This is a genomic window from Hydrococcus rivularis NIES-593 (genome assembly GCF_001904635.1).
Classification (GTDB): Bacteria; Cyanobacteriota; Cyanobacteriia; order Cyanobacteriales; family Microcystaceae; genus Hydrococcus; species Hydrococcus rivularis.
In genome coordinates this window covers 1-57,671 of sequence record NZ_MRCB01000027.1, presented here as the reverse complement: position 1 = coordinate 57,671, position 57,671 = coordinate 1, and the positions used below count along the sequence as shown (strand labels likewise).

At 39.8% G+C, this 57,671-nt stretch carries 52 protein-coding genes and 2 pseudogenes (1 of these 54 running past the window's edge); 9 read left to right on the top strand and 45 right to left on the bottom strand.

What is annotated here, in order from left to right; genetic code table 11:
• The 4 genes and pseudogenes from NIES593_RS17990 to ltrA all read right to left on the bottom strand — a co-directional run.
• Positions 1 to 57 carry the beginning of a ParA family protein gene (locus NIES593_RS17990; protein ID WP_073600890.1) on the bottom strand. 714 nt of this gene lie to the left of the window's left edge, so only the first 57 of its 771 coding nucleotides appear in the window; its start codon is at positions 55 to 57; the stop codon falls past the left edge of the window.
• Positions 58 to 195: 138 nt separating this feature from the next.
• Positions 196 to 615 carry a hypothetical protein gene (locus tag NIES593_RS17985; protein ID WP_053458066.1) on the bottom strand — a complete coding sequence of 140 codons (420 nt, stop codon included), beginning with the start codon at positions 613 to 615 and terminating at the stop codon, positions 196 to 198.
• Between the two features lie 73 nt (positions 616 to 688).
• A pseudogene (gene ssb, locus NIES593_RS17980) lies at positions 689 to 991 on the bottom strand (single-stranded DNA-binding protein); the annotation flags it as partial.
• A 99-nt stretch (positions 992 to 1,090) separates the two neighbouring features.
• Positions 1,091 to 2,782, bottom strand: coding sequence for a group II intron reverse transcriptase/maturase (gene ltrA / locus NIES593_RS17975; protein ID WP_073600889.1), 1,692 nt, complete (start codon positions 2,780 to 2,782; stop codon positions 1,091 to 1,093).
• A gap of 950 nt (positions 2,783 to 3,732) precedes the next feature.
• Here ltrA and NIES593_RS17970 point away from each other — a divergent pair.
• Positions 3,733 to 4,908: a hypothetical protein gene (locus NIES593_RS17970; RefSeq protein WP_073600888.1), complete on the top strand. Its 1,176-nt coding sequence runs from the start codon at positions 3,733 to 3,735 to the stop codon at positions 4,906 to 4,908.
• 42 nt (positions 4,909 to 4,950) lie between these two features.
• A complete protein-coding gene (locus NIES593_RS17965) occupies positions 4,951 to 5,646 on the top strand; it encodes a hypothetical protein (RefSeq protein WP_073600887.1) in 696 nt (231 codons plus the stop codon).
• A 3-nt stretch (positions 5,647 to 5,649) separates the two neighbouring features.
• Here the strand turns inward: NIES593_RS17965 and NIES593_RS17960 are convergent, their stop codons facing one another.
• From NIES593_RS17960 to NIES593_RS17940, 5 genes are all read right to left on the bottom strand, one after another.
• On the bottom strand, positions 5,650 to 6,321 hold the full coding sequence (locus tag NIES593_RS17960) for a hypothetical protein (RefSeq protein ID WP_073600886.1): 672 nt from the start codon (positions 6,319 to 6,321) through the stop codon (positions 5,650 to 5,652).
• Between the two features lie 78 nt (positions 6,322 to 6,399).
• Positions 6,400 to 7,275, bottom strand: a complete 876-nt coding sequence (locus tag NIES593_RS17955; protein WP_073600885.1) for a DNA polymerase III subunit delta' — start codon at positions 7,273 to 7,275, stop codon at positions 6,400 to 6,402.
• Positions 7,272 to 8,234: a DNA polymerase III subunit delta gene (gene holA / locus NIES593_RS17950; RefSeq protein WP_217651959.1), complete on the bottom strand. Its 963-nt coding sequence runs from the start codon at positions 8,232 to 8,234 to the stop codon at positions 7,272 to 7,274. The genes NIES593_RS17955 and holA overlap by 4 nt, the downstream gene beginning before the upstream one ends.
• A 120-nt stretch (positions 8,235 to 8,354) precedes the next feature.
• Complete coding sequence (locus NIES593_RS17945; protein ID WP_017307528.1) at positions 8,355 to 9,137, bottom strand: hypothetical protein; 783 nt, start codon at positions 9,135 to 9,137, stop codon at positions 8,355 to 8,357.
• 87 nt (positions 9,138 to 9,224) lie between these two features.
• Positions 9,225 to 11,042, bottom strand: a complete 1,818-nt coding sequence (locus tag NIES593_RS17940) for a 3'-5' exonuclease (RefSeq protein ID WP_073600884.1) — start codon at positions 11,040 to 11,042, stop codon at positions 9,225 to 9,227.
• A 141-nt stretch (positions 11,043 to 11,183) separates the two neighbouring features.
• Between NIES593_RS17940 and NIES593_RS17935 the strand changes: the two genes are divergently transcribed.
• The gene (locus tag NIES593_RS17935) at positions 11,184 to 11,810 is read left to right on the top strand and encodes a 2-phosphoglycerate kinase (RefSeq protein WP_073600883.1); all 627 of its coding nucleotides are present in this window, start codon (positions 11,184 to 11,186) and stop codon (positions 11,808 to 11,810) included.
• Positions 11,811 to 11,924: 114 nt separating this feature from the next.
• Here NIES593_RS17935 and dnaX read toward each other — a convergent pair whose 3' ends face one another.
• The 15 genes from dnaX to NIES593_RS25290 all read right to left on the bottom strand — a co-directional run bounded on the left by dnaX (position 11,925) and on the right by NIES593_RS25290 (position 23,406).
• Positions 11,925 to 13,214 (bottom strand): DNA polymerase III subunit gamma/tau, encoded by a 1,290-nt coding sequence (dnaX, locus tag NIES593_RS17930; RefSeq protein WP_073600882.1) that lies wholly within the window; start codon positions 13,212 to 13,214, stop codon positions 11,925 to 11,927.
• Between the two features lie 64 nt (positions 13,215 to 13,278).
• The gene (dnaN, locus tag NIES593_RS17925; RefSeq protein WP_073600881.1) at positions 13,279 to 14,613 is read right to left on the bottom strand and encodes a DNA polymerase III subunit beta; all 1,335 of its coding nucleotides are present in this window, start codon (positions 14,611 to 14,613) and stop codon (positions 13,279 to 13,281) included.
• A 79-nt stretch (positions 14,614 to 14,692) separates the two neighbouring features.
• On the bottom strand, positions 14,693 to 15,685 hold the full coding sequence (locus tag NIES593_RS17920; protein WP_083602483.1) for a DUF5895 domain-containing protein: 993 nt from the start codon (positions 15,683 to 15,685) through the stop codon (positions 14,693 to 14,695).
• Between the two features lie 111 nt (positions 15,686 to 15,796).
• Positions 15,797 to 16,084 carry a hypothetical protein gene (locus tag NIES593_RS17915; protein ID WP_073600880.1) on the bottom strand — a complete coding sequence of 96 codons (288 nt, stop codon included), beginning with the start codon at positions 16,082 to 16,084 and terminating at the stop codon, positions 15,797 to 15,799.
• A gap of 220 nt (positions 16,085 to 16,304) precedes the next feature.
• A complete protein-coding gene (locus NIES593_RS17905; protein ID WP_073600878.1) occupies positions 16,305 to 17,360 on the bottom strand; it encodes a DNA methyltransferase family protein in 1,056 nt (351 codons plus the stop codon).
• Positions 17,323 to 17,670 (bottom strand): hypothetical protein, encoded by a 348-nt coding sequence (locus tag NIES593_RS17900; RefSeq protein WP_073600877.1) that lies wholly within the window; start codon positions 17,668 to 17,670, stop codon positions 17,323 to 17,325. The genes NIES593_RS17905 and NIES593_RS17900 overlap by 38 nt, the downstream gene beginning before the upstream one ends.
• Entirely contained in the window at positions 17,667 to 18,350 is a 684-nt protein-coding gene (locus NIES593_RS17895) for a hypothetical protein (RefSeq protein WP_073600876.1), read from the bottom strand. Before NIES593_RS17895 ends, NIES593_RS17900 begins: the two co-directional genes overlap by 4 nt.
• A 44-nt stretch (positions 18,351 to 18,394) precedes the next feature.
• The gene (locus NIES593_RS17890) at positions 18,395 to 19,252 is read right to left on the bottom strand and encodes a ThiF family adenylyltransferase (protein ID WP_073600875.1); all 858 of its coding nucleotides are present in this window, start codon (positions 19,250 to 19,252) and stop codon (positions 18,395 to 18,397) included.
• A complete protein-coding gene (locus tag NIES593_RS17885; protein WP_073600874.1) occupies positions 19,240 to 19,836 on the bottom strand; it encodes a Mov34/MPN/PAD-1 family protein in 597 nt (198 codons plus the stop codon). Before NIES593_RS17885 ends, NIES593_RS17890 begins: the two co-directional genes overlap by 13 nt.
• Positions 19,837 to 19,838: 2 nt before the next feature.
• Positions 19,839 to 20,561 carry a prokaryotic E2 ligase family D protein gene (locus NIES593_RS17880; RefSeq protein WP_073600873.1) on the bottom strand — a complete coding sequence of 241 codons (723 nt, stop codon included), beginning with the start codon at positions 20,559 to 20,561 and terminating at the stop codon, positions 19,839 to 19,841.
• On the bottom strand, positions 20,558 to 21,286 hold the full coding sequence (locus tag NIES593_RS17875) for a hypothetical protein (protein WP_073600872.1): 729 nt from the start codon (positions 21,284 to 21,286) through the stop codon (positions 20,558 to 20,560). The genes NIES593_RS17880 and NIES593_RS17875 overlap by 4 nt, the downstream gene beginning before the upstream one ends.
• A gap of 43 nt (positions 21,287 to 21,329) precedes the next feature.
• Positions 21,330 to 21,752 (bottom strand): hypothetical protein, encoded by a 423-nt coding sequence (locus tag NIES593_RS17870; protein ID WP_073600871.1) that lies wholly within the window; start codon positions 21,750 to 21,752, stop codon positions 21,330 to 21,332.
• Positions 21,753 to 21,757: 5 nt separating this feature from the next.
• Entirely contained in the window at positions 21,758 to 22,240 is a 483-nt protein-coding gene (locus tag NIES593_RS17865) for a hypothetical protein (protein WP_073600870.1), read from the bottom strand.
• 2 nt (positions 22,241 to 22,242) lie between these two features.
• Positions 22,243 to 23,229, bottom strand: a complete 987-nt coding sequence (locus tag NIES593_RS17860; protein ID WP_073600869.1) for a bifunctional DNA primase/polymerase — start codon at positions 23,227 to 23,229, stop codon at positions 22,243 to 22,245.
• Between the two features lie 51 nt (positions 23,230 to 23,280).
• Positions 23,281 to 23,406 carry a hypothetical protein gene (locus NIES593_RS25290; protein ID WP_281250761.1) on the bottom strand — a complete coding sequence of 42 codons (126 nt, stop codon included), beginning with the start codon at positions 23,404 to 23,406 and terminating at the stop codon, positions 23,281 to 23,283.
• 345 nt (positions 23,407 to 23,751) lie between these two features.
• Between NIES593_RS25290 and NIES593_RS17855 the strand changes: the two genes are divergently transcribed.
• Positions 23,752 to 24,942, top strand: a complete 1,191-nt coding sequence (locus NIES593_RS17855) for a hypothetical protein (RefSeq protein ID WP_139253738.1) — start codon at positions 23,752 to 23,754, stop codon at positions 24,940 to 24,942.
• Positions 24,943 to 25,309: 367 nt separating this feature from the next.
• On the opposite strand, the gene NIES593_RS17850 is transcribed toward NIES593_RS17855, so the two are convergent.
• The 5 genes from NIES593_RS17850 to NIES593_RS17830 all read right to left on the bottom strand — a co-directional run bounded on the left by NIES593_RS17850 (position 25,310) and on the right by NIES593_RS17830 (position 31,299).
• A complete protein-coding gene (locus NIES593_RS17850; RefSeq protein ID WP_073600867.1) occupies positions 25,310 to 26,056 on the bottom strand; it encodes a hypothetical protein in 747 nt (248 codons plus the stop codon).
• A gap of 101 nt (positions 26,057 to 26,157) precedes the next feature.
• Complete coding sequence (locus tag NIES593_RS17845; RefSeq protein WP_073600866.1) at positions 26,158 to 28,878, bottom strand: DEAD/DEAH box helicase; 2,721 nt, start codon at positions 28,876 to 28,878, stop codon at positions 26,158 to 26,160.
• Between the two features lie 94 nt (positions 28,879 to 28,972).
• The gene (locus NIES593_RS17840; protein WP_073600865.1) at positions 28,973 to 29,806 is read right to left on the bottom strand and encodes a glycosyltransferase family 2 protein; all 834 of its coding nucleotides are present in this window, start codon (positions 29,804 to 29,806) and stop codon (positions 28,973 to 28,975) included.
• Positions 29,803 to 30,993, bottom strand: a complete 1,191-nt coding sequence (locus NIES593_RS17835) for a bifunctional 5,10-methylenetetrahydrofolate dehydrogenase/5,10-methenyltetrahydrofolate cyclohydrolase (protein WP_073600864.1) — start codon at positions 30,991 to 30,993, stop codon at positions 29,803 to 29,805. Before NIES593_RS17835 ends, NIES593_RS17840 begins: the two co-directional genes overlap by 4 nt.
• A 63-nt stretch (positions 30,994 to 31,056) precedes the next feature.
• On the bottom strand, positions 31,057 to 31,299 hold the full coding sequence (locus NIES593_RS17830; protein ID WP_045873833.1) for a hypothetical protein: 243 nt from the start codon (positions 31,297 to 31,299) through the stop codon (positions 31,057 to 31,059).
• A gap of 35 nt (positions 31,300 to 31,334) precedes the next feature.
• Between NIES593_RS17830 and NIES593_RS17825 the strand changes: the two genes are divergently transcribed.
• The 4 genes from NIES593_RS17825 (at position 31,335) to NIES593_RS17810 (ending at position 34,851) form a co-directional block, all read left to right on the top strand.
• Positions 31,335 to 31,748, top strand: a complete 414-nt coding sequence (locus NIES593_RS17825; RefSeq protein WP_073600863.1) for a hypothetical protein — start codon at positions 31,335 to 31,337, stop codon at positions 31,746 to 31,748.
• 307 nt (positions 31,749 to 32,055) lie between these two features.
• The gene (locus tag NIES593_RS17820) at positions 32,056 to 32,496 is read left to right on the top strand and encodes a hypothetical protein (protein ID WP_073600862.1); all 441 of its coding nucleotides are present in this window, start codon (positions 32,056 to 32,058) and stop codon (positions 32,494 to 32,496) included.
• A 13-nt stretch (positions 32,497 to 32,509) separates the two neighbouring features.
• Complete coding sequence (locus NIES593_RS17815; RefSeq protein ID WP_073600861.1) at positions 32,510 to 33,316, top strand: P-loop NTPase family protein; 807 nt, start codon at positions 32,510 to 32,512, stop codon at positions 33,314 to 33,316.
• On the top strand, positions 33,313 to 34,851 hold the full coding sequence (locus NIES593_RS17810) for a tetratricopeptide repeat protein (protein ID WP_073600860.1): 1,539 nt from the start codon (positions 33,313 to 33,315) through the stop codon (positions 34,849 to 34,851). The genes NIES593_RS17815 and NIES593_RS17810 overlap by 4 nt, the downstream gene beginning before the upstream one ends.
• 339 nt (positions 34,852 to 35,190) lie before the next feature.
• Here the strand turns inward: NIES593_RS17810 and NIES593_RS17805 are convergent, their stop codons facing one another.
• From NIES593_RS17805 to NIES593_RS17730, 16 genes are all read right to left on the bottom strand, one after another.
• On the bottom strand, positions 35,191 to 36,033 hold the full coding sequence (locus NIES593_RS17805) for a hypothetical protein (protein ID WP_073600859.1): 843 nt from the start codon (positions 36,031 to 36,033) through the stop codon (positions 35,191 to 35,193).
• Between the two features lie 132 nt (positions 36,034 to 36,165).
• Positions 36,166 to 37,686 (bottom strand): RNA-guided endonuclease InsQ/TnpB family protein, encoded by a 1,521-nt coding sequence (locus NIES593_RS17800; RefSeq protein ID WP_073600858.1) that lies wholly within the window; start codon positions 37,684 to 37,686, stop codon positions 36,166 to 36,168.
• Positions 37,687 to 37,830: 144 nt separating this feature from the next.
• Positions 37,831 to 38,715: a hypothetical protein gene (locus NIES593_RS17795; RefSeq protein ID WP_217651956.1), complete on the bottom strand. Its 885-nt coding sequence runs from the start codon at positions 38,713 to 38,715 to the stop codon at positions 37,831 to 37,833.
• Positions 38,716 to 38,932: 217 nt separating this feature from the next.
• Positions 38,933 to 41,446 (bottom strand): hypothetical protein, encoded by a 2,514-nt coding sequence (locus NIES593_RS17790; protein WP_073600856.1) that lies wholly within the window; start codon positions 41,444 to 41,446, stop codon positions 38,933 to 38,935.
• 86 nt (positions 41,447 to 41,532) lie between these two features.
• Positions 41,533 to 43,320, bottom strand: coding sequence for a type IV secretory system conjugative DNA transfer family protein (locus NIES593_RS17785; RefSeq protein ID WP_073600897.1), 1,788 nt, complete (start codon positions 43,318 to 43,320; stop codon positions 41,533 to 41,535).
• 143 nt (positions 43,321 to 43,463) lie between these two features.
• Entirely contained in the window at positions 43,464 to 44,876 is a 1,413-nt protein-coding gene (locus NIES593_RS17780; RefSeq protein WP_073600855.1) for a hypothetical protein, read from the bottom strand.
• 5 nt (positions 44,877 to 44,881) lie between these two features.
• A complete protein-coding gene (locus NIES593_RS17775; protein ID WP_073600854.1) occupies positions 44,882 to 45,733 on the bottom strand; it encodes a hypothetical protein in 852 nt (283 codons plus the stop codon).
• Entirely contained in the window at positions 45,730 to 47,559 is a 1,830-nt protein-coding gene (locus NIES593_RS17770; protein ID WP_073600853.1) for a TrbI/VirB10 family protein, read from the bottom strand. The genes NIES593_RS17775 and NIES593_RS17770 overlap by 4 nt, the downstream gene beginning before the upstream one ends.
• Before the next feature lie 24 nt (positions 47,560 to 47,583).
• Positions 47,584 to 48,360, bottom strand: a complete 777-nt coding sequence (locus NIES593_RS17765; protein WP_073600896.1) for a hypothetical protein — start codon at positions 48,358 to 48,360, stop codon at positions 47,584 to 47,586.
• Positions 48,361 to 48,373: 13 nt separating this feature from the next.
• Positions 48,374 to 49,525: a hypothetical protein gene (locus tag NIES593_RS17760; protein ID WP_010993862.1), complete on the bottom strand. Its 1,152-nt coding sequence runs from the start codon at positions 49,523 to 49,525 to the stop codon at positions 48,374 to 48,376.
• 70 nt (positions 49,526 to 49,595) lie between these two features.
• A complete protein-coding gene (locus tag NIES593_RS17755; protein WP_073600852.1) occupies positions 49,596 to 50,327 on the bottom strand; it encodes a hypothetical protein in 732 nt (243 codons plus the stop codon).
• A 112-nt stretch (positions 50,328 to 50,439) separates the two neighbouring features.
• The gene (locus tag NIES593_RS17750; protein ID WP_073600851.1) at positions 50,440 to 53,268 is read right to left on the bottom strand and encodes a hypothetical protein; all 2,829 of its coding nucleotides are present in this window, start codon (positions 53,266 to 53,268) and stop codon (positions 50,440 to 50,442) included.
• A 42-nt stretch (positions 53,269 to 53,310) separates the two neighbouring features.
• On the bottom strand, positions 53,311 to 53,646 hold the full coding sequence (locus tag NIES593_RS17745; RefSeq protein WP_073600850.1) for a hypothetical protein: 336 nt from the start codon (positions 53,644 to 53,646) through the stop codon (positions 53,311 to 53,313).
• 93 nt (positions 53,647 to 53,739) lie between these two features.
• Positions 53,740 to 54,336: a hypothetical protein gene (locus tag NIES593_RS17740; protein WP_073600849.1), complete on the bottom strand. Its 597-nt coding sequence runs from the start codon at positions 54,334 to 54,336 to the stop codon at positions 53,740 to 53,742.
• A 371-nt stretch (positions 54,337 to 54,707) separates the two neighbouring features.
• Positions 54,708 to 55,274: a DUF192 domain-containing protein gene (locus tag NIES593_RS17735; protein ID WP_073600848.1), complete on the bottom strand. Its 567-nt coding sequence runs from the start codon at positions 55,272 to 55,274 to the stop codon at positions 54,708 to 54,710.
• A 124-nt stretch (positions 55,275 to 55,398) separates the two neighbouring features.
• On the bottom strand, positions 55,399 to 57,036 hold the full coding sequence (locus NIES593_RS17730) for an AAA family ATPase (protein WP_073600847.1): 1,638 nt from the start codon (positions 57,034 to 57,036) through the stop codon (positions 55,399 to 55,401).
• Positions 57,037 to 57,235: 199 nt separating this feature from the next.
• Here NIES593_RS17730 and NIES593_RS17725 point away from each other — a divergent pair.
• Positions 57,236 to 57,616: pseudogene (locus tag NIES593_RS17725) on the top strand (hypothetical protein); the annotation flags it as partial.
• Positions 57,617 to 57,671 lie beyond the last annotated feature (55 nt).

Below are 57,671 nucleotides of genomic sequence, written 5' to 3'. Positions count from 1 at the left end.
CGTCTTAGCTGCACCACCTGACTGATTGAAAGTGGCAATTATTTTGGTTGATGACATATATTAATGAAGCGATTTTGTGAACCCATGTCAGCGATTCTACCAAACAGTGGATTTTTATTTTGGATTTTTGAAAAAAAATAACGCTAGTTCCAACCAGTAAACCTGTCTGGACTAGCATTATTCAGTTAATTGGTTCTAAAATGGAGGTTCTTCGTCTAGGTCTTCATTTGTCGAAGTAACGTTATCTTCGAGTAGTTCCTTGGCAAAATCGGGAGTTTCGGGCGAGTGAGAATTTTTGCTAACTTGGGTGAGTTCGTTAATCGGTTGTGCTGAGATAAAGTTTCTAATTACGAATGTGGCAATCTTCTCTTTGTACTCACCCCTGTTATCTACCACTAAATCAAGATATCCTTCTGCTGTACCATGTACGCCTTCCCCTTGTTCGTTGATGACGACAGCAGGTGCGCCTTTGGAACGGAATGGTATCTCGTCAGTAACGACTCCTTCCTTGGAACGGTAGTAGAATTCAGCAATTCCAAAAGCAATCAAGGAACCTTCTTTGTCGTGGGTTGTGTTCACTGATTTAAGATTAATAGTTGCAGTATTATGAATCATGGTCGTTTGGTTTGTAGATTGATTAGATGGTTGATCGCCTATGATTTATAGTGCATGGGCGATTTGTAATTTTCTAGAAATTTGCGTTAGCTACAGCCTGTGTTTCGTTTGGTACAGAAGTAGATGTAGATTCTTCCTTACGGGGTGAACCTAATAATTCGATGGCGTTGATTGTGATTACAGGTTTTTGCCGCATAGTGCCAGAATTTTTATCAGCCCAACGATCAAATCCAAACTCGCCAGTAATTGCAATCTGAGTCCCTTTACGAACGTAATTTCCAATCACTTCTGCTTGATTTCCCCAAGCGACTAAATCAAACCAAAGGGCTTGTTCACTTCTGTAGGGTGGTCTTACTGCAATAGAGATTGAAGCTTTAACTGCTCCCGACTGTTACAGTCGATAAGCAAGTCGCCCTGCTTACCTCTGTTTCAGAACCGTGCGTGCGACTTTCACCGCACACGGCTCCTCAATAACTCAGCTTGCGTATGTACCTTGTGCGTGTATGGTGTCGTGGCAGTGTCGATGTACCAGTGTGAGATTATTGAGTTTGTTATTTCCGCGATTTTGATCGATGTGATGAACTTCCATAATGTCTTCACTGGTAAACATGAGATGACATTCGCTACATTTTTTCTCCTGTTTAATCAAGAGTTTGGCTACTACATGACGTAGCATAGGATGTTGAGCCAGACGATTACTCCAGTAAGTTAGATCGCCATCATAGGGGCTTCTTTCCCCTTTGATTTTGATGTGCCTTTTTATATGTGTGTCCCGGTATCTTTCTAGGACATATTCATTATCTGGAGTCATGAATTTCCAGCCTAATCCTCTGTTGACCCCCCAGTAATTGGAGACTAACTCAGTATTGTTTTGTCCCCGATTTTTTCTTTTCTTAGCCCAGGCAAACAATTTCTGGTACAAAATACTATCCATATTGTTAAAAGTATGACTGCTAGCAACAGTTGAGTAATATGCTGCCCACCCTCTAATAACTGGGTTAAGCGCATTAATTACTTGTTCTTGGCTAGATTTGCCATTTCTTTCCAGTAGGTCGTCGATTTTGTTCAAATGTCGTTTGATGGCTTCTTTACTGGGTCTGATGAACGTTTTGTGTCCTCGTTTTCTTTCAGTTCCGCCAACTGACCCACTTTGTTTATCACTACATGGATACTGTCGGATATGAAATCCCAAGAAGTCGAATCCTACCTTTTCTTCATATTTCATGAATGTATGAGTGATTCGCGTCTTAGATTCTTTGAGAACTAACCCCATTTCACTTAACCATGTTTCTATTAGCTGTTTTGCTTCTAGAACTACTTCCAAACTCTCATCCATAAGAACAAAATCATCTGCATATCTGACGAAACTAGGTTTTCGTTTTCTGCTAGTTTTTCCTGTTCTTCTAGAGAAATTTTTCGTCAACATTTCTTCGATTCCATGTAAGGCAATGTTGGCAAGTAGAGGTGAAATTACTCCTCCCTGTGGCGTGCCTTCTTCTGTGGGGAATAACGTTTTTCCATCCATAACTCCAGATTTGAGCCAAGCTCTAATCTGCCTTCTAAATGTTGGCGTTGTGTTGAGTTTATCAAGTAGCTTTTCATGGTTAATGCGGTCAAAGCACTTCTCAATATCTGCATCTAAAACATATTTTGGCTTCTGCACAATACCGTTATAAATTGCAGCTATTGCATCATGACATGACCTGCCAGGTCTAAAACCATAACTGTTAGGCTCAAATTTCGCCTCCCATTCTGGTTCTAGAGCCAGCTTCAACAGGGCTTGCTTCGCTCTTTCTCTCATCGTTGGTATTCCTAACGGTCGCATCTCAACACTCCCAGGTTTAGGAATCCATACCCGTTTTGTTGGTTGAGATTTGTCACTCAGGTTTAGGTTGTTGGCAAGATGAATTTTCTGGTGATTTCTGAGTCTTGAGACTCCATCAACCCCAGACGTATTTTTGCCTTGATTGTCCTGAGTTACCTTGCGGACTGCTACCGCTTTGGCGTTCCACGATTTGGTCAACAGCCTTTGTAGCCGACGAACTGCCTTGACATCACCACGCTCTGAGGCTCGATAGATTCTTTTTTGAAGCTTAAAAACTAATCGCTGGGTTTGTGACCAGTTGATTGTCTCCCATTCATACATCGGCTTGTTTGCCGTGTCCATGACTTTTTGACTCCTACTGAATTATCCATCTCTGAGTTACCGTGGCTCTGTCTGCATATCCTTTGGCTTTCCCAAAGGCTTTGGCTTCTGAGCCAATCCCTCCCTTCAATTCCATACGGGTGACTCCCTGCTCACAAAATCGACCACTGTGAGAGAAATTGAGGGGTTATCCCGTTCCTAGCTTCTGCTTTGCGATGGGTTTAGAGTTCTACTATCCGCCGGGTTTGTATGGGGATGCTCTAGGTCAAACTTCGGATTGCCTAGCCCAAATCCTTGCCTTTTGGCACAGCCAATAACCTGTGTAGGCTGATATGAATGACGACGGCTCAAACGTAGATTCAGAAAATCTTACTCATGCCCATCTCTGCTTGGGGGGATTCTCTGTCAGGTTCAGAGTTACCTCCGTTACTCCCCGCTTCATTAGTTTGATAGTCAATCGCTCTAATGGGGGTGTTGCATCTCCTTGCATCTAGAAGGAGGGAATTGAAATTCTAAAGAGTTTATTAAAAGTTTGATTTCTCTTAATATTTCTTAGAAATCTCACCCTCTCAGAAGCTAAGTTGTCAAGGTTCTGTAGGCATTCCTACTTATCCTTGCGAATGGCTTCCAACCTCAAGAGAGATTGGTTTCCCATTCAACGGGTCGCACCGAAAAATTTCAGATCGGGTTCTTGTCCACATCTGCCAACTAGCATGACTTTGTTGATATAGTTCATAACGCGAGAATTGATATATTTCTTTTATTGCTGCGTCAGCATTAGTTCTTTTAGGATTTATCATTTTGATGAATTGTTTTATTTAAAGCACACTTTTTGCTTCATACTTATGAGTTATTTTTTATTTTTGTTTCTCATACCATTGCGGTTTTTACTAAGGAACGACAAGTTATCTTGTGCTATGGTGGGATCGCAAATGTCGTCATATGTATCTAAAAATTATAAGTAATGACTTATGCTTGAATATCTTCTCCTGAAGCGAGTAAGTATTTGTAAGCTGATGCTCTTGGCTTTGATGTGGATACAGTTCGATGAAGACAGCCAAAACCAGCTTACTCCTGACTACTCTTCACCTTTGCAAGTAGAAAATCTTACTTGGTTAGGAGAAACATCTGTTGGAGAAGATGTTGAGCATTTTTGTGATGTTTCCAATACCGCTAGGATAGGCGTTTGGGGAGAAATTCTAGAACTGAAGTTAGTAGATTTAATTGCTGATTTACCAACTTGTTTACACGATGCTTCATGGTTTGCTCTACTGGCAATTACTATGATGTTGGTGGATAAGGAATTAGAGGGGATATGCGTACACCCACAAGATGAGTATTTTGCCCGGACTATTGCGCTTGAAAGTTTAGCTGATTTGGGTGATTCTTACTTAGCTAAAGGACATCCTTATTTAGATTTTCCTCTATCTTTAGAAGACGCTAAATCATTACTGCCAGTTAATAGAAAGCAAGAGCTAGAAATCGAGTTAGAGAAATTTCTTATTGATACTTATGAATACGATTTTGATGATGAAGCACCGGATACTAGTGAGTTTTCGCCCATCTACTTGCAAGATATTTTAAAAGAGTTTTTTGTTGAATCTGACTGGAAAGGTGATATCAATCAAGAGGCGGTTGCACAGCTTCAAGAAAAGTATGGTTCACAGTATTCAGAAGGTGCGTTCTCTCCTGAAACTAAGGAACACGAGCGTTGGGGCAAAACGCTTGTTTTTCTCAAACAATTTATAGGTCTGGATTCTAGTTTTATCGAAAGCCAAAGCGATTTGTTCCTTGATGAATCTCAAGCAGCTGACTTACCTGATTACTTTTGTATCAAGTCTCATTTAGAACGTTGGCAAGACCGAACAGTTGTCTTATCCCGGTTGGTTCATACTTTAGTTCATTTTTTACTGGTAGGACAAAATTATCATCCTAGTCATATACAAGATTTGATGGCTATTCCAGTTTCTTCACGGGCTATATCAAGCCTACAAGCTTGTTTAGGTGTAGCTGCTTACAGAAGTGGTTATTACATGGCTGCTTCAAATATTCCCGAATCAGAAATTGGGCGGAACTGGTTGCTACAAAAAACTTTCCCTAACCTGCTTGAGTTTTATCAAACAGGTCGGTTGAATGGAAAACAATAATTAATATTCTGCTGTTGGATTAATAAAGACAAATTTATATTTATGAAAAAATATTTATTTATAGGATTATTCTTACTGGTTGGATGTTCATCTCCAGAAAAAGAAAATAAAGTTTCAGCTATAGAATCGAATCCTTCACCTACGCCTTCATTATCCTCAGCTAATGTTAATAATGCTACGCCGTCGTTAAATTCAGAAGTGTTACCTGATTTATCAAATAAAGAGAAGCTTGGAGAAGTTAGTGCAGAAAACGACTTAATTGACTCGTTTTATTTTGATGGTAATGGTGTAAAAGTGAGTTTGACTGTAGCGGCTGATAAAGCTTGTTTTGTCTACGTGCGGCGCAGTACTCCAGACCGAGTTGGTGAGGTTGAAATTGAGTCACTACGGCGCGAAAAGTTAGGTCTATGGCGTTCGTATAATACTCAGCGGCTTCTAACTCAATCTGCTGGCAATAGACTAAGTGTTTATTCATCAAGTGAAGAACTTTCTTCTACTTATGAAAATCCTGCCATATCACCAAAAATTCTTGTAGCAGCAAAAGAATTGAACGAGCGTGAAAAATCATTTAAATTACTTTTGCGTCAGGACTTGAGGGCAAGTGATTCAGCAAGACGAATTTATGTCAATCAGTGTCAGAAATTAGGCAATTTTTATTACAAGGAAGAACTTCCTCCTCTCACGGACAAAGAGAGGAAGGAATTTGGGAGGAGTGTTGAAAAAAGTATTAACAATTAGTTATTAAAACAGTGACAATTGCTCCATCTTAGTATTACTTTCAGTTGAAGTTGCTGTAACAGGGTGCTTGTTGTTATTTGAAGACTTCTTACCCCATCCCTCTTTCGCCGCGTGTTTGACTACACGAGAACGGATATCAGCAGCCAGGGTTTCATAATCAGAGCGAATTTTGTCATACGAAACCGGAGTTGTACCAATCTTCTCCCAGAGGTTTTCGTAGTTAAAATTCTTGAAAGGTCTGTGCTTAACGAGGGCATCATAACTTGCCCAGAGGTAAACATCTGTCCATTCGGATGATAGCGGCACTTCAAAAGCAATTGGCATCATCAGTGCAACAACTTCGCTACTAGAGGCGAGTTTACCTACTTCTCCCTTGTCTATCTCTTGTAAAGCTGCATCTAATCTATCAACTGCGATCGCTTTTCCTACCCAAGTGGGAATTGACTGTTGCCAACCGTTCTGCTGAGTCACAACTGGCCCGGCGATGTATTGAACAATTTCACGGCTTGCTCCTGCTAGATCGAGTAGACTAGCTGTTACAGCTTTATTAATCCCTTGGCTAGTTAGTAGCTGAAGTATCTTTCTAGTGCTAGGGTTTAATATTTCGCTAGCTTTTTGGCTTTTACTGTTACGGATGGTTTCTTCGACATCGAATAAACTGTGTTGCTGGTTCATATCTTTTATGTGTAAACAAATACTGCCAGCTAGAAATACTTCTAACTGGCAGTACTTTTTGATAATGAGTGGGTTTTGTTATGGCAGAAGTAGGCTATCCCAAACACTTCTGGGCGTAACGTGATGCAGCAATTGCTTTTTTGCTTGGGTGAATTTAGCTAGTAGCTTAGTGCTTTTTAATTTCTGCCACCAGTTGTATTGTAGGTAGGTAAGCAACCATAACTGCGTTTGGTGATTCCAGCTTGAGATGGAGTTACTTAAACTGAGTGCCTTGAGGATATCGTCAGGAGGCACTTCCAGTTCCTTTGTGATTTCTTGTGAGATGGAAGCTAACATTTTAATATTGGCGATCGCTTGACCAGGACTGCCCGAACTGATAGCTAGTATTTTTTCTGTTGCCTCAATCTGTTGGTCTTTAAGGACAGAAATAACCTCCTCATCAGTTAACCTTTGGAAAGGTATGATTTGACACCTACTCTTGATAGTGGGTAATAGCTTTTGAGGATAGGATGATATCAGAATAAACGTTCCAGTTTTGGGTTCTTCCAGCGTCTTGAGAAGTTTGTTAGCGGCGGTAGGGTTGAGCATATCTGCTTCGTGGATAATCACAACCTTTTGCTTGCCCTCGACTGCACTAGTTGAGAGAAATTCAATTACCTCGCGCACCTGTTCTACTCGGATAGCAGGGACACTTTTCTGCTGGGAGGTGTTTTCGATATAGGTTGGTTTGATTTGTAAGATGTCTAGATGTTTAGATTCTCCTGCGTTCGTGGAGCGACTTCCTTTTGAGAGTATCGCATTTGCGAACGCCAGAGCAGTTTTTCCTTTGCCTACTCCCTCAACTTCGCTGCTAAATAGGTATGCAGGAGCAATTTGATTACGTTCGATTGCTTCAGTTAGTAGAAGTTTGGCGGTATGCTGTCCGATGATTTCTGTAAATAAGTCGTTTTTCATATCGTGCAAATTTCAATAATTCGACTAATTAAATTGTTAGTGCCGCTTTTGAGTTCCGTTTCGAGTTGTAAAAGTAAGGTAAGGCTGTTTTTTAGTTTTTGAACGCCTACAAACTTGATTTCATCTTTGAGGTAATACAATCTTTTAGGGTTATTCAATTCGGCTATTTCTGCAATCTTCATGTCAGATAATTTAGATTCTACGCCAGCTTTAATTATTAGCCAAGTGCGAAAAACTGACGTAAGAGTTGCTACTATTTTGAGTGGATGTTCATTACTATCTAGTAGTTTATCCACCTGCGCTATTGCCAAGTTTGAATGATTTCTTAACATAGCCATAGTAAGCTTTTGATAGTCAGTATTGTGATTACTAACTAATTGTTTTATTTCCTCAACGGAAATAATTTTTTCACTTGCATAGACAGCAAGTTTAGCAAATTCGCTATCGGCTCGTGCAGTGTTATTACCAATTGCTTCGACCAGATAATCGGTCACATCCGATGTAAGTTTAACTTGATGGATAGCTGCATACTTCCCTATCAAACTAACTATCCCCTTTTTATCCCAACAAGGAACGAGAGGAAACTCTTCTTGTTGAGCATATTTTAAGATAGTTTTCACTACTGTTCTACGGGAATCTGGCTTTTTGTTACTAGTAATTAAGAGAATGTTACTTGCAGGTATTCGAGAAAGTTGATTTTCAAGTTCTTGGTTATTATCCTCATTTGATAAACTTCCAATTAATTGCTCGCTGTCTGTATGAACAATCTTATTACCCTCTCCAAAGGGTAAAGTCATAACCTCAGTAAAAACCTTGGCAGCAATATTTTTCTCATTTCCAGATAGCTTGATGTAGTTGAAAGCTTTCCATTCAGCATGAACATTTTGATTCACCAAATGGTTGATTTTTTGGTTGAGCGAATAGGTATCTTCGCCGTAGTATAGGTATACTGGCATCATAGATTAGATAAACATCTAATTATCATGCGTTAGTTATAAGCAGTGGTTAAAAAAAGAAGAGTTAGTATTAACTCTTTCTACTTGCTTGGTATTTATTATGTGTGACCAGTAAACACTTACTTAAGTTTGTACTGGTTGTACGAAATTTTGAATTGAGTCTTTATCAATATGGTTATCTATTGGTTTATTACCCAAGTATTTGCGCCAAGAATCTAACTGTTGAAGATACTCTATCACTCCACTAGAACCAGTTACCTCGTATAGTGTAATAGCTGTTTCCCATTCCTTTAGGCTAGCTTGTTTCTCTGAGAGAATTTTGACTATAGCTTCGGGAAGTTTAGTGTCTTTACCAGTATCTAAATTTAGGTGTGGTGTGTTTTCTAGTAATATTTCTTGTCCATATAGAGTAACACCATCATCTTTTATATTTGTAGTATGAAGTTGAACACTAATCTCTGATAAAGGAAGAGTATATTGAATAAAATTTTTAACTTTTTTGGTTTTAGTATTTCTCCTTTTTGGTTTAATAGTAACAGGGTTGTTTGGTTCTGCAACTTCGTAACATTGGGGGAGTTCTAGAGAGAGTTGACCTGTTAAGTGCCATGATGCACTTCGTTTTTCTGGTGGGGTAATGCGATAAGAAAACTCAGCTGTTTTCCTGGGGTCGCCAGACTTTCTTAGTTTGACCCACATGTTGTAGCTGATAATTCCTTGGATGTAAGTTTTTGGGTCTAATATTACTGGGTTTGTGTTTTCCCACCACTCAATTTGAACTACGCGATCGCCATCTAATTCGTAGATAGTTCTAACTCTAGCATTAGGATGAGACGACAGGAATGAGTTTACCCAAGCCCTTTGCTTTTTATTAAGCCTGGGCTTGCGAGAAGAGGATTTATTTTTCATTAGTTACAGACAAGTGAGAATGTATGAATTTGAAAAACCTTTATAGTTAGGTCTTCAAAATTTACCTAAAATCTCAACTTTGTTCATTTAGAAAAGAGATAACTGACGTTTGTTACTTTCTAGTGTTGCAGGAGCAGCTATTTTAAGAATTTCTTCTCGCCTTTTTTCAATAAGGTGAAGATAGTATTGACGTGAGTAATTCTCATTACTGCTGATATTGGTTATGCCACTAATTCCGTAATAGTAAGTGACTACATCTCCAGGTTTCCCTAGTTTGAGGATTTCTTTTTCACCCTCTTTAATTTTGCGTGTGATTGCAAGTTTTTCTTTTGGATATTCCCTTGATAAAATCTGGGATTTGATGTGTGCATAATAATCTTCTGCTACTGATACATTTTGAATTAGCAGGGTTAAATACTCAATAGAAAACTCTTTCTCCAATTGAGAGCGATCGCGGTTGCGCCAGTTGCCTTTAGTGATGATTTTCCCGTCTGGAAGCCATAAAAGGTAATTTTTGGTTCCCCGTTCGGGGATAAACATAGCGTCGGCGATAAACTCTAGCTTGACAGTTATCCCTTTAGGCAATTGAGATTGAAGTAAACTACGTACCTCTTCTGGGTTGGGATGTGTGAAAAACACTCCATCGGTGTCAACTTCCACAGGAGTACCACCGTGCCGAGTGATAATTTCAATCATGAGCTTGAGTACTTTTCGACTGTAGGCTGTAACTAATGCAGCAGCTTCCATATCATTGAAGGCGAGTTCAGAGGTGCCTAAGAATCCAAACTCAGAGTTAGCTAAAACCTTGACGGATTCTCTTTTTTCCTTAGCAGCAACATCTCCAGCAGATGCAAGTTGTTCCAGCCTAGATTTTTCATTCACCAAATATTGCAGAATACTTAGCCCAATACGTTCTGTATCTTTAATTGAGCAAATACCCTTGTCTAGCATTGCCCAAGGGTGCATTGAGCTAATATCTGCATATCCAACCCTTCTATACAGCCCAGGAATAGAGTAAGCCATCCCTCCTTGAAATTTGTACTTGCGATCAGGTTTTGGTTTATAACCTGGATAATGATGCTCAAATATTCGCTCCCATTTAGTACCATTACCAGCAAGTGTTAGCTGCTGGAGGTTCATTTCTGGTACAATTAGTGCTTCGTAATAGTATGAGGGTACAAGTCTATTCGCAATTAGCCGGGTGTCTTCGAGGTCGTACACAAGATACTCTTTCAGGCGTTTCCATCCCTTACTGTTGGGGCCATCTTTCCAACAAGTGAGGATTTCCTCATAGGGAAGAACTAGCCTAGTGTTCTGGCGCAGTCCCATGTCCAATACAGCCTTTTTGAGCGATCTGCCGTTAGTTAGCTTTTTGGCTATGAAATCCCACCTCAGAACACATATATAAATGTCTACGTGTTGGCTATTTCGGATGAACACCTCCTGAATTTTTAGTGGCTCGCCCCGTACTTGGGCGGTACGAATAGTCCGAGATTTGGATGCAACTTGAAATGGGTGTTTTATACCGTGCAAGTTGCATCGAGTAATAATAAATGGAATATCAAATGCCATCCCGTTATATGTGAAAATTACATCTGGATTTCTTTTACTGAGATGGTTGATAAATTTGGTCAGTATTTTAGCTTCTGAGATATCCATGAAAATAGTAGAATATCCCCTTGAATCCATACAACCAATAGCATAAATACGGCTTTCAAATGGGTTGATTCCTGCTGTTTCAATATCAACAAATATTTGTAAAAGTTCCTGATACGGCTTGAGTTGTATTTTGGGCTGCCAAGGTTTTATTGGAGAGGGGTCTTTCCAATAAATGTTTAGTTTGTCTTCATCGACAACGATTCCCCCTCTAGATTTTTTTACAAAATCTCTGTGGTTATAATTCATTAATTAGAGATTTTCCTAATTCATGTTGATATTAATTTTTAACTATCAATTTAACTGCGTATGCTGCTGTGGTAGTAAATGTTAATTTATTTGGTTATTTGATTAAATAAATACAGAAATAAGTATGGTTAATCAGTACTTATGTATGAATTAAGCAATGAAACACGAGTGATTTTAATTGGTGGCTCCTCTCATGTAGGCAAATCCACCCTTGGCCAATCTTTGGCGGCGAGGCTTGGTTGGAGTTATCGTTCTACAGACAAACTCGCTCGGCATCCTGGACATCCTTGGGTGGGTGCAAATAGAAATGCTATTCCAGAACACGTAGCAGAACATTATGGAACTTTGTCTGTTGACGCTCTTTTTGTAGATGTATTGTCGCATTATGAGAAAAATGTGTTACCGCAAGTCGAGATTATCGTTCATTCTCATGCGTCTGATTTATCAACGGAATGCCTTATCCTTGAAGGCTCTGCATTATGGCCTGAATTTGTAGCGAATTTAGTTAGCGAAAATGGTGTTAAAGCGATTTGGCTTACGGCTAGTGACGAACTCTTCTCTTACCGAATCTTTAGTGAAAGTAATTTTTATAATGTAAGTGAGGATAAAAAGCACCTAATTCAAAAGTTTTTAGACCGTACCCTATTATATAATAAACGCATGAGGGAGAAGGTTGAACATCTCGGATTTATATGTATTGACGTAGAATCTGTGTCAGTGGCAGACGAACTTTTAAAAAAATGTATGGAAGTGATACAGATTTGGTAAATGGGGTTTTTAAGAGAAAATAAATATTAAGCCACTTAGTAGTTTTGGCATTTTAATTGTTACTGAAGAACCATAAATAGAGGGTTATAACCATAGTTATAACCCTGTTTACAGTTAAGCTTGCTGTAATTGTTTTTGTTGCAGCTTTTGGACAGCTTCTACCCAAGCAGGTGCTTTTTTACCATTAATAGGTGTCAGCTTTTGCCAGTGTTCTTGTAACTGCGTTTGTGTTAAGTGAGGTAACTGTTCCTTGCCCCAGTTAATCGCATCTTGAGCAGTTTTCCAATCTTTCCAGGGTTGTGATTGGTGACTATCCTTGTTGGTTGACACTATCTCGATAAATGTAGCTTCCAACCAAAGGTGCGCGTCTTCATCCCGCATGAGATTTTGGCGTGCCATTAAAAGTGCGATCGCGTTTCGGATCTGGTCGATATTCCACAACTGCGAGATACTTACTAATTCCTCCCAGGTGTCCTCTTCTAGCTGTGTAAGATGTCTGCTATTGAGATTAGTTTTGCACACAAGTAAGTCTTTGAGGAAGTTGACAAGACTTATATGGATAGCAGTTGTCTGTTTACCAGATTCAATCCAATCTTGAAGGATGCCTAAATTGCCCGTAATTTCTCCTTTGATGATATTTTCACAGACAGTGAGTAAATCGTATTCGGGAATAGTGCCTGATAGTTCCCAAACCCAGTTAGAGGTAATTTCCTCTTCACCTAGTAAGGTTAACTGGTCTAATAGTTTGAGTGAGTCGCGCAGATGTCCTTTGTTTGCTTTAGCTACGGCGGTAACTGCTGATGGTGCAATGTTGATACTTTCTTGGTGAGATATTTGTTCTAGGTAGCTTGCAACTAGCGAGACAGGAACTCTCTTAAAGTCGAACTTTTGGCAACGGGAGACAATGGTTTCTGGAACTTTGTGTAACTCGGTTGTGCAGAAGATAAATACTACATGACGGGGAGGGCTTTCAATGGTTTTGAGGAGTGCTTGCCACGATTGGGTGCTTAGGGCATGACATTCATCAATAATGAATATTTTGAATCTACCCTCCACTGGTGCAAACTGGATAGTGGATATAAGGTCTCGGATCACTTCTACCCCACTATTGCTTGCTGCATCCAGTTCGGTTACATCAACAGAAGAAGATGCTGTAATTCCCTTGCATGAATTGCATTCTCCACAGGGCTTAGTTGTCGGCTCATTGCTTGACTGACAGTTAAGAGATTTAGCGATGATGCGGGCGGTACTGGTTTTACCTGTACCTTTGGGGCCGCTAAATAGGTAAGCAGGTGCAATCTTTTGGAGTGCGATCGCATTTATAAGAGTGCGAACGATATGTTCTTGCCCAATAACTTCACTAAGAGTCTGGGGACGGTATTTGAGATGTAGTGGTTGGTACATAGTTTTGATGATTAAAAGTGTTTTATTTACTCCTTACCAACTGCACTGATAAGGAGTTTAATTTTTAAGCAGTCGCGGCTTCTTTTTTCGTTCGTGACGAGCGTGAGGTTGACTTACCTTTAGTAGTATCTTTCGCCACTAAAGATGGTGATTCTATTTGAGAATTTTCACTATCATTTGTTGCCTGCACTACATCTGTTACTTCTTCAGCGCTAGGCTCAGGTTGAGTGCTGGCTTCTGTCTTTGTACTTTGGTTATTTACCTTTTCAAACCCCTGCTTAATTTCTACAGGCATTACCAGATACAGCTGATTGAGCAGTCCTCCCATTGGGCAGATAATGACTGGTTGCGTAGGTTTGTTACACCGCACCACGATTTCGTCAGTACTGATGTGCTTCAATCCTTCGATAAGGTAGTCGATATTTAATCCAATACTGATGTTTTCTGAATGATTAGTTGCTGGTTTCATCAGTACCGAGTCAACTGCATCCCCGATATCAGTAGCTTCGGTGTAAAGTGTTGCCTGTGTAGCTTCCAATTCCCAGAGAATTTTGACAACCTTTTGCTTGCGTTCAGCTAGATAACTTACCCGCTTCAGTGCGCTCTCAAATCCCTTGCGTTCTAATGTAAATTCATACTCAAATGTTCTGGGAATCAAACTATTGATTTTGGGGTATTCTCCCTCTAAAAGTCGGGAAATGACCTTTGTATTAGGAAGACTAAACTCAATAGTTTTATTTGATAGAAGAATATTGCACACGCTTGTATCGGCACTTTGAGAGAGAATTTTGTTTAACTCGCTAAGTGACTTACCTGGAACAGTAAAGTCAATTGGGTCAGAATATTCGCTATCAAGTATTCCTGTGACTAGTGCTAATTTGTGACCATTTGTACTAGCAGCTTGCCACTTGTTGGTATCAATTTTGAAGTTGACACCAGTTAAAACTAACTTTGTTTCGTCACCATTGGTGCAATAGAGTGTCCCTTCAAGTGCAGCTTGGAGTTTCTTGGCACTTAAATTTACTTCTATTGGATTTTCTCCCTTGGGAATAGTTGGAAACTCTTCAGGTTTTCCACCAATCAGACGGCATTTACCGCTATTGTGAGTAATTATGCAGGCTTGGTTTTCTACCTCTAAGGTAATTTCTCCTCTGACATTGTTAATAGTGTCAGTTAATAATTTGGCTGGTAGTGCTACCTGACCTAACGTTTCTACATTAGCGGTCGTTGTAGTATGAATTGTGAGGTTAAGGTTTGTTCCTGTTGCTGATACTATCCCATCTTCATTTGCTATCAGTAAGATATTTCCTAAAATTGGGTCAGTAGGCTTAGGACTAATTGCGAGATAAGCGGTTTCTAAAATTTCTGCAAGTTTAGATTGTTCAATGTTTAGTTTCATTTGTTATTTTGCTTTTAGTAGATGATGTTTGAACGGGCGCTATTTCTAGCACCCTTTTCGGTTAAATGAGATAGTTGTTTTAGTAGGGCAGTTCTTCCATTTCAGTACTGTATGCTGTATAAGCTTGACCTGCTGTACTAGGAGGAAGTGCTGCTACTGCCATATCAGCTGCACCTACCAGGCGATTATGTTCTGCTACAACGGTTGATGTTTTACCGATGCGGTGAGAGAATTCGGGGTTTGCCTGCATTGTTGTTTGGATATCGATTTCTTTGCCTTCTGAGAAGAATTCGAGAAAATCGCTTCCATCGGGGTTTGGTGATTTATAAGAAGTGACAACTGCTACCCAAGATTTATCTCTTTGATTGACTGCTTCTTTAGGTTCAAGAGATGGCGTAAAGGTGGGTTGAAATACACCGAGGCGATGAAACTCTGCACGTTTTTCAGCGACAGTTGTATCAGTAAATCGGGCGAATGCAACTTCTAGTTCGCGTTGGAACTGTTTATAAGCCTCGCCAAATTTTGATGATGCAACGCCTTTAATTGATAAGACAATTGGTACTGAGTGCAGGTTATGATTATTTTCATCAACAAGTTGCAATAAGTAGAACCTTCTCAATACTGCGGCATCTTTGCCAAGTGCTTGGTACATTTCGTACCCATCAGGTGATTCGTACACTCCTACTATTTTGCCGTCATCGCGCTGTTCAATGTATCTGGGAGAGACATCAAGAATGTGCATCCTGGGCGATTGCAGCAATACTCCCATTTCTGGCGTGCCACTAGAGAAGGTGTGCTTGTGTGTAGGTTCTTGTCCTTGCCAGTTAATTGCTGCTAAGTATTTATCTTTGATAAACAACCCGACTTTTTCTGCTTCCATGTGGTTAATGACTTGGCAGATGCAGATGTTACTAATCGGCGCATTGTACTCAGGATTTGCAAATTTAGAAATAGCTAATTTACGCTTTTGTATGTTTGTACTATTCTGAACTGTTTGTTCAGGGGGTTCAGACTGGGATACTGCGCTTTCTTCAGTAGCAGAATTAGTAGGCTTTGTTTGACTTTTTGGCATAATTTTAATTAATTGAAATCAATCTTTAATGCGTAAAGCAAAAAGTCGTTGTAAAAAATAAAAGTCGTCTGTTGTTAAGACGACTTGAAAGATTGATTGATGCTTAGTTATTTAGATGAACTTTTCATCACACTCTCCCCTTAAGTCTGTAAAGCTGTCAATGCAAGTATCTCCCTGAATAATTTCAGTTTTAGTATTTATAAGTGTCTGGTATATTTGCTGAAGACTGATGATAATTTGTCTAAGAACAGATGTGTTTTCAGTTGTGAAAGTCAGTGACACAGATGCCATGCTTGAATTATGAATTGCGACTGTTTGTTCTTCAGGAGATCCATAACTGGTTATTTGACTGTCTTTACCAGGAATAAATCTATAAGAAGCAATAGTTTCAATTGCCATATTTATCTCCTTGTTCGTTGGGGTTTAATTTCAAGCATTTTATTACTAAGTTTGGTGATATTACTGACCTTCCAACCAGCAAGCTTGCACTTATTAAGTGCTACTTCTAACTCTTGCTGTGTAAGGATTTTGTATCTCATATATTGTCCCCATATAGGGAAAATATACGTGACATATTTAGTTTGATCAATTTGGCAGTATGCCATACGCTTGTAGTACACTATGGTTTAATGAGTTTAATGATTCTGGTAGCTACGTTTGTAGGATTATTTGAACTCAAGAAGGCATCTTTATCTACCATTTCCACATAGCTATTATTGGCTTGTAGCCAGCCTTTGAAGGTTTTGTACTTACGATTGAAGAAAACTGATTCAGGTATAACTGAAACTAATACACCACCCGTTACGAGTAACTTCCAAGCCTGGTAGATATGTTGGACAAGTTCACAAAATGGAGGATTCATGATACAGGCATTGTATAAATGACTGGGGTTAAACTCCAGAAAGTTTTTTCCTACGAGATTAAATCCTTTGAGTTCTAGAATTTGTCGTAAATCGTAATTAATCTCAACCACCTCTAGTTGAACATTAGGATAGGTATTAGTGATATACTCAGCAATATTTCCACTACCAGCACTAGGCTCTAAAATTCGCCAATTTGGTTTAATATCTGCCAGTTGAACAAGCCGTTGACAGACTGGTTTAGGAGTAGGGAAGAAATCTCCATCTTTCATGCCAATGATTTCTAACTCAAGCTTATTGAGTAGTTGCTTGGTAGTATCAATTGCTTCAGGTTTTACTACCTGTTGAATTTCTGTTATTGCGGATATGATTTCGCTTGGTATATGTAATCCGGCGCGACTTAAAGACTTTACCCAGTCTTGGTAATATTCGCCTGCCAATTTTTCGTGGACTTTCTGAATTGTTTCTCCCATTTGGAAAATTCTAAATAGGGCTTCTACTTGCGATTTGTGAGATATACCGCGTAGTATTGGTGGGATATTTCCTACTTCCCACATTTGTGCGATCGCAAATAACCAAGACTGGATAATCTCAAGTTCAATTCCTTCTTGGATGATCCCTTGAGCTATAGTTTTACGACGCTTTGTCGCCCTTTGATTTCCAATAGCAGGATTTTTCTTTTGGTCGATTGTTGACTGCATGGAAGCAGCTAAATTACGGAGGAATTCTGCTTTTTCTAAGTTAGGAATATTAAAAATATCTGCTATGGGTGAATTATCATCGTTGTAGGGTAGATTTAGTAGAGATAGTTGCATTACTTGATTCCTTTAAATCTTTGACGGCGCATTCAAGAATTAGGGAGGTTGGTACATTCCAAGCTTTTACCTCCCATTCAGTAGCTAATCGTTCTGAGTGACGGATAACTGCACTACTACATTTGTTTTTTCTGACAAGCCAATCTCTAAACTTTTCGGCTTGTTCTTTGGTATCGAACCCGAAATAGCTGGTTTTTCTATTTCCCAAGGGGTCAGTAATAGTCGCTACCCGACACGAGAGAATATTGAGCGTCCAACCACTGTTAGGAGTGAGTTCGATTTTCGTGATATTTAATTCTGTTGGATTCATATTTCAACTTCAGGAATTGCTGCTAAATATTCCATAGTTGATATTTCTTTTGCTAGCCATTTGTCATGTGCTTCTTGAGGGGTCATTTTGTGGGTTAAAAGTTTTTTCTCTTTATCATCTTCTACAAAAGGAGCGAGTGTTTCTTCTAGCCGGGCTTTGAAATTTAAATGTTTATCTTCAGAATAAGTAAACTGGTAAATACTATCAGTGTTAACGAACAGGTAAACCAGGCTAATTTGCTCCAATGGTATTCCAGTTTGTTCGTATAGGAGAAATAACCTCAGTTGAGTTTGCCACTTGCTCTCAATAATTTCAAATTTAAGAGGTTTTTGAATTGTCCAGTCAAACCCAACTACTTGATTTTCACTGTAGATAATGAGGTCGCACTCGCTGTAGAGAAGAATATCGTGGTATAAATATTGAAGTTGGGCGTTCCATTGTTTGTTGCCAGGAATATTTAGAAAAGGTTTTACCTTATCGACCCAGTTATTAATTTGGGGGTATGCCTTTAATAAAGCTTCGACTGGTAGCCCTAACCCAATTTGTTGCATAATGAGGTGAAACTGACCGCCAGCAACTTCAGATTCACTTTTGACAGTTAGATTACGATAATTTATCGTTGATAAACATTCTGGATTCTGTTCAACTAGTTCAAGTGTTTTGTGATTAAAACGATTCATGAAAATATATCCCAAATTTAGTTTTTGGGATATATATGCGTAAGCTATTTGTGGTAATTTAGCTGCGGATTATAGTATTTTTTAAGTTGGTTGATGCTTGTATATAAACTTCGGGTTGACATTGCTTTGAGGTCAAAATAACTGGCGAACTTTTTCAACCCCCCAGTGAGGGCTAATTCTAGTAAATACTGGGCTGCGATCGCACTCGTCATTTTATTGACGAATAGTGATTGATAATTCCGTGCTTGGATTTCTGCACATGAAAGGTTGTTGTCGCTAAGTTCTTCTGGCTGAGGAACTAGCAGTTCTGGGTGAACCAGCACCGGAGAGGGAAGATGCAACCAGAATTGAGGTTTGTCTGGGTTATTGGCAGCTTGGACTATATCAAAATTAGAGTGCGTTCCAATTACTACTTGTCCAGAGTAGTTGCTGTTTCCACAATCCAGCCAAAATAGAGATGCTGGCTCATTTGCACTGTTGATTTTGAGAACAGAGTGAATTTTGCTTCTAGCTGTGCTGTTATCTACACAACCAATGATTATCGTTAGGGTATTCCACCAACTAGCCGTGCGAATCATATCTTCTTCAAACCAGTCGCAAACGGCTGTAATCTCTATTCCATACTTGGCACTGCATCTTGCAGCCAGTGTTTCTGCCTTTGGTAGCCCAATTTCAGCTTGTTGATAATTTTGGCGGCTGATATTCTTGAGTTCGACAGTATCGCCATCAACGATCGCAAAGTTAATTTCTTTCCTAGTGCGCTGGAGTTGCAGAATAATTCGACATAAATCTTCTGCAAGAAACCCGCCTGTTCCTCCTATTCCTACTAAGACGAAGTTGATACGAGTATGATTGCGAGGTAAGACGGGTAAAGCTTGTTGGTAAGTAGTTAATTCGAGCATTTTACCTGTGGCGGCAGTTCAAATATTTGATTGGGGTTGATGTCGAAAAAGTGGTTGTATATCCCGATGCGGGTATAAATTGTGGGAATGGTATTCAGTGTGCCAATAATCGCGAACACTCGAAATTTGCCTTTTTCTTCTTGATTGTCTGCACTTGAAGGATAAGCAGCTAGAGTTCCATGACTGTGCATTTCCACAAAGCCATCTGTATAGTTTTTATTGAGTGCGCTTTCTAAAGATAAGACGTGAGTAGAGGACGCGGTTTGCAGTGGTGTGTGACACCACCATTGGTTGTTTGTCACTCCCAAGTAGAATAGGATTTCCTGTTGGGGGTTGATACTGGCAGCATTGATAATCTCGGCGATCGCTTGGCTGGGGACTTTTGGGACTTTCAGACGAAAGTAGGGTTCAAGGGGTTGGAGTCCAGCGACTTGAGTTTGAGTTAGTTGCAAGCAAACTTCTAACTCGCGGCGGTGCGATCGCAAGAAAAGCCCATTTGCTGCCAGCCAGTATTCCTGGAGTTTTTGACTGTAGGGAGGAAAGTTATTACTTGTAGCGAGGTGATAACCGATAAAAGGATTCATTGTTAACTGAATAAATGATTGATAATGTCTTCTGGGGTTGTGACTTTCCAGCTATGAACGGGAACAAGGTCACTTGAAGGGTAGGATTTAGCTTTAGATTCGTGCAATTTGATTAGTTGATTGCAGATATTATCAGGATGAGTTTTTGACTTGCCTTGAGACAAATCCTTGTTAAAAGGTGATTTCCAGAACAGATCCCAAACTTGGGTTATGGTTGCAGCACTGCACATACTGAGAGAATTTCCCCCAAAGCAAATACTAGAGTCGTCCCAAATGTTAGGTAGAGGAGGCTTGTACAGTTGTGCGTCTGGTTTAAATACCCTCCCTTTAACTGCCCACAGGTAGTATCTACTACCGCATCCAGCAAATAAGAATGCAGGCATTGGTACAGTAATTACTTCAGGTTCCTGTCCTATAATTTGAATTTGATATTTTTGGGGAGAGTAAAATTGAATAATGGCCTCTCCCTCTGGATTTTTACCCCACCAAATCGTGTTGCTAGAAAGCCATCCAGATGCGGCAGTTTTACTTGTGAAGGCTTTCTCTACTGCTTCAGGAGACAAGAATTTGTATTTAGAGTCTTTGCCTTCGCGTTCGACTAAAATAAACTGTCCTTTGAGAATAATTAACTGCCCTAGTAAATCATCTTGGGGAATATTGGCTAGCAGAATTTGGGAGATATTTTCTAAGTTAATTATTGGTAATATATTTATGTCTACATTCATGCTTTTGATGCTTGATTCCAAATTTTCACTGCTGCTTTTCGAGCAGAAAGAGATGTTTCTAACAAATGGCTAACCTCATTTGATTTCTCTATCATCAAGACGGCTTCTTGCCACTTTTGAGCGAGAAATACGATATTCTCATAAGTCCATTCCAGCCAATCGCTTGTTTCACACGTAATATCTAGCCAAATATTTTCAGTTGAGTAATCTATAATTCGTATGGCTATATCTAAATATTGCAGGGGACTTTTGTAACGACGACACAGCTTTACGAATTTCTCGAAGTAAATTTCTTCTGCTGGAGCAATGTAGTCAGGAGTAAAACCAAAATTGAGTTTCCATTGGTTGATATTGTACCCTTGCCCCATCAATGAAAGTAGGAACTTCTCCGAGTATACCAGTTCCTCAAAATCTTCATTCCACCATTCAAGTCTTTGTGGTGAAACTAGAATACTATCACGTTCGGAATTAAACTCGATTTCATCTATATATTCTATTGGGAATAAATTTTCATTCACTAGGTTAATAAATTCAATTTCTCTATCTAGGTAAGCACTTGATGGATGTGATTGTTTATTAATAGGTATGGTTGATTCTAACCATTTTTCTGGAAATAATCTTTGATACAGACTCAAGATATTAACTCGTTCGGAAAGATTTTCTAGATAATTAACTGCTGTTATACAAGTAATGGGTATTTTGAATGAGTAGATATTGCCAAGCATAATGAATCAGCCGCTACGAGTTATAGCGGCTATAGATTTGTGATTACAGTACAGGATATTTACTCCTAATAGCGGGTTGCTGTTTAAGGTTTTGAGCAACTTTTTCGCTATAGGTTTCCCAAGATTGACCGAGCTTGATAGCTTTATCTATCTCAGGTTGTAAGGTAATTAAATTTTCGAGACTAATTTGACTGTTTATCTCTAGAAGCTTTATCTGCCATCCTAACTTTAGTGCAGGATTTATTTCTTCAAAACAGTTGTTCAATTCTCTAAATAGACTTCCTTTAGTACCAGCTTTTTTCACCAAACGAATTGAAACTGTATCATCAGTTGTTTGTCGTTCAATTTCGGCATTAGCATACTCTGGAAAGTAGACGCTAATCGCTGTTTTGAGGGTATTGTCATCCTGGGCGATCGCCTCATCCAGAGGAATTTCTTGCCCTTCGATAATAGCAATGTACTTCATGGTAATTAAAATAGTGACAGTTGGTTATTAGGTGCAGGTTTCTTATCTTTATCTTCAGGTAGGTTACGCTTTTGTACTTGTTTTGATTGTTCCTGTCGATTCTGCTCTGTAGTCTGCTTTTCCATCCTTTGTTTGCAGATATTTAGCATTTCCGGGAGAGATTTTTCTAAATCATTTAGCCAGTTATTTATGATAGGCTGAGATTTAATCTCAGCTAGGGGAATTATCTTTATGATTGGAGGTGCATCTTGAATTCCAATTGAGACAATTGCTTTTTCAGAATTTGGTGTTAACTGAATTGTTATTATGGCGGTTTTGGTAAAAGTTATCCCGCTAGATGAATCTTGACTTATAACTTCAGTATTTACTGATTCATCTAATGTTTCTTCTGAATTTAGATCGTCCTGAATATCAGGATTGAAATCTTTACTGCTATAGTTATCTTCAAAGCCAGTTACATTCTCGTCAGGTGATGTTTGATTACTCATGATTAAGAGAGATTGGCTAATCTAAATAAGGTGCGGATAGTGATACCTGTCTTGTTAAAAGACTGCCATTTGTAGGCGCATTCGCCTGGTTTGTACTTAGGAGAAAGTTGGCTCCAGGTGTCCCATGCTTTAAATAAAATGGGACTAACACTCTTGAGTGCCATCCCGACTTGAATCCACGAATGGTAATCATCTGCAAATCGAGGGTGGATGACTTCGAGTAGTACAAGTGCAGTCTGGATATTGGTTTCTATTGAGGGAATTAAATGAGCGTACCTATCTACCCCATATCTGCGGTTATATTTTTCTTTGGGTAGGTTAAACTTTCTTGTTTTCTCCTGTTTAGCAAGCATTTGGGCAATTACCCAATCAGGAGCTATTTCTATTTGGCGTTCAGATGGACTACAGCCGGGAAGCCATTTGTAATTTCTACCTTCTGGGTGAAAGGACGGGGGGAGGATTGAAGCTAGGTTTTTGCCTCGAAATTCCAGGTGTTCGTCCTTCCCAGTTTTGATTTTGCGAGATTTGACATCGCAAGCTTTTGAATTTGGGATGAGGTATAAGCGTTGGCTGCGATATTTCCTCCCAGAGGTAAATGCAATTGTGGGAGGAAGATATTTTTGAGCGCGATCGCATAACGATTCTGTAGAAGTTTCGCGTGTTAGTTGGTTGAGTTCTCCTGGTTCAGAATGCTCGTTAATTTGGATGATTTGTTGCCACGATGTTTCTCCATCGCAGTCAATAGCTACTAAGTATCCTTGAGGATGATTGAAACCGCACACCAAGGCTATACCAGTGGGGGTGATAAATCTGTTATTTGTCCAAAATTTTAATCGGCGGCGGACAAGTTCAGTTTGTAGTTCTTTGGGAGAGTAAGTATTTTTTTCCCATCCTTTCCCTAAAGGACGTTTACCAAAGGTAGGAACGATTCGCCATTCTTGGGGTAAGTTGTCAAGCGAAGATACCAAATGACGGATTTGGGCGTGCATGAATTCATAAAACTTTTTATTGAATGACTCCTGCACAATTATTGCGTTAGTTTATGTAGTGGTTTTCATTTCTGTTGGCTCTGGTTCTACTTGAATGATGCGAACTCTACCCATCATTTGTTTTATATTTCTCTTAACGTAGAAATTATCCTCAATTGCCAGTCCGTAATGGCACATATTGCAAAGTTATTTTCGTATTTCACGCCTTTTCTCCCATATTTTCAGTCTCAAAGGCAAATGTGACAATTTTATGTTGAGCATATCTCTTGCCGATGATGCTCCCAGCACCATCCCAACAACTAGTCGTTTTTGTTGCTGAATATGTAGCATCCCTGCCTTGTTTAGTCTATTTAACTACGGAGCTATACTTAGTCGTGCTTCTTCAACTGCTGTGATATTTTGCTATCTTCATTTGTTTTTTACGTGTTTACCTGACTAGGTGCAATATCTGAGTTTAATCTTCTTGTGTTTATACTCATTTTGAGTATAATAGTTCAAAATGAGTACAAAAAAGAAGTTGTTATGATGGCACTTTCACGCCCTCGCTTACAGGTTGTCCAGAATGACGAGATTGCCAAGGCAATTGAGACAATTCGCAAACACCGTCCCGGACTCATCAATGATTCGATGGTAGTTACATCAGCCTTGGTGGAATATGCGCTGGCTTTAGAGTCAGACAAGCCCCGACAAGCCAACTATCAAACCCCCTACGGCATGACGATCGTGAAAACAGGTAGTGTAACTTGTGAAACCGGAATCTTCCAGTTTCTGATTCGGAACTTCAACCGCATCGCCGCCATTTTCGCGCATATTGACAATGAAGATGATACGTTCATAGATTACATTTCACGGGGAGATAAGCCTGTCTATACCTTTGTTTTCAAGGGAAAGGGATTTACTGATTTTGAGTTTATCCATATCGCAACTGATGGGTCGTCGCTGTTTGAGGAGTGCCTGACGCTGCTTGTATTAGATTTCAAACATCATCGCGATGATATTCGCTTTAATGTTATTTACGCTAACCAGTTTGAGGAGAGATGGGGGCAGAAGTCTGTTAGTGATTATGTTCCATCCCTTGATGAAATGGCTAGAGCATTTTTTCAGGATGAAAGCTACTTTTTTGGTGGCGGGGGTGGGGAAACTTCATGTACCTGGGATTTAAACTGGGAAGCTGATACTACTGCCTATAAAGGGTTTGAGATAACAGACACACGGTTTATTGACTATTCTCATGCACTTGTAGGGTTGAAACCGTCTTCCGTTGCAACAGAAAAATATGGTGTAGAAGTCTTAGTCCGTTCTGGTGTGCTAGCTGTCGGTCGAGATTTGCTACATCATCGATATCGATGTATGTGTGATGGATGGACAGAGGAACGACAGGATCTAGATTTTTACGAACTGGGGTGCATCTTTGGTCAACACTTTGGATATAAAGCTATTTTTTCACCTGCAAGATTTCTTAGCGAGATCGCTAGCAGCACGATCAAAACCACACCTAACGCGACTGTGTATGTTGAGAAGGGTAAGCGGATCGAAGTATTACCCATGAAGTGGGAAAATTCATGGTTTACCTGCACTGTTGACGGGAAAGCCAGCAATCAAGGATGGAGTCTCTTACATGATAACCCTAACCCTTTTAGACTCTACGATATGAATGATTTTTTCTCTGACCATTTAGAGCGGTACAAGCAAAAGAAAAAGAACCCCAAATAATAATCGGCGGGACGCTTAGCTCGACTTTATCCAAATGCTAGAACCTTTACATAACAATGGCTCTGGCTTACCAGATTTTTTCTATAATTTTCTGGATGGCGGTATAACATCACATGTGTGAAAAAGTTTAGCTCCTTGGCTGCAATCCAAACACCGTTGAGAATGGCTCCAACTTCAAATGGATAAAGTCGAGCTTGGGTTGTGTTGACAAATCCAACATTTGCGATAGGCGAAGGCTTAAGCTTCGCTTATCGCACTCTCAGATGATACACAAAGCGTCATCTGAACATCTTTTTTATTACTACCAGTAATTTACTGGTAGTAATTGATTTTTTATAATATAAATATTTCAGATGGTGATTATGTTTTAAGCCAATCTTTTGTTAAGTGCATTTTCGACTTGATAAGTCCCAAGAGTACAGTTTGCATTGCAAGGAAAGGTAGGAAATTCAAGATGGTTATTCATAGTTTTTGTTACCTTGCACAGTACCATTATCCCCTCCCTACCCTTCTTTTTTTGATTGTGATAGTAGCTGATAACCTCAAACTCATTATTGCCAGCCTCAAATCTACTTCCTCTATATTGAGAGATAGCATTGTTCCAATCTGGTTGCCAGAGCATGAGTGTATCTATTGCCATTGCTCTCACAGTTGGGTTATCTAATTTCATTAGGATATCTGGTAAGTAATGACATTGTTTGGCAATTACTTCTCGTGCGTAATTTATCAGCCAATACTCTGCTTCTCTTAAAAGAGCTTTTGATTCAAGATTTTGGCACACTTCATCGTAAACCTTAGACATTAAATATGCCCTTTGTTCAAAAACCATCCCATTAGTTCGCAGTTTTAAGTCTGATGGATAATTAATTATCAAATCAGCTAGTTCATCACTAATTTTGGGAAGAGGATATTCATTGTATTGTGGGATTTCAGGATGGGTTATTTTCACCTGATACCCTAGATTAACAGCATAATTTATAATAAAATCAATATTGTTAGACTCGACAAAATCTCCTATTTGGAAATTTGTTTCTAGAAGTAGATATGTTGGTGCGTGGAGAATTTGAAACCGTTTGGGGTTCGGACTTGAATCGGCTAATAGTTCGACGTACATCGCTTATTATCATAAACTTTCATCAATCTTGCGCGTAAGCGATGTATGTGGTTTTATTACTGAAAAGATAATCCTACCCAAGCTGGATAGGAGTATCTTAGTTATTGATTAATAGTTCTTGTCTGTGTAGGATTGATTATTTCCTCTAGTAGAGATAACCCAACTGATTTAAACAGTGCTTTGTTATCATCAGGGCAGCGTTGAATTGTTGTGCAAGATGAGCAGCCGTATTTACAAGGACAATTATCTACTAAAAACTTTGCCTTAATAAAGGTGGTTTCTAAATACTTGATGAGGGTATCGCACATACCTGTACCATGTTCACACGTATCGAAGAAATAGCCAACTATGTTAGTATTAGACGGCACTTCTACTAACATGAAATCTATATCTCGACTGTTTGCCCCATGTTCGACAAGTGGTAAGCTGAGTATAAGTTGATGTGCGAGAGTATGAACGCAAATTTGGGTTTCATTGCTTTCAAATAGTTGTTTTTCTTCATTGGTAATGTATTTCTGCTTGTTGAGTATCTCTTTTCGGAGATTTTTGACTACTGCTGCAAAGTATTTTCTTGCATCAGCGTTAATTTCAACCCTAATGCAGAATGTATTGTAGTTAAGAGCAAGTGATTCTTTGTATTTATTTTCCTCCAAAAGTTCGACAAATTCTCGTTCAATCAGTTGGGTTTTACAAGCAGGACAAGTTTGTAAGTGTCCGGATAAATTTAAATTGAAGTTGCGACATCTGTTATTAGTGCAAGTCCATTTTTGTTCCAGCCTGTACAAGTTGTACCCGTAAACTTCTTCTTTGATTTTGGCTAAAACAGGTGTAAATCTAGTAGCCCCTTGGGAAAGATTGATAATTTTGGCTTCCCCTGCAATTTTGATTTCCTCGAAATTTAGGCTTCCTTCGGGACGACTAAATAAGTTGGTTGCTTCAATTGGCTTGAGAATTGCTTTTCCTTCGGTTAAATTTAGCTCTTGTGATTTATATTGTACGGGGTTGCCGTCGAAGTCTTGAGCAAGATATATTGCACCAGGGTAAACTTCTCTTAGTGCAGAAGATGCCGAACTTTCCTCAAACTCTTCCGCGCTATCTTGATTGATATAACTGATGTTTTGGTCAGTGTTGCCTCTGACTTTAATTTTTGAGTGAACATAACCCAGGTTTCGGTTAGTTGTCAGTCTTTGGTTGTAACTGAAAATCAGTTGATTATTACCGATTAGCTGTCGGGCGATCGCATTACCAGAACTACCAAAATGTCGGGCAATTTGAGCTTGTGTCGGTTTACTTTCTTTGCAACAAGCGAGAATATGCTGCTCCAAAGTTGTTTCATAATTGTGGTTAAAGTTGATAATTTCTGGAGGATCGGATAAAAGGCGTTCTGGGTAATTGGCGTAGTAAGAATCCATAATCGACCTTTTTGACGGAATAAACACCAATAGTCCTGCTTCCTGCCTCCCCGCACGTCCTGCCCTTTGGCGAAAGGCAAGAATTGAGCCGGGGTAACTATGTACGATAGTTGCATCAATACACCCAATATCTAAACCCGCCTCCAAAGCACTTGTAGATATAATGAACTTGACCTTCCCGCTTTGTATATCTGCAATAATTTTGTTACGCTGATTTGCCTTCATGCTCCCATAAAATGCTGAGATGGTTTCTCCCAGGTGGGGCAGTTGCATCTCGATTAAAGCTTTACGTATGGCATTAGTTAAAACCTTAACTAGTTCCCTACTATCGCAGAAACAAATCCCGACTATGCCTTTACTTACGAGCATGGCTGCGACTTGGGCAGTTTGGTAAAATGTATTGTTCCGTGGTTTGAGGCTAATAAAAGTAATTTCCGAGCGTTTTGCCCCACTTTGGTCAATAATAGCAAGGTTACTTTGTTCTTCTCGATTAGATATCTTCTGGGCAATTTCGCTGCTGTTACTAATTGTTGCAGAAGCGAAGATGTACTGTAATTTTGAAAGATCATTGCCGACAGACTCTATCATAAGTTGAGTTCGCCGATTAAGTAGTGCAAAATGCGAACCAAATATGCCTTGATAAAAGTGCATTTCGTCACAGACAATGATTGAAATTTTTCTGATTGTTTCTCTAAATCCCCAATTTGAATCGAATTGGTAGTTGTTTAGCTCGTGGTTCCATACATCAGGAGTCACGCATAAAATTGAGGGTTGATTGCTGTAAAGTTGTTTGCGCTCTTGAGGAGGAATATCTCCATTAATATTGAGAATCTGGGGGCGAATATTTTCATCTAAGTGGCTAACAAAGGAACGTATTTTCTCTACCTGATCAAATGCAAGTGCTTTCAAGTTAAAGAATACTAAAGCTGATTTACCCTTTATACACTCATGAATGATTGGAATGAGAAAAGAGATACTTTTACCACTGCTGGTAGGAGTTTGGAGAATTATATCTTCTCCTTTTTTGTAAGCTTGCCATGCCTCGACTTGATGAGAGTATAGTTGGGTGATTCCTGACTTACTTAGGGCCAGTTTAACTAGAGGGTGAATATCATCTGGGATGGGATAAAGTTTAGCTTCTTGAGCAGGAATTACTTCGCAGCTTTGTAGTTTTCCTGAGCCATCAAGGATAGCAGCTATCTCTTGGTAGAGAATGCTTTTACCTGTTGGTGCTTGGTTTAGAGGTAATAAATTACCGCTATTTACTTTATGCTCCCAGTCAAAAATAATTTGATTTAAACTACCCTTTTTAAAGTAAAGGTTTTTCTCAATGATGGCGGCGATATGTATAACACCATGTTCTTTGGAATAAACCTGCTTGTTTGCTTCTAACCATTCAGGCTGGTTCATAAAAAGTTACCTACTTGCTGTTTTAGCAGGTAGGCGTTAGTCCAAAGTAGTGGTTTTGGTTGTTGCTATACTATTGATGCTCTGCTCTATATTGTCAGAACGCAAATGCTTTTGGCGTTAATGAAATTTGTGCTTTGGTACTATAACTATTTACAAGCTGTTCTAAGCGTTCAACAATACTGCCTTTAAGAATGGAATAGTTAGCTTGATTCGTGAGAATTAGCGATAGCTCAGTTGCCCATTGCTCATAATTAGAACTACCAATAATACCAATAGAAGACTGGATATAGTTAACAAGAATGCTGTCATTGAAACCAAAGCCACTTTCACCCCAGATGCAAGCAGATTGCAGCAAATACTCGTAGTCTGCGAATACTTGAAACTGGGGGTTCCATCTAGGAGCATTGCTTCGGTAGTGGACGAAACCATTGCTGTCAAATATCTCTTGTTGCCATAGAAGCTGCTGTAAGGAGCAGCAATTGCTAGGCGAAACAAACGGCTTTCCTTGACGAACAACATTACCATTGCGGATGACATCGCGGCGGCGCTGCTGTCTTGCTATGCTATATCGAATATTGGAATGTTGTTTAAAGTACTGCCGCATTGAGGCAGCAAATTCAGGAGCTATACTGTTGTCATCGTCCAGGTATGAAACAATGTCACCACCAGCTGCATCTAGTCCCAAGTTACGGGCGTAGCACAAGCCAAAGCCACTGTAAGGGTCAGGGTGTTCCATTTCAATGTAGATGATAGGGAAATCAGCTTTTGCCCTAATGCTGGTGATAATATCTCTGGTGTCAGGATTAGCGCCATCATTGATGACGATCCATTCAAAATTGCGGTCAGTTTGACTTTGAATGCTTGGCAGTGCAGTAGATGCAAGCTGCATAGGTCTATTGTATGTTGCAGTGATGATTGATAATTTCAAAGCTCCATACCTCTATTATTTGATTGCGTTGTTGTTGAATCGATCGCAGCTTGAATTTGTTGCCATCTTGTTACGTCCTCGTTTGTTATACCTCTAGCGGTTTCAATTTGATTACTTGCAAGAGATAGCCGAATTAACGTTAGCTTTTCATTGGTTCTGGCAACAATCAAACTTTGCGTGGTGCTATTGAAGCGGATCTGGTAGTTACTGCCTTCCAAGACAAATAGGTTTTCTCTCTCTGTGCGAATGGATTGAGGGTAGGCAGTTGCTTGTTGTGCGAAGAACACTCTAGCTATGGGGGCTATTATAGTAGCACGTTGCATTTGTTCTTGCTGTAATTGCTGGTAGTTCCATTTCCCAAGTTCTACGCCCAAATCCATTTTTACCAAACGTTCTGCTAAAATTGCCATTTCTATCGGGCCAACACCTCCAGGGACGGGCGTAATGTTTTGGGGGATGCTGTAAGCACTGCGATCTACATCGCCAGCAGCACCAGAAGCAGTAGGTGTAAAGCCACCATCGACAACCAAGCGATGAGAGGGGAGTACATAAGGAGTGAAAATTCCTTGTCTTCCAGTGACAGATACCACAATGTCAGCTTCAGAAGTTCTACTCAAGTCATCACCGTCTTCCAAACAGAAACAGCTGATTCTACTTGCTTCTAAATATTTGATGACACCATTACCTACAAAGCCACCTCCGCCGACAACTGCAACATTGGAATCCCTTTGTGCGTAGGATTCAACAATTCTGGCGATTCCTTCAGCAGTAGCACAACTTTCAAAGAAATTGTTGCTTTGTCTGCGGACGATATCTATATCTTTTTGTGGTTCTAATAGCCCAATTGAACTTGTAAACTTAGCTGGAATTGGGTATTGAACAATAGCAGCAGTCACCTTACTATTTTCATTAATGGATTGGATAATGTTGTCAAATTGCTCTACTGCAATATTGGGTGACAGCACAATATAATTGGGAGTAATGCCAATAGCGTTGAACGTTGCTACTTTTTGTTCTGCTGAGATTCTCGCTGCTTCATATCTAGCTCTTAGTCCGTTGCCGGCATTTTCTGAAGCCTCAAATCTGATGATTGCTACTTCTTTTTGAGATGCTTGAAAAATGGATTTGTATTTTTGACATTCTTGCTTTACGTGTTCTCGTATTAATTGTCCGTCTATGAGTGTCATTTAATATGGAGTTAAATTTGATCGAGAAAATTGTCTGGTACAAACAATCTTCTGAATTCCTAATTAGAATTCATTGGAACTAGGGCGTTTAGTGATTTCACCAACTTCTTTACCGTCGCAGGAAACCCAGTTGGTGACGTAGCGTTCAGTGTCATGGAAGCCACTAAATTCAATACTGTTACCAGAACACTTATCTTTGAACCATTGTTCTGCTTCTTGTTCTGTATTGAATGTTCTAGCAGTGACTTCTTCTATTGGAAGATTCCAGTTTGTATTGCCATATAAATCGCAAACATAATGTGTCATATCTGTTACTCTTTTAACAATATCTAAAAACCACTATGACAATTTTAAATCAACAACAGCAGGCTGAATTAATTATCCAACAAGCTTGTAAGGAAAATTTTACTGATAGCGAGAAAGCTATTTACGATGACTTTATTCTGGAAGCGGGGGTAAAAAACCCAGCTAAGATGACTGAGGCTATTGCTGATGCTTTGATTAGATTCCTTAATGGCTGCGAAGCATCTAACGAGTTTGTTGCTAATGTATTAAATCGCCTCGCGCAAGTTGTCCCGTCTCATATCATGACCAAGATTCTTCTTAGTGATAATGACGGTGATGGTGTGCCTTTATACGAGGAATTAAAACTTGGAACGAAGGTTACGGAATTTGATACCTCTTTTGAAATAGCGGCTGCAAGGCAAAGGCAATATCAATTTTCTCCAACTCGGAATTGCGATATGGAGTTGTAAGTATAACCTGAACATTATTAGGAATTTTTATTGAAAATATAGATAATACATTTTGAAGTGTGGAAGGTGGGCTAAACTAGAAATTCTGAGTTTTTTATCGTTAATCCAGCCGATGGCAATCAGTGATCGCTAAAACTTGGTGGACGGATGTCTTGCTTAATGTTTGGCTCACCTCACCCTGGTACAGGTTTTTGATACGTTGAATTATTACAGGGATGCTCGATATGAAATTAGTGCTGATGTCTATGAGGCGATCAGACTTAAGTTATGATTTATTTACCACATATCAAAAAACTTAAGTAAATTCATGGAGACTATTTATATCGTTGGTACTGTTGTTGTCGGTATTATAGTACTAGTATTCTTGTTACGCGATCGCTTGTCGGAATTATTCATTCGTGCCTCTTCTCAGGGAGAAGCAGAGTTAAAGGTGACTGCGGCAAAACGAAAGCCTCAAAAATTGATTACCCAAAATCCTTATAGTGTAGACATTAGCGGTAATAATCTTATAGGCAAAAATAAAGTAGCAGTAAAACGCGATCAGACTAAAATTACTGGGAATACAGCGTTTGGTGAAAACCAAATCGAGGTTTCTCTACCAGAACAAGCTGCTTCTACTTCATCTCCAACTCGTAGCGAACATACAAGCAACCTACAGCCACCACAGAACTATCTCCCAGAAACTTCTAAAAAGCCTTTAGAAGCTGAATTGATAACGGAAATTCAGGTAGAACCAGAGCAACAGTAGTCAAGGATTGACGATGCAGCTTAGTAACCGAACGCTCCTCGCTAACTTTACCAAAGAACTAGCTTTTTTTCAGCAGATGGTTAATGGGGAGAATTCCGCACGCATACTCCTGTTAGAAGCACCACCCGGTTATGGTAAGACGAAATTAATTTCCAAATTAATTGATATTACCAAAGAATACAATTCATCGAAGTCCAAAGTTATCACTATTGATCTGAAAACTGTTATTGATGTTCCTTACTTATTTAATGATATTTGTGAAGTTATAGGAGTCGATTTCTTTCCCAACTTCACTACTTGTATTACAAACCTCCTCAACTCCCAAACAGCGAATATCAGCGATAACAAGACATTGGGATCTTTAAATGTGCAAATTATTCAAACGGTTTTAGACGAAAATAAATTTACACAGGCAAATAAACTCATAAAATTACAAGAATCCTTTTTGCATGATTTGGGTAACTTAAATCAGCAACTAATTTTCTTTCTAGATACATTTGAAACAGTAGGTACTGATTTAGGAACATGGATTGATGGTGTTTTTCTAAAAGCTGTAGTTCATAAAACTAACTGGCTGGTTGTAATTGCTGGACAAAAAGTTCCATCACTAGATAATATTATTTGGGGTAATCAGGCTGAAAAAATTTGCTTAGACTTAGAACTGATTAATTGCGAAACGGAATGGTATAAATTCTCTCAATCTGTTGGATGGCCTTTTTCGCAGGATGCAATTAAAATGTTGATTCGCGTCTTAAAGGGTAAATCACCAAAACTGATTCGTGAATCATTAGAGGTTCTAGCCAAGGATTGGGAGAAATGAAAGAAAATTTATTCTCCCGTCTGCAAGAGGCAAAAACTGAAGCAGAGCAAATATGGGTGATTACGGAAAGTTTCTTAAATAAACTGTCTCCAGAGTTATTATCTGTTGCTTGGGCTGCGGTTATTCCCCATTGGTTTAATCCAGAGGTTTTGGCAGCTTTGCGGCCAGAACTTCAGTCACAAATTGCAGAGCTTTATTCTGAATTGCTCAATTTACCTTTTATAGAAGTTTTTCCGAAAAGAGGATATGATATCCACGAAGTCACCCGCAAGGTGATGCTCGAATATCTTTGGCGGGAATATCAGGACGAATTTTACATACTATCGGCAAGGGCGGCGGAATATTTCTCTAATGGAGATAAACCAGAGATCCAAATTGAATGGCTTTATCATCTAGCTGTTGTAGATGCTAATAGTCATCATTACGAACTTTTTAATTTGGCAAGATTTTGGACAAATAATTTTCGTCATAGTGAGTTAGAATCTTTAATTGGAAAACTGTTGGAGCAAGTAGAATCAAATCGTGTTGATATGTCTGCTATGGCAGATATTTATTATTGGGCAGGTAAAGTTAAGTTACTTTTTGATAAAGAAACAGAAGCTTTACAGCATTACGAACAAGCATTGGAATTTTACCGTAACATAGGAAATGACATATATGCAGCAAAAACCTTAACAGCCATCGGTGACGTTTTGTTTCATCTCAAACGTAGGGAAGAAGCAATGCAATACTACGAACAGGCTTTCGGATTATTTCGTGAAACTAATGATGCCTATGGGGAAGCATATATCTTAAAAGCTATTGGTGATCTGTTGAAGTTAGAGTTTGATCGTCGGGAAGAAGCGTTGCAAAACTACGAACAAGCTTTAGCAATTTATCGTGAAATTTCCTATTATGATGGGGAAGCATACATCTTAAAAGCTATTGGTAATTTGTTGAAGTTACTTGATGGTCGTCAGGAAGAAGCTTTAGAGCGTTATGAACAAGCTTTAGTAGTTTACCGTGAGATAGGTAATCGCGAGTATGAAGCAACAACTTTAAAAGCCATCGGTGATGTTTTGTTGGATGTCAAACGTATTGATGAAGCAGTACAAAACTACGAACAAGCTTTGGGATTATTTCATGATATTGGCGATGATTATCAGGAAGCAGAAACCTTCAGAGCAATAGCAATAAGTTATTCTTTACAAAATACTGGTGATAAACTAAGAGCATTAGAATATTACCATAGTGCAATTCGCTTATATCGTTCCATAGGTAGCCGAAAGGATGAAGCAATCACATTACTACCTTTGAGCTTGTTGTATCTAGAACTGGGAAAATTAAGAGAATATATTAGGATATGTTGTCAACATTATACCATTTTGAAAGATCCTGAGATTTTAGAAGAAATGCCTTTTCCTCAGTGGTCAAAGTCCCTGATAAAATTCTCTCAGCAAGGTAGAATACAACTTGCTTTGTATCTTCTATTGAATGTAGTTCTCTTTCCCTTTGTAGTTATATTGCTCTTTTTAATGAAATTTACCAGGTGGTAATTTGAGGGATTGGGCACTGATATTGTCTGTACAAACTGATCTAAAATCTGAACTACACAAGGATAGTAAACTTTGAGTTGTTGGTTGCTATTAGTCATTATTATTCCATCAATTCGATAGGGGATATGGTTTCCTTTTTGGCGGAAAGTATTTTGACTTCATAGTCTAGTGATTATTTCCTGAATCACTAATCATCAATGTCTACCTTGCTGATGTGTGTAACAATTGTGGTAATTAATCTACTAATTTGATGTGTGTTTTAAAACTAAATACTTGCTATAAAATAAAAAGTGCGCCTTTTTAATTGATGGCGCACCTTTATTAAAAATAAATTGATAGTTAAACGTGGTAAAGGATAATATTTATTGCATCTTGAGTGCTAATTTTATATTGTGTAGCAAGTTTATTCATGTTGGCTTCACCATTTGCATGATCTTTGATGATTGCTCGAACAATGTTTGGTGAAACATTAATCTCACTATTGGTAACGACTGGTTTGGGTAAAGTTTGAGAAATAAAGAATTCTTTTCTTCTTAATACATGTATTTGACGATAATGTTCTTTTCTGGGTATCCATAGACAATTTCCGGGGGCAAAGTCACTCTCTTGATCGATACGAGATATAACTGTTCCTTCGGGTGCTAATCCCATATCTTTTAGAAATTGGGTAAAGTTATCACGCCAGGATGCATCAACTTCAATGCCGCACCCGCCATGATATTTGTACTGATGGTGGTTCTTGTTATAGCAGATGCGCTTGATGTGTAACCAGGAGTTATACTCGTGGCTTTTGCAGTGACCGTGGATAGTTTTATCGGTTTTGAGGCTGTCCCGTTGCAAACATCCGCAACTTTGTGTAAGCCCTCTTTTTAAGCTATTTTTACTAACATATTTTTGGGTTCCGCATCTGCATAGGGTAAGGAGGAGTAGTTCACCCCTTTTCCCCTTAACTTCTACATCAGATATCACTGTTAGTCTCCCAAAATTTGCCCCAACTTGGATAGATTCTTTTCTTTTCTTACAACCGCAGTTAGTTGAGCGACCATTGGTGAGAGTGTGACTGTAGACAAGTTTTTGAGTTCCACAATCACACTTACATAATACTTGCTTTCCTTGTTTTTCTAATACAGTCCAACTACCGAATTTTCCACTTATATTAATTATTCGCTTTGTAGTCTCCATAAATTATTTTGGTGTTATTACTGCTGGGTTAAATATTTAAAACAAGCTGTTTTTCTTGCTCCAGTTCCTTCTTTATCCAAGCAAGTTGTTGATCACCAGATTGAGGTTGTGGGCGATTCTTCCCATACTGAACTACCCCATGCCTAAAGACATGAGGTTCCAACTTGCTACGCAAGTTTCGTTTGCCCTCACTGGCTCCGACTCCTCACGCGCTATTGGATTACTAGACATCAACTCTGACCCATTATTGATAGGTGACTTTGAACTAGTCGCAGTTCTCGCTGATTGATTTGACCCGCTCCGCCAACCGTCTAGCAAGGATTGTTCCATCCCTAACCAACCATTTCTAGCTGATGGGATTGACAGAGTTTCTGTTTTTGGATCAACGTACCTACTCAAATAAGCAGAGAAAATATCTCGTTGCATACGTAATCCACATTCTGAGCAATCATGGACACGTTGAGATAATGATTTTTTCTGCCTATTACCACACAAACAAGTTTGAGACAGTGCAGTTTTTCGAGTAGAGAACTTTAGAACTGTACCGCCAGCACTTTCAGCCTTGCGTACTAGTTCTGATTGAAAACTTGATGGTGCTTTAAAACCTATTGACTTACCGTAAATTTGCTGCCAAGCCTTAACATTAATTTTCTCAGTTTTAACTGTTTTACCTAAAGCTAATGTTTGATTTACTAATTGACCGTGCAAAGACTTACGGTGTCCTGCTTGTTTGCGGTCAATTTCACGTTTTTTGTTAGCAGTCTTTTGATATCGTTTTGATGTATGCCAGCGTTTTACACCTTTTTTTACAGTGCCATTGGGATTAAAATTATCAGGATTGTTGGCGCGTCTTTGTCTGTCCATCTTTCGCTGTAATCTTCTAATTTTCTTTTGCTTAGAAGTTAATTCTTCAGCGAATGGTTGCCAAATAGTTTGATTATCTCCAACTATTGCAACAGTTGAAACACCTAAATCAACACCAACAATACCATCACCAATAACATTTTTTGGCTTTTGATAAGCTAATCCTTCACAAACTAACTGAGCGTACCAGTAAGTTTTTTGGTTGATAATACGACGCACTAAGCGAACATATTTAATCCTAGAATTTAAACCATGTAATAATACAGGGTCATTACTATCAATAATTCCCGAAAGTTTTAACCCTAACCATTCAACACTATAACCAGTCCAGCGAATACCTTGCTTGTTAGTTTTACCTTCTAAAGACGCAAACTGTCCTTTTTGTTTAAATCTAGCTTTCTTAGCCTTTCCATAAATTAATCTTTCTAAAGTTTTAAACGCTCTGGTTGCTATTTTTTGAATAGTTTGAGCGTCAAGATTTAATTTAATCCAAACACTAGCTATAGCTGTTGTATTGGCAAAAGATTGTAAATAATAATCGCTAAATCTATAAGCTTCACGCGCTTTTTGAAATGCTGTAGCACGTTCTTTCTTGTTAGTTTTTGAAACTAGTTTAGCTTGATTATATAGATTAGAATTACGAACTAATTCTAATCTAGTTAAACCTTCAGACAATACAGCGTTATACAACTGTCTTCCTGCTTCTAATCTGGCAGCAAGTATAGCCATGTCTTTAGAGGTTGTTTTTAATGGAATTTCAGTTATAAAACTAGGTGTTTTTGCTGCCAAAATTTATCACCTCCCAATACTTATTTATTAGTTTTCTGTATTTTATCATTATAGGTGCGTTGTAGAAAACTATGATACTCCATACCATCAAAGTAAATATTGAAGCTAGGATTAAGTTGAAAGTCTTGAATCATATTGTTATCCTTACTGGGGAAGATATAAACACTTATTTTGTTCTGCTAGCCTATTTGTGTGATAGTTATCAAGAATCATTTTCTTAAATTCTTCTCTTGTTGCTTGCAAGTCGCGGAATATTTTGTCAGTAGGATAGAAGAATACCGACTGTTGGCGGCTGTAAAACCAGACCATTTGATTGATACTATAGGTATCATTGCTATCAAGCAGGACGTAACTAATTTGTTGGTAAAAATTTTCTAGAGAGAAGGGACGCTTTTTGGCAGTTGTTCGTACATCGATGAGAGTATTTCCAGCGATTATCTGGCAATCAGCACCTCCAAGATATTCACTTAAAGGGTATGAAGCATTGCAGGTGATATTTCCACTCACTTGATTAGCTACAGTTTGCCAAGTACGGGGTAAAATACCGATAATTTGAGATGTATCTTGAATACTAGGAAGCCATTTTTTGAAATATTCTGGTTCAATTTGAAGGGTTTTTTCTCCTTGTAGAAAAGGTTGAATAATTTCATATATGTTACGGCTGCGTGCATAATTTTCTAATGCACCCAGCAGCATACACTTTAGAGCTTCTTCTTCAAGTGAATTGGAATTTGTAATGCAGTAATCAAAAGCATATTCTATTTTGAGGGCTTTGGCTCCAACCTGAGCAAGACAATTAGTAAACCATCTTTTATCTTCATAGATGCTTCCTAGATACTTAGCTAGTGCTTTAGCACTCGCATTTCCTACCAATGGAAAATCTACACCATCAACTGGCTTGATAATTTCTTGATTTTCTAATAGTTGGTTATGGCTATTAATCATTTTAATAACTGTCTGGTTTAGTCTAGAGTCAAACCATCCCCTGATAGGTGAATTTCTATTTTTTAATTCAGATGTTAAGCTCACTTTTTGATTTTTCGCTTGAAATACTACATTGAGTATCTGCGTGAGCTTTACGTAGTAATTTTTACTTAGATTGTGTTATTTAAAACAATAAACTTATCATTAAAATAAATGAAAAGCTTGTTGAATTTGAAATTTACAACTGATGTAAATTTGCGTAACTTCTAAATCAAAGTTTTTATATTGCCAATGCTACTTTGCAAACTTGGTAATGGGTAATTTATAGTTCAACTTCTCTTGACTTGGTTTTAGGTGCAGCAGCAGCGACAGTTTGCTTTTGAGGGGAGGGTATGTGTATATGTTCAGTAGGGGTATATTGCTGCCGAATTTCTTCTCCTCGCCATACTTGCAAGTCATTCATAATATCTTTAAGCGGAACAAAATCGACTACTGTTTCTCCTTGCTTTTGTGCTTCAGTTGCCTTATAGGTCATAATCTTGAAGTACATCTCTCGCTGGTCGGCAATTGGTAACTTGCCGTTGTTCTCATTTATCCGTTGTAGAATTTCTTCATTGCCTTGATTCATTGCCCCTCCCCAGTCAGGGCCACCATGCTTGACCATATTTGCCCATTCCTCGGCGATGTAAGGGTGAACTGTGACAGGCAGATCGCCAACTGCTTGTATTACTTGTTTTTTGGGTGCAGATGCGGTGGTGGGAGTAGATTGTTCGTTACCAAAAATTTTTTCCAGGTTGAGTTTGCTGGCGTTTTGGGCAATAAACTTAATTTGGTTAATATCGTAGTCAGAGATGTTCATCTTGCTGACTTCTTTGGTAATGCCAGCTTCGGTTTTAGTTAGGTCAAACCGGACAAGTTCCTGAGTACCTTTTTCTTCGGTAGTTTTAAATAATTGCAAGCTGGCTCGATTTTTTTCGGGGTTGCGCGATCGTTTGATGGTAAATTCACCTACTGTAAGTTCTTCCTTATTAGCCTGGATGAGGACATTATTCAGGGTGTGCAACATCTCATTTTGTTTAAATACTTCCAGCGTTTTAATTGTGCCGGCAGGTGCAAGACTTCCCAAGCTGTTTGCTACATCACGGATATCGGCATTGTTGAGGTCAGGTAGCTTGCCATTGTCGCCTAAGTATTCTGCCACAATGAGAAACTCCTGCCGTTCAATAGGTAACATCTCTGTAGGCTTTTTCGTGATTTTGGGTTCCTCTTTCTTGTTGAGTTTAAAATCCATCAAAGAGTTATCCCACCCAAATAATTCATCACTGCGGCGGTGAATGCTAACAGTGTCTCCCTGTTGGCGAATCACAAATGTATCGCTACGGTAAATACGTGAACCATCTTGTTCAAGAATGCCGTATTTTTTTAACATTGCGATCGCGGTTTCAGCAATGTCTTTATTTTCCCCGCTGTAACGTTCTTCCCGCGCTTGTTTATTATTAATTTGATAAATAGGTACTTCAACCTGACGCGCCCACTGTTGCGCTGCTGGCTCTACATCTTGAGAATTAGCTACTTCTTGATAGGTAAATTCAGGTGCATATTTTTTTCGCTTATTAGTTGCTTGTTCCTCTGGCTCTTGTGCAAAAAACTGATTGGGAGTTACATTTTTATTTACCTCCTCTTCAGCTTGATTTTGAGATTGATGGTTACTAGTAACTATCCGTCGAATTTGAATAGTTTCTTCGGACTGTACGATTTCTTCTTGAAGATTATTGACCACATTATCTTCAAAACTGTTATCTACCTCTATTTCAACAGATAAGTTAATTTCTTGATTTATAGACGAACTGTTTTCGCTATTTTCATCTTGTAGTAACTGTTGTGAAGTATTTGATTCGACTGTTTGAAGGTTAGTTTTAGATTGTTCGCTGAGTGTCTGCTCTACTGCTTCAGGATAGTTTTTGACTACAGAAGACTGATAATAATCTACATCTGGTGGGGAGTCAAAGCCGGGTGAATTACTAATATCGATATCATCTAGAAAACCTACCGCAGCTTCTTCTTCGTAATCCAAGTTAACTGATGTGGTTATAATTTCAGAATTTAATTGTTGATTATCTTCGTTCAGTATTACTGGTAAATTATCTAATGGTGGAGTTACTTCTGTTATATCTGTATTTCCATTATCAAATAATAACTCTTTTGTATCTTTATGATTGTTAATAATGTCAGCAGATGGAGGTAGTAGCTTAACTAATGGTTCACTTGCCACATCTATTATTTCATCTGGAGTAAGTATTTCAGTGACGAGATTAGTTGTACATTTACCTTCGCTATTTTGTTCGTAGATAACGATTTGTTTTTCTGAACCATCTGACTCTAGATAAGCTGTAATTTTTAGAGTATTATCACTTGTTTGCTGATAATCACTATTGAAATTGGGTACATCTTCTACTAATCTTGCAGCAATTGTTTGTGCTTGATAGTCAGTAAAAGGTTCAGTTTCTATTGTGTATTGACCTTCTGCTAATAAATCGGGCATTAACACAATATTAGTTTCTTGATTGCTTTTTATACTTTGGCTGGTTAAATCTACCTTTTCCCATTTATATGCACCAGGGGTAGATTCATCAGGTACAAGATTGTAAATATTTTTGCCAACTTCAACGGCAATTTTACTTGCTTCTTGAGCTTCTTTGAGTTTTTCGAGAATTACTTTAGTTATCTTAATAAGTGCATTAATTAGGCTTTTACTTAATTCTCGACTTGTTTGAATTGCAGTATCGGCTGTACCTAAATATGATTCATTAATTTGAGTGTGTCTGGAGTCAAACATATATTAAATGTGGTGAAAATAATCTATAAATTCAAGCTGTCTGACTGTGCTTTATAAAAACCAGTTGGTCATCAAACTTAAAGTTTTTAGAAAAAGCTCTTGTACGCATCAACAGGTAACGGTGCATTGCCCGCTTGTACGGGTGCTTGTGGTATAGGGAACTTCCGATCTACTTCCTTGACTCGTAAATCTAAATCTTCCTGTGTGGGTTTTTTCTGGGTACTTTTTCTAGCAAGTTCTTTGATGAGTTTATCCCAGCGAGCGTCATTTTCTTGTTCTAATTTAATGATATATTTGGGTATTTTGATGTTTTTTAATAGTGGTACTGAACCCTCATTTTTATTACTATAAGCTGGGTTGATAAATAGACATTTACCAGGTGGTAATTTGAGGAATTGGGCTGGCTCAAATAGCTTGCGAGTCCGTTCTTGTTCGCTGATAGATGTGCTGGCTTTACCCCCTCCCGTTGAGCGGGATTTTTGTTTATATTTAATTTCCTCTTCACCTAAATATGCAGAAAATAATCGTGCTGATTCTTCTTCACCAGGATTAAAAACAAATTTTGTACCGCACGCACCAAGGATAGCTTTAGAGATTTCTTTACCATAAATCTTTTCAAGCTGACCCATATTTTGCCAACCCAGGATACCGCAGAATCCTTCGGAACGAGATTCATTAAGCCATCTAAATAAATCTGGAAGAAAGATACTTGGCAACTCGTCAAGACACACTACTAATGGGCCGTCTTCCTTACGTTTTTTGGCAATACTGCGGGAAACTACCATGTGAAGAATACTGGTCATCAGAGGGCTGACAGCATCGCGGCGTTCGCGGTCTAACCCGAAGATAATCATCTGTTTGCGTTTTACCTCCAGAGGCAAGGTTGTTTTACCGACAAAGCATCCCAATGTACCCCTTGCCATGAACCGGGTGAACATCAATGAAGCACTACCAGCGATACCCGCTACAGTTTTCTCTGAGCCAGCCGAGCTAAATAATTGACCAAAAGCTATCCTAATCCAAGGATTTAGTTCGGCTGCCATCAAGCGTTCGACCATCTTCTCGCTAGAAAGTATTGCCGCAGCCGTCATAATATCAGCGCGATGGCTATGCCCGCCGGAGGCATCGCCAAACTCTTTGGTTAGCATTAAAATAGCCTGCGTCAACTGGTCGCCGGCGGGGCCAAAGAAGGCATCCTCAGACGCATTACCTAACAGGCGGAAGTTTTTGTTAATTACCGTAGCTAACTGCCGTGCAGTTTCAGCATCGCTACTGTCGCGTAAAAAATCGATTGGGTTACATACCTCTGATTCGGGAAATCCCGGTGCAAAGATATGTACGTCATACCCCTTGGATTTGGCATAACTGGCGATTTTGGCTTGACTGGCATACTTGAAGTCGTATAGTACTATACCGAATCCTTGGTCAATTGCTGAGTAAATCATCGGGTTGATAGCTGAGAATGATTTACCACTACCAGGTGCGCCAATTACAGCAGTTCCCCGTTGGACATCGGGTACATAAACTGGAACTCCCCCACTCCCCTTGGGTAATTTTTGACCCTTGTATTTGTGTACTCCAATATATAAACTGGCACTATCACATTTAGGAGCGACGATTTGCTTGAGGGCTTTTTTCTTAGCTTGAGCGGTTTCCTTTGCTCCACCCCAATAGCTAGTAGCAAGCTTGCCTTTTTTACCATTACTAAAAAGCTGTAAAAGCAACAATAAGCCAATTCCCCCTGCAAGTGCCAAACCTTGAGGTGACATGAACTTATCTGTATACTTACTAAAGTCAGTATTGCTATTTTTATGAGCAGCTTTTACTTCTTTAACTGTCTTAGTTTTAGCAGTTGCAAACAGGTAATTATTCATAATAATTTGTATTAATTGCATGAGGAAATAGAAGAAATATGCGGTGAAGTGAAGTTGCATATTTCTTCATTAGTTATCTGGTGTGTCCTCTCCAAGTCAAAAGTTAAAGAGGATAAATTCTTCTATGATTGCTTTTTCACTTGTTACTTCTTTGGTACGGTGAGGGGTGTACCAAGGATAATTGGGTCTATCTCGCGGTAGGTGAAGAAGGGAACTGGGCCAATGAAGTAGGGCGAGCAGCCCAAGTCAACCCATCCCCGCTTGCAGATACGGAAGAACATCGCGGTGGTGATACTGCCGTCCGCTTCGTTAATGTCCCAGATGACTTGTTTAAATGATTTCCCAAAGGGGTGGCGACCTGTGGGTTCTTTTCCACCGTTGAGGCTGCCCAAGATGCCAAATCCGCCTTTAACTTTTTGGTCTTTACCGGACATCCATTGTGCGCCAGTCACAATATCGCTACCCGAAACTTCGATGTGACCACACGTTTTCTCGCACGGGACATTAAACCCAGCTTGATAGCTACCACTTATCGACTTCCAACGTCCGCTTTCAAGCGAACCGAGAGGTAAGTCTACTTTGCCGATAAAGCTAACATCGGGGATGGGAACGCTGGGGAACCGATCGAACGGTACATCAGCTAATCCCGGAATCTTGCCAATTGTTGTGTTTTGCCAGTTAGTAAAGTCTTTTAGTTGTGCATCCTCAATACCAGGGATGCTGGTGAGTTTATATTTATCAAGTTTGACATACTCACCAAGTTCCACTTCTCCTAGTTGGGGATAATTGTCCAGCACCTCACCAACAGTTTGGTAGCTTGCGGTGCTGCCTGTAACTTTGGTTACTAGTTCTTGAATTGGTGGGATGGCTCCGACTTCTGAATCTTCTAAATTAGGAATTGCTTCGGCGAGGTCTTCGAGTGTTTGCCAATCGAGTGTTTCAAAATCTGACAGTTTGAGATTTTTAAGTTGAATGCCCGTGATGTCAGCGATATCTTTAAGCGTGAAATCTTCAATATTGAACTCAGTTGCTTCAAAATCACCCAGTTCCATGACTTCGGCAAGGCTTTGTCCAGCACTCCAGGTGCGTGTCTCCTTCATACCAGGGTTTTTGATATTAGGGAATTCGACGCTGCCAGCACCGCCAAACTTCATATTTCTAAACGTGATACTGCTCCAATCGGGAGTAGGTGCGCCATTGACATATTTAGTTGCAACGGGCTGTGGTTGTTTGGTTTGTTTTGTCTTATCTATCGAAGTGTTCAAATTTGAATACTTCGATGAAACTGTTTGAGCTACAGCTTTATCGCCGAATAAGAGACTGCCGATATTATAGCTACCTCCATATCGGATTAACCCATGTAGAGCAAGTCCAGCAATAAGTCCTGCAACCATTAGGTAGCGTAATTTATTAAATTTTTCCATCCGATACTCAAGCGCTCGGTTGGTTTTGTTGTGAGTAGTTTCCTGACTTGCAGCTCTCACTGGTACGATCGCAGTTACTTCTGCTGTAGTATCTAAAATTTGGTTGTTAGAGGTGAGATTTTTGGTATACATCACTGTTATCTAAAACTTGTTTTACCTGGATTTGTTGTTGTCAGAGGGTTATTGCGCTGTGGTGGTATTTCTAACAAGCGCTTTCCACCCAGTAGCATGAGTTTTTCAACCAATTGCATTGATACTCCGGCGGTGCTGGCGGCGACGACAAGTTCCTCTCCTTGCGATCGCAACTCCACAAGTTGGTTCAGACGCTTCCAAAGCTTGCTGTCTGTCGTAACCCACTGGTTTTTGAGGGCAACTTGCATCCCTTTGGCGATATGTCTGCTATCAGATAATGCGGTGTAACTAACCTTTGGTTTTACTTCTTCAGGTTTGCTGGGAGTATCGCCAATAATTTCAATTTGGCTGTACTCTGGTGTGCCACTGCCCGCTACAATCCGGAAGTGATAGCTTTTCCTTGTTGAGCCAGATTCGGTAATCACCGTCATGTGCGCCCCGTAAGGAGCTTGTGGTAAACCGGGGATTTTGACTGTCTCGATGCGGCGAATGTGAATTAGTCCTGCGCCCGTGCTGCTTCCAAAACACTTACCCAAGCCCTCAAGACATCCGTCTACATCAAAAACAAACCTAGATGGGTCATCCAGCCAGATTTTCTTGATAATTTCTCTGGTGTTGTAGAACGATATTGATACCCCATGTCCGGGCCAGACCTTAACTGTCTGCAATTGGGCATTTTCTCCTGACACCTGGGACGCTGCAACTTGACGGATAGTATTTGCTAGTACAAGTTGGTTTGGTGCAAGCATGGTGGCGATGGTAAGGCACCCACCAAAGGCGATTGCGCGGAGCGCAGTGCCAGAGGCAATCGCCCAAGGCATCCTTAAACTAAAATCGGCTATATCTCTTAGTTTCACAGCTTGATTGACCTATCGACTTTGATTGTGATTTTGGTGTCTTTAGGCACATACCAAACATTGGGACGGCGATTGATTTCGTCAGTAGCACGTTCTGTACGCTTGCTGACTGTTTCGCCAAGTTTGCCAAAAGCACCTTCAAGGAAAGCAGCTCCTAAGTTGCGGTTATTATTGCGGCTGCGGGTTCTTGTCCCACCTAAAGGCAAATCTTCTGTGACTTCTTCATCAGGCTGGTTGATAATTTCCCCTACCTTGGCAAGACCAGCTATTGTCCCTAATGTGGCATCATATTTAGCAATTTCAGATCCCTTGTCGTCGTAAGGTCTGGCGATTAGGGGCGAACCCGCCTCTCCCAAAACTGATATTGTTCCAGGTGATAGAGGATATTCTGTGCCGTCTTTGAGAATGGCCGTGACTTCGGCACGCACGCCTGATGTGCTATCAACCGAAATCATAGCGATAGTTACCTGCGTTCCTGCGGGAATGGCTATTTCACCAGTATTGCTATAAAGCGGCTCGTCCAACCGGGCGACAAACCGTAATGTATTTGTCTGCTCCTGGGAACGACTGTTATTACTGGTTTGGGGCATAACGAGCGGAGTTACCAGGGTTGCACTTGCAAACGAACCGACAACTAGATACTGCGGTTGTGTTTCTTGGAGTATCTGCGCTTCTTCTGGCAAGTAGTTATTTGCAACTTGCTCAACTTGCAGAGTAGAGTTGTTTTCTTTATTACTAGCAAAACTGGATTCTACGGTCTTTTCTTTGTCAAGTTCCAAGCTAATTTGTGGCTCTTTCACCGAGAACCTATAAATAACTGGCACGGATTGATTGTTATCTTTGTCACCAGTATTGCCATACTCAGGAGTACTATCATTTGTAGTTACCGGTTGCCAACGGGGGCGCAGTTCTTCAACTTGATTAGGAGTATTGGTAACTGTTTCGGTATTCTCGCTGCGTCGGCTACGGCGGCGACGGGAGCGATCGCTATTTTGTTCTGCTGGGCGTAATGTTTCTTCAGTTTTAGCTGTAACTTCTTGTACTGTTGTGTTTGTAGGTTCACTGACAGTGGTACTGGCTAGCATATACTCAACTCGACCAACCGAACCCAGGTTACGCAGGCGTTCGAGTTCAGCTATTGGGTCTTTGGCGACACTCTGGTTGCTGGCAACTAATTGTTTGGCAAATTTTGGCAGAGGAGCGCTAGGACGCAGAGGTGGTATTGGCTGTGAGGCCACTACTCTACGTGTTGGTCTAACACGTTCGGGTGTTTCTTCCCGGTATACACGTCTTCTGGAAGTAGGGGGAGTTTCTTGAGCAACTACCCTTCGTTGTCGAATAGAACGGGTTTTCTCTTGGTTTTTGGCTTGTTCTTCTTCAGTAGCTTCTTTTTTCTCCTCTTTGTCTTCTGTGTTAGCTTGACCATTTAGGGCATCAAGTTCTTCCTGTTGCTTGGCGAGGGCAAGCTTGGCATAAACATCGCCTTCTTTTTTCTCAGATGCGGCAACCGTGGGAGTTGGAGTAGTAGTTAATTCTGGTTTTTTGGCATTTTTACCACTCCCATTCATCATGCCGTTGAGGACAACAAATATAACTAAAAACCCGGCACCAAATGCACCACCAATAATTCCTAACCTTGACCAGGGAGATGTAACAAAGTCGTGTTTAGTTTGGATTAATGCGGGGTCTTCTACTTCAGTTTCATCTTCTTCAACCACCTCAAATTGTGAATTTTCAACTTCATCTTCTTCTGCAATATCGATTGGTAAAAGACTATTTACGGAAGATATATGTTTATTGGAAGCCTCATTTTCTAGCTGTAACATAGTTTTATGATTGATTAATGATTTTTATTTCTTACCGAGGTTATAATCAACAATTTGAGTAATTTCTAAACCTGGTTCTCGTACTAAATAAATTTTCTTATCGAGTTCAGTTGGCTTATTTGGTAATTTGGGAGTATCGACAGCTTCGACAGTAATTGTTTTGTTAAATGCAATTCCTTTGCCTTGGTTTTCGTTCCTATTAAAGCTGACGAGCGTAGCGATATAATCAACTTCCCACTGTCCATCCTTGATTTTTCTGGGTTCAGAGATATGGCGGGTGACGAGTGAAACTTGAATTTCACCGTTAAATACACCACTTGGCACAATTTCTGCTAATTTCTTAAGAAAGTTTGCCCGGAAATCTTGATTTTCAGATAGTGCAAATGCAGCTTCCCAGGCTCTAGTAGGAATTTTTTTTCTACTATTTTTTGTTGTTTGAATATCTATTCCCCTATCAGGTTTAGTAACATTTTCGCCATTCTCTGTTGCTTCGATTATTCCGTTCCAGCCGAACATTTTAATCATGCTATCTGAGATAAAGCGTTTGATAGTTTCGGCTTCGCGTTCATTAGGAGCAGCAAATTTACCAGGTGAAATAGACCCATCTTGGAGTTGAACTATCGTCATGCCTTTGACATGATGATTTGTACTAGCAATCATGCCAATATTTATTATTTGCAATAGGGTAGATAAGATAGTTCCTCCTGCTGTTACGGCGATCGCCATTGCAATAGGTGTGGAGGTAGATTGACCATAACTGAGGAGCCGAGCTGGTTGAGATTTAGACTTAGGTTTAAGCATCATTATTTGTTAATTACTTTTTAACTTTGATTTTGGAACTAACAAATTTAGTGGCATTGACAGCAACCGTAGCAGTTGTACTTGCTCCACCTGTAGCAATTCCTGCTGCAATTTCAGAGCCAAATGCTACTGTTTTACCTAATCCTGTCCAAACAGCTATTCCACCACCTGCGGCTAATGCAGATGCCAGGATAGGAGAAACTAACCCAACAAAAAGCAGAAATATCATCGGTTGATTTTGTTCGGAATTAGCGATAAGTTGTCCGCACAAACCAATAATCATGTTGAAGCAGAGTTTCGCCATTCCAACGGTGAAATAACCAGTTAGCCAAGCGAAAATAGGTTTTGCGCCAAAGGGGAGTAGCGAACCGCCTATTGCCAACGGGCCAAGTAGGGCAGTTAAAAGCATCGTAAATTCGATACCCCACTGGTAAGCGTTATTGAGGGCGAGGAGGATGACTGCGACAAATCCGGTAATCATCGAACCGATTGTACTGGTGATAGTATTACCAATCTTTTCGGCGATTTGACCAGGGGAGAGATTTTCGAGCGCGTCTTTGGCATCAGATAAAGCCTGAAGTGGGTTAAATTCCCAACTACCGCTATCGGGGGCTTCTCCTTTAAATAGATCGGGCGCAGAGGTTTTAAGTTCTGCTTCTGCTTGTTGCAAGCAGGTGATTGAATCTTGCGTGTTACCAGGGATGGAACGGCATCTTTCCATTGCCGCCCCTACTTGCTGCTGGAGGGCAATATTGCCGACTGCGCGGTTGAATGCTACTTCTAGGTTGGCTCCGGCAGCAGTAAATTCCAGGATGTCATTATTAACAGTATTAATGTATCCCCGAATGGCGAGTGTTCCACTTCTGAGTAAAGTGCCATTGTTAGCTAGTAGTCCGATAACCAGAATGGGCCATATCCAACTGGAGAGGGCTTTCATATCTTCTTGATTTATCCAGTTTTTGCCTAACTCAACCATAAAAAGGGTGAGTGTGGCGATCGCAAAAAACTGACCAACTTTGCACATCGAGCCGTACAAGTTACCGTTGAGGGTTTCTTGCCAAAGTTCATTGAAACCTTCTGCTACTAATTGCGCTCCAGCTGACGCATTTTCTAAAATGTCTTGCCCGAAGAATGGGTCGGTTGCAATTACAAGATGTTCTAACATAATCTGTATTATGTACCTGATAGAGAATTGGTCATCTCAATTGCAGAGATGACCAACTAATTAGGGTGAATTATTCACCTGCGGTAGTTTTGAGACTGCTAAACCCACTGATTTCGACATACTGGGCGCTGATACCGTCCATCATCAGGTTTTGACGACGGCGATCGCTTGCCCCCTGTTCAGCAAGTTGACTTAGCATCAGGTTAGTTTGCTGGGCATCGTGCCGTGTTTGCAGTCCGTCAATGCGAGATTGACCCAACATTGAGACAATTTGGGAGTTTTGGGCAGCAATGACCTTGAGGATGTTTTGTGAAGCATCCATTGGTTGTGCAGATTCTGCGAGTTCTTTGGACTCAGCTACAGTTTGTTCAGTTGCTTCTATCTCATTTTTGGTACGTTCCTGACCGACTTCCCCTAAGACGCTGGCGATCGTGGCGCGGGTGGTTTCTCTCTCCAGTTCGTTAGCTGCACTGACCGCAGCTTCAACTGTGTTGCTTTCATTCCAGTTACCCTTGCTCTTAAGTTGCTCTTTTAGTTTTTCGGCTGAGTTTACTGGGTCTGGCATATCCATACTGCCAGTCTGAATAGCTGTTTTAGCCTCGCCTTTCATCCCACCCCATTTATTAGTTCCTGAAGTGAGTTCTTTTTTGGTTTCCTCAAAATAGTTATTGAATTTCCCTAAAACCTTGAAAAAATCGTCAATTGAAAAGGCATAACTGGGTGCTGTGCCGAATAAAGTAACCAGACCAATTATTGACCCGATTATTACTCCTTTCTTAGTAAACTTGAATTTTGGTTTCATACTTTTCGTGGATAAAATAATCAATGTGGCAATTAAAGTTAAGCCACTTGTTTATGAGTTATTGATTCTTGTTTTTATAAATCCAGATTATTCTTAGCTTTTCTTCTATAATTTATGCTGAATTTAATTGCTGATTGTTATTGTTATCCAGTAATTGTTGTGCTTCTTGACTTAACTCATCTCCCCGAAGCATTTGTATGTAGCTTTCTGAAAATTTCACCATACCCAGCATTGGATTATCGACATATTTATTGAGAAATAGAGTGCGTAATTCTTGCTCGTTCGGGTTATTTGCGACTGCTGCAAGTAAGCAATAAGCAGGATAATACCTACAGAAAGTAAGTTTGCCATTGTCATCAAGTAACCACTGTGAATAAATACTTTCACGTTTTGGGAAGAATGCTTCGGTACTATTACGCGAAATAATTTCATAAGGGTATTTAAACCTGCTCACAAATGGGTCAACGGCCGATGTTTGAATCCGACCTATCAGGCGGGTTGTGATGTTAGCAAATATCTTGGAAGCAGACTTACTTTGGAAAATACTTTCTGGTTCTTGGGCAGATAAAATTACACGTATACCCGCTTTCGCTCCATTAGCGCAGAGTCTACCAATTAGCTCGGCTATGCTCTCAAAATTGAATAAAATTGGTGCTTCATCTAAGAAAAATATTGATACTTTAGATGATAAAGCTCTACGTAAGGCTGCGGAATAGGCACTCAGGGCAAGGACTGCGGCATCGGCTTCACTCCCAAGCGATCGCAGTGCGAATACAAGCAATCGAGCATCAGTTCTAAAGCTAGATGGATTGGCGATTGATTGCCCAACTCGTGAATTTAGCCAAAACTTTAATCGCAATCTGATTTGGTCAAGGGCATCGAGAATTTCTTTACTATTATTGGTGATGGAATCGAGCTTGATAAATCCAGGCGAACAATAATTATAAAAATCTTTAAGTGTGGGAATATCTGCCCATTCAGGTGTTCCCAATCCATTTTCTAATGCTAGCTTGTACCGAAGTTTGATATCTTCATCGTTGTAAAAAGTTTCAATTGTGATTGTGATGATACTTTCAATATTTGATACTGTTGTCGGACTTACCCCTACAGGATTTGTCCCTAGTACCATTATCATTAATGTGGATTTCAAGAATTCCTTGAAATCGGTCATCCTTTCTTTAATAACTTCAGGCTCATATCCCCTTAAATCAGGTAATTCAAATAGATTGTTCGACTCTTTACTAATATCGAAATACGCCCCTTCCTCTCCCATAAATTTGGTGTAGTCAGTAAACGTGCTAGTACCATCGGGTTTAGGATAATCAAGCGCAATTACGGGAATGTTTTGAGCCAAGGCAGGTGTTAATAGACCTGCTACTAAGACAGATTTACCCGCACGGGTAGTACCAAAAATGGCAAGATTTTTGTGCTGCTTGTACAAGTCAAGATGTACTGGAGTTCCTCCCTCTTCAGCAATTAGCTCAAACCCAGATTTATCTCCTGTAGCTGTTCTAACTATCGGCATGAGTCCGGGAACTTCTGATGAGAAATAAGGCAGGCGACGGTTAAAGGGCCTTGTAAGTAGGTTTTCCCAAACAACAGGTACACATTGTAACCATATTTTCCAGGCATACTCTATTTCTCTATCAACTACGGCAGGTCGCAAGAAGCAGCTAGAAAGGTATTGACAAGCTTCATCAAGTTTTTGACGACTGTGACGATGGACACAAAAAACAACAGCAGTATGAATCGGGAGACTGCCTCTGAAGATAGTTTCTTGTGCCTTAACTGCCTCCTCAATGTTCATATTGGCTTTTACGTCAATTGACCCCTTCTCTGAAGACATGGCACTGGAGGTAATTGACTGTTTGGTAATCCGTTGCAGAGCAGTTTTGGCAAGTCCCTGGTTGGCTTTAGATAGCTGGCAGATAATCTCAGTGTCGGAGATTTTTTCTTTGGATATTACCTCCCAGAGATACCGAAGCTGGGCGTATTCGTCTACCCAGCCTTGGGGCTTTTCGCTGAACTGAAGAACGCCGATATACTTGTCTTGCAGTCTTACCCAGCTGCGATCGAGAAACGGGACAGATTTTTCATTCTCCAGCATCAGGTGGCGAATATGGAAATCGCTAGTTTGAACTTCTCGAAGTCCCTCTTCATCTAATATGAGGGGATTGGGAACTTTGGGTGCATCGCTACGGTTAAATTGACTCCAAAGAATTGACCATACTTCCTCACTCGTGACTGCTCGTACTGAAAGTCCCATCGAGTTTGTGAAAAGTTGTTCCCACCGTTGAAACCCAGAGGTAAAACTATCCCGTAAAATTGTTTCAATTCGTTCTTGCCGAACACCGTGAATTTGTCCAGTAAATTGGAACCAGGCATTTTGCAATTGTTTGATAGTTTTTTCAATTGCATCATTTGAGCGACTATCTTCAGAAGCAAGGACACTATAGGTACACCAGAAACGTAAAAACTTATTTTTACGAGTTCCTGCTTTAGTGAGTTCTCTTGCTCGCAGACGTTCAGATCGCACTAATAAAGTTAATTGCTCTAGATCGCATTTATCCTCTATCTTTTTTAGTTCCTGCTGCCGGAGAAAGTCATCAGTAAACGAACCAAGATGAATTGTCAAGGTTTCACGTTCGGGAAGTTCTTTGAGTCCACCCTCAATATTTTCAAAAATTGGGAGAATCTGTTCTTCTGGTAAAGACGGGTGGACTCCTTGTACGTCGAAGCAGAACTTAATTTGAATATCTTCTTTTTTCTGGAGGATGAGTGCGCCGATATCTCTACGACCAGCAAGCGAGATACTTGCAATCCCAGCTAAATGAGTAATATCCTCAAACGGTGTCAGATTTTTGACAACACCTAATTGTTCGATATCGAGGGATTTTTTACCAATTTTGTCCTTTATTTTCGTTGAGGCGGTCGAACTCATAGCCTGTAGTTTCGTTCAGTGATATTTTTTACTTGAGGAGCTTTATCTGCGTTTTTTCAGCTGGTGCTTTTTCTTGGGTTGAGGTTGTAAAGGATTAACGAGAGAAATAAAAGGTTTATAGCCACGGGTGATGCGCGGCGTGCCGACAAACTTACCGAAGAAGGCTTTGTTGGAACTTACCGTCCACCAGGTTGCCCATCCCCAAGCAGTTACAATTCCAGTTGCCAGCCAAGAAGCTTGCATAAAGCCCTTGACTACCATGTAGGAGATGAGAGCGATCGCACTCCAGGGAACAATTTGGTCGGCGGGAAATGGCCCAAGGCGTGGCTGTTCTCCTAATACGCGGTTGACAGTACGAAATTCCCGTTCTCTGGCCATTATGACGAAAGACGAAAGTCAGTTTTTGAAATCTTGATGAGTGGCACTTGTGGAATTGTGCCACTCGTGGTGGCTTTTTTGACGAATGGCTCCTCAGCCTGTTACCAGTCCTGCAAGCAAGTCTCCGACTACAACTGTGAGGGCAACGATAATTGGTGTACGGGCGATCGTTTGCCAATCTTCGTCGTTTCTGGCTGCTTGAACAACCCTAATAAGACCAATACCAAGGTAAATTAGGAACAAACCTCGCAGTACTGCAAATACATATCGAATGATTGTTTCGTCAATACCTTCAAAATATTCTGTGAAGAAGTCCTCTGCGTTTTGCATGAACTGGGCGTTTGCAGGTGCAGTGGCAATGTCCAACATAAATACTACACCTACCAAGCAGAACAGAACAGTATAAATATTGATGCCATACTTGCGCTGCCATTTCTCAAAGTTGGAAAGTAGCAAGTTTGCTTCTTTAGGTAGTAACGCTACAATGCCAGTTCCAAACGCGAGAGATGCCATCACCATGTGGTGGAGTGAGATATCTGCAATCATCAAGCCAGTACCAACTGCCATTAGTCCGGCAATGCTAGCGTTTTCTTTCCAGTTGCGACGGCGACGGCTGGGAATGGAGTATCCGTATTCTTTGTGGGAAGGAACGCGATCGCTACCAAAATCAGATTCGTAGTCTGTTCTCATAAAAAGATTATTTCAGAAATTAGTGGATGAAACTTTGTAGAGTAACTAAGGTCGAAACACTGCTTTTTACCAAAGTTTTGATTGGAGTAAATATCTGCTCCAACTTCTCACTTGTGAAATTATTTTATGAGATTAATAACCGTAAAATCATCTAAAAATTTTCTATTTTTAGACACTATGTTTTTCAGTAAATCATTCAGTAAAAACTCAGACAAATTTGCTTGACAACTTCCAATAATTAAATCAGTGATTGATTTCATAATGTTTGACCCCCGATATAAGCTATATCGGGGGTCAAAGATTGATATATGAGGTAGCGTAATTACGGTTGTTTACCGCTAGGTTGCTGTGATTGATCAACTCTCCGTCAACTAATTCTGCATTATATTTGTGTTGAAATCGAGTTGGATTTTCTTACCTACTTTAAGATTGAGGGTTTTAGTACTGTTAGCAGGTAGTTCAATAACCTGGTTAACAGGATAGACTGAATCGTACTTAGGACAGATTTTGGTTTTGCAAGGGGGAGCTGCTTCTACGATTGATTTGATAACTCCATTTCGCAGGAATATCATATCTAAAGGAATATACGTATCCTTCATCCAAAGTTTAACTTTTTCAGGTTTGTTGAGGACAAATAACATTCCGTGATTTTCAGAAATCGAATTACGAAATTTGAGTCCGTGGGCATATTCCTTTCTATCGTCTGCTAATTCGAGTTGAACTGTTTGATTGTTACTGGTAAAGGTTGCGCCAATAGGTAAATACTGGGGCTGGCGAGTCCAAAAGTATAGCGGTAGGGGTGAGAGGGCAGCAGTAAAACCAGCAATCGGCCCAACAAATTTGATAAATTTGATGAATTGGTAAAATAGGCTTTTTTCTGAATTTTGTGCTTGTTTAGTTTGAATGTTGGTTTGAGCAGTTTGTCTTGTGACTTCCATAGTTTTAGATAAATAAAGTAATAAAGTGGTTAGAAATGGCAAGCATTATGAACAGTTGAAATGTTTTGGTTACATTTGCTTTTGTCCAAACATGATGAAACTTTGAATTGATTTATGAGGTGTGCTAGCTGAAAATATCAATGTTGCCAACAGCAAATTTGCTTTCGTCTAGAGGACTACTAGGTAAAGCTTGTTGGTCAGCTTTGTTACGCATCGACTCGACTCTATCGGCTTCGCGGATGGCAAGCGGGTTAATCTGACGACGTTCTTCTAGTAATGCCTCGATTGTTAGTTCGAGTGTGGAGAGTTGGCTTTCTGAGTAGGTATCTTCTGTTATGGTTTCGCAGAATATGGTACTAGCGGCGCGTTCAACAATTGTCTGGATTTCTGCACCTACACAGCGATTGGTGGCTTTAAGAATTCTGCGCCACTGTTCCTCACTCCAGGGGTCGCCGCCATTGCGAAAGCGTTCGTCGAACCGGGCAGCGTGCAGTTTGAAGATGCTATATCTTTCTCCATTATTGGGCAGGTCTACTTTAAATAAATAGTCAAACCGTCCAGCACGGGTGAGTTCGGGTGGCAGCCATTCCATACGGTTAACTGACGCGATGACCAGTACATCTGACGTGCGCTCTTGCATCCACGTCAAAAGCTGACCAGCCAGCCGTTTGGCGAGGTCATCATCCCCGGCGAAGCCTTTATCAAAGTCGTCGAAATACAAAATTACTTGGTTGAGCCTATCTGCCAGTCGCAACAAGCGTTTGAGTTTCATTTCTGCTTGGTTGCCAAAACTTCTAAAGTTGCCCCAATCGACCATGATGAGGGGAATACCCATATTCTGGGAACAGGCTTTTGCTGAGTGTGATTTTCCCGTCCCCGGTGGCCCCACAAGCATAATTCCCTTGGGTACGCGCAGATTGTATTGTTTGGCACGCGGGGTAAGCAATCGCTTGAACTTTTTGAATGACTGCTGCATGAGTTCTAACCCACCAAGTTCGACTTTTGGTGGAGGTAAGAATTCGATGTCATACAAGCGGTTGAGCAATTGAATTTTTTTTGCTAGTAGAAGCTTTGCTATCTCACTGGAATTTCCTAAGTCATGATTTTTTCTAATATCGGTTAAGCAATGAATAATATCAGAAATATACAGACCAGCACTAGCGTTAGCAATTTCTAAATAATCTTGTTCAGTATAAATTAAAGGAAATAAATTACTGTTGATTAAATTATCAATAATTTCTTGTGTATCTGGTAATTCTTGACTCCAAAGGGGTATTCCTGCTGCTATTTCGCTTGCTAACTCGGCATTGGCTCCTAGTAATATGGTAGTCTTATCACTTTTGTTTGTATGAAATTTTAGATTAACTAGCGATGACTTAATCCATTCTGATAGAAGAAGAAATTCAGTATCTTTAGTTATGCTTTCTTTTAACCAAGGAAAAATATTCTCAATGATTAGTACTCCACTGCCAGAATAAACCCTCCAAAAATTGAGTACTTGAAAATAATCTTCTGTATTTTGTTTTATGGAAGATTTATAGTCGTGAAACTCTTGAAAAATAAGATTATTTTCGATGCTGACGGCTAATTCTTTAATACTGTCCTCGCTTAAATTCCATATATAGACTTTCTTACCTACTTGCTGACAGGAAGTAGTAATACGAATGAGGAAGCGGTGACGTTCTTGGAGGGGGGATTCACAGGCGATGATTGGATAATTGTCCGCAAGCAGGTCTTCTAGATACTCAAAGCTAGACTTCATCTTAGTTGCTTGTAGCGTAATCAGAAGCAATCTTATCTAGAAGGTATGCTGTACGATAACTGATAATTTTCTAATTTCTAAATCCAAAAAATTAGAAAAAAGTTGCTTTCTTTTCAGTATTTTGTTGATTGTGTAATGGTGTTGTGAATTTAGATAATTGCCAAGAGTTCTGGTTTTCCAAGTTTTTCGATTTTCAGTTATGGCCAAAACACCGGAATATCCAATCGTTGTTATTCCAGAGTTAGTTAAAGACAAAAAACAGTTTACCCCTTTAGTTTTTCCGTCTGGACAAGGAGATGCACCAATTGGGGCAAGTGAGGGGCTGTTTGAAAATGTTCTCAAACATTATTTTGGTGAAATTGTTTCTCCTCAGCAGGTGATGTTTCCACCAGGGCATCGACTACCATTTACGGCTGATTTTCTGATGATTGAACCAAATACTGGCTTACACATAGACTTGGAGGTTGATGAGCCTATCTCATTTGCAACTGGGAAGCCTACCCACTGTATCGGCGATGATGACTATAGAAACAAGTGTTTTGTCGATGCAAACTGGCTGGTTATCCGCTTTGCAGAAGAAGTGCGATTCGTTGTTAGCTGAATCACGGTAATCAGCCCGTACATAAGCTAACCAA

Excerpts from the sequence above, each read along its gene's own strand:
- NIES593_RS17900 (WP_073600877.1), bottom strand. The coding sequence starts at position 17,670 with ATGAATCCAACAGAATTAAATATCACGAAAATCGAACTCACTCCTAAC.
- NIES593_RS17955 (WP_073600885.1), bottom strand. The coding sequence starts at position 7,275 with ATGAAAAACGACTTATTTACAGAAATCATCGGACAGCATACCGCCAAA.
- NIES593_RS17780 (WP_073600855.1), bottom strand. The coding sequence starts at position 44,876 with ATGTATACCAAAAATCTCACCTCTAACAACCAAATTTTAGATACTACA.
- NIES593_RS17745 (WP_073600850.1), bottom strand. The coding sequence starts at position 53,646 with ATGGCCAGAGAACGGGAATTTCGTACTGTCAACCGCGTATTAGGAGAA.
- NIES593_RS17845 (WP_073600866.1), bottom strand. The coding sequence starts at position 28,878 with ATGAACCAGCCTGAATGGTTAGAAGCAAACAAGCAGGTTTATTCCAAA.
- NIES593_RS17835 (WP_073600864.1), bottom strand. The coding sequence starts at position 30,993 with ATGACACTCATAGACGGACAATTAATACGAGAACACGTAAAGCAAGAA.
- NIES593_RS17735 (WP_073600848.1), bottom strand. The coding sequence starts at position 55,274 with ATGGAAGTCACAAGACAAACTGCTCAAACCAACATTCAAACTAAACAA.
- NIES593_RS17905 (WP_073600878.1), bottom strand. The coding sequence starts at position 17,360 with ATGCAACTATCTCTACTAAATCTACCCTACAACGATGATAATTCACCC.
- NIES593_RS17830 (WP_045873833.1), bottom strand. The coding sequence starts at position 31,299 with ATGACACATTATGTTTGCGATTTATATGGCAATACAAACTGGAATCTT.
- NIES593_RS25290 (WP_281250761.1), bottom strand. The coding sequence starts at position 23,406 with ATGTGCCATTACGGACTGGCAATTGAGGATAATTTCTACGTTAAGAGA.
- NIES593_RS17810 (WP_073600860.1), top strand. The coding sequence starts at position 33,313 with ATGAAAGAAAATTTATTCTCCCGTCTGCAAGAGGCAAAAACTGAAGCA.
- NIES593_RS17875 (WP_073600872.1), bottom strand. The coding sequence starts at position 21,286 with ATGCTTGGCAATATCTACTCATTCAAAATACCCATTACTTGTATAACA.
- NIES593_RS17895 (WP_073600876.1), bottom strand. The coding sequence starts at position 18,350 with ATGAATCGTTTTAATCACAAAACACTTGAACTAGTTGAACAGAATCCA.
- NIES593_RS17870 (WP_073600871.1), bottom strand. The coding sequence starts at position 21,752 with ATGAAGTACATTGCTATTATCGAAGGGCAAGAAATTCCTCTGGATGAG.
- NIES593_RS17740 (WP_073600849.1), bottom strand. The coding sequence starts at position 54,336 with ATGAGAACAGACTACGAATCTGATTTTGGTAGCGATCGCGTTCCTTCC.
- NIES593_RS17815 (WP_073600861.1), top strand. The coding sequence starts at position 32,510 with ATGCAGCTTAGTAACCGAACGCTCCTCGCTAACTTTACCAAAGAACTA.
- NIES593_RS17940 (WP_073600884.1), bottom strand. The coding sequence starts at position 11,042 with ATGAATTATAACCACAGAGATTTTGTAAAAAAATCTAGAGGGGGAATC.
- NIES593_RS17785 (WP_073600897.1), bottom strand. The coding sequence starts at position 43,320 with ATGAATAATTACCTGTTTGCAACTGCTAAAACTAAGACAGTTAAAGAA.
- holA (WP_217651959.1), bottom strand. The coding sequence starts at position 8,234 with ATGATGCCAGTATACCTATACTACGGCGAAGATACCTATTCGCTCAAC.
- NIES593_RS17755 (WP_073600852.1), bottom strand. The coding sequence starts at position 50,327 with ATGAAACCAAAATTCAAGTTTACTAAGAAAGGAGTAATAATCGGGTCA.
- NIES593_RS17850 (WP_073600867.1), bottom strand. The coding sequence starts at position 26,056 with ATGTACGTCGAACTATTAGCCGATTCAAGTCCGAACCCCAAACGGTTT.
- ltrA (WP_073600889.1), bottom strand. The coding sequence starts at position 2,782 with ATGGACACGGCAAACAAGCCGATGTATGAATGGGAGACAATCAACTGG.
- NIES593_RS17935 (WP_073600883.1), top strand. The coding sequence starts at position 11,184 with ATGTATGAATTAAGCAATGAAACACGAGTGATTTTAATTGGTGGCTCC.
- NIES593_RS17820 (WP_073600862.1), top strand. The coding sequence starts at position 32,056 with ATGGAGACTATTTATATCGTTGGTACTGTTGTTGTCGGTATTATAGTA.
- NIES593_RS17920 (WP_083602483.1), bottom strand. The coding sequence starts at position 15,685 with ATGCCAAAAAGTCAAACAAAGCCTACTAATTCTGCTACTGAAGAAAGC.
- dnaX (WP_073600882.1), bottom strand. The coding sequence starts at position 13,214 with ATGTACCAACCACTACATCTCAAATACCGTCCCCAGACTCTTAGTGAA.
- NIES593_RS17750 (WP_073600851.1), bottom strand. The coding sequence starts at position 53,268 with ATGAGTTCGACCGCCTCAACGAAAATAAAGGACAAAATTGGTAAAAAA.
- NIES593_RS17730 (WP_073600847.1), bottom strand. The coding sequence starts at position 57,036 with ATGAAGTCTAGCTTTGAGTATCTAGAAGACCTGCTTGCGGACAATTAT.
- NIES593_RS17880 (WP_073600873.1), bottom strand. The coding sequence starts at position 20,561 with ATGAATGTAGACATAAATATATTACCAATAATTAACTTAGAAAATATC.
- NIES593_RS17770 (WP_073600853.1), bottom strand. The coding sequence starts at position 47,559 with ATGTTACAGCTAGAAAATGAGGCTTCCAATAAACATATATCTTCCGTA.
- NIES593_RS17865 (WP_073600870.1), bottom strand. The coding sequence starts at position 22,240 with ATGAGTAATCAAACATCACCTGACGAGAATGTAACTGGCTTTGAAGAT.
- NIES593_RS17885 (WP_073600874.1), bottom strand. The coding sequence starts at position 19,836 with ATGAATCCTTTTATCGGTTATCACCTCGCTACAAGTAATAACTTTCCT.
- dnaN (WP_073600881.1), bottom strand. The coding sequence starts at position 14,613 with ATGAAACTAAACATTGAACAATCTAAACTTGCAGAAATTTTAGAAACC.
- NIES593_RS17855 (WP_139253738.1), top strand. The coding sequence starts at position 23,752 with ATGATGGCACTTTCACGCCCTCGCTTACAGGTTGTCCAGAATGACGAG.
- NIES593_RS17970 (WP_073600888.1), top strand. The coding sequence starts at position 3,733 with ATGCTTGAATATCTTCTCCTGAAGCGAGTAAGTATTTGTAAGCTGATG.
- NIES593_RS17765 (WP_073600896.1), bottom strand. The coding sequence starts at position 48,360 with ATGCTTAAACCTAAGTCTAAATCTCAACCAGCTCGGCTCCTCAGTTAT.
- NIES593_RS17985 (WP_053458066.1), bottom strand. The coding sequence starts at position 615 with ATGATTCATAATACTGCAACTATTAATCTTAAATCAGTGAACACAACC.
- NIES593_RS17945 (WP_017307528.1), bottom strand. The coding sequence starts at position 9,137 with ATGAAAAATAAATCCTCTTCTCGCAAGCCCAGGCTTAATAAAAAGCAA.
- NIES593_RS17805 (WP_073600859.1), bottom strand. The coding sequence starts at position 36,033 with ATGGAGACTACAAAGCGAATAATTAATATAAGTGGAAAATTCGGTAGT.
- NIES593_RS17860 (WP_073600869.1), bottom strand. The coding sequence starts at position 23,229 with ATGCACGCCCAAATCCGTCATTTGGTATCTTCGCTTGACAACTTACCC.
- NIES593_RS17790 (WP_073600856.1), bottom strand. The coding sequence starts at position 41,446 with ATGTTTGACTCCAGACACACTCAAATTAATGAATCATATTTAGGTACA.
- NIES593_RS17890 (WP_073600875.1), bottom strand. The coding sequence starts at position 19,252 with ATGCTCGAATTAACTACTTACCAACAAGCTTTACCCGTCTTACCTCGC.
- NIES593_RS17965 (WP_073600887.1), top strand. The coding sequence starts at position 4,951 with ATGAAAAAATATTTATTTATAGGATTATTCTTACTGGTTGGATGTTCA.
- NIES593_RS17960 (WP_073600886.1), bottom strand. The coding sequence starts at position 6,321 with ATGAACCAGCAACACAGTTTATTCGATGTCGAAGAAACCATCCGTAAC.
- NIES593_RS17760 (WP_010993862.1), bottom strand. The coding sequence starts at position 49,525 with ATGTTAGAACATCTTGTAATTGCAACCGACCCATTCTTCGGGCAAGAC.
- NIES593_RS17825 (WP_073600863.1), top strand. The coding sequence starts at position 31,335 with ATGACAATTTTAAATCAACAACAGCAGGCTGAATTAATTATCCAACAA.
- NIES593_RS17915 (WP_073600880.1), bottom strand. The coding sequence starts at position 16,084 with ATGGCAATTGAAACTATTGCTTCTTATAGATTTATTCCTGGTAAAGAC.